The organism is Vagococcus sp. 211 (assembly GCF_056322705.1).
Window position 1 is genome coordinate 1,038,084 of sequence record NZ_CM150475.1, and the last position, 57,671, is coordinate 1,095,754.

Here is a 57,671-nt window from a genome sequence, read left to right on the forward strand (position 1 = left end):
TGAAGAAAAGCTAGAAGAGGTGACAATTAGTCAATTGAAACAATGGATAAAGGAGGAGCAATTTGCTCCTGGGAGTATGTTACCTAAAGTTGAAGCGACAATAGAGTTTGTAGAAAAGAGTCCCAGTAGTAAAGCTGTGATAACCTCATTAGAAAATATTTCTGCTTTTTTTGACGGCGGTTCTGCAACTGTTATTCATTATGGATAATAGTAATATATAATGTGTTATATGTTAATTGGATTAAGCTCTAACTATTCGCTCCAGTTCGTGATTAACAAGGAGTTATTTATTTTTAAATGTAATCGCTGTATGACGTTAAGAAAATTTTATGGCTCTTTATCAAATATGGTTGATGAATCAAAATGAAGTCGAAAGATGAGTGGAACGAACTTGTTTCATTCATCTTTTTTATTTAATTTAAATGAAGTTATTCATCACGAATATTCTTAACGCTATACTCTCAAATGTTTTAAATTTTTATGATACGCGTTTTAAAGTTTTTATATGGGTGTTTATAGCTTCTAAATGCAGCCATAATATCTTGAAAATAGTGATAAGCTTCTTTTAACGGTTCTGAATAATCTAGAAGTCGGTCAATCTCCACAGTTTCAATTGGTTGGGATAATATAGCTAACGGAAACTACGCCAGCTGGTTTTTAATTTTCGATAAGCTATCTGATTTTTTTAATGGCTTCATCTCTTTAATACGAAAGTCTTGAAGGGCTTTATTACAATGTTTAACAACATAAAAGCCATCAATAAAAATCTTTATTGACGTAAAGCCGCTCTTTGTGAGTTGGAAGTAAGCGACATTTATATCGATGACTAATAATTTGACTTGATTAAGGTTTGGATAATTGTTGCAATGAGAAGTCGATTTAGGTAACTTCTGTGAAGAAAGTATATTAATGAGTTTTCCTGTTTTACCATATGGACAAATAAAAATTTTGAAGAAAAAGTGAATAAGCCCCCCTTGGATCTTTTCTTTATGATGTAAAAATCGTAAAGAAAAGATCCAAGGGGGTATTTATTTAAATTAACAGAGTAAATTATAAAGTTAATTTAGCTTTTATATGATGGTTATTTTTATATCCTTACCTCTTAACTTCCATCCTAATCAATGCTTCAACCACATCTGGATTGCCAACTTCAACATTGACCACGCGAGGATGGTTTACAATATCTTGTGTGAAATTTTCCATATAAACAGGGTCATTTAACTGTTCAGCAGGTTGATGCCAATGAGAAGGGACGTCGTAGACATTAATGCTTCCGTCATGGTTGCTTGTATAAACGATTTGACCTTGGTAACTGAAATTTCCTGTTAACGTTATCGTATCAAAAGGCCAATCGATACTCCCTTCGCCATAAGGGCTGATAGGTTCGCCTTGATGAGTAGTGAAGATATTTAATTCAAAATCGTTGTCTAAATGATCTAAATAATTAGCCCCCATCACGCTTAACCAAACTCTGGCGTATTCAATTTCATCATCTGTATAAGGTAGTAGTTGATCAGGTAGTTTTCTCACTTCCTCTGACTCACTAATAAAAGGTTCTGTGCTACTATTTACGGTTGTTTCGCTGCTTTCTGTCGTATCAGATATACTTGTTTCTATCGTTGTTGAATGAGCTTCTTTCACGAGAGTAGTGCTAGAGGTGCTACTTTGTGCTACTGATTTTGGTTCTTCTTTTGAACAACTGCTGGCTAGTAATAAAGTTGACAGCAGTAGGGTAGTCGTTAGCCATTTTTTTGTCATGTTAAGTCCTCTTTTTTATTGAATTATTTATTAATATTCTCCTCCAAAGATATCATTAATATAACTAAACTATACATCAAAGGCTTTTTGTGTACAAATTATTTTTTGTTTCTTGTTAGAGAGGGGAGAAGAGGGGAAGTCGTGTCATGAAAGTGTCTTTATGAAACAAAAAAGATAATTTCAGTCATCTGATATTTACCGGAGAAATTTGTGGTGATTTTTGTTATAATAGAAAGGATTGAATAAGAAAGGATGTTCGTACCTCATGTCTAGTTTAAAAGAATTAATTGCGGGTTTAAATGATAAGCAACGAGAAGCCGTGTTACAAACAGAAGGTCCCCTACTTATTATGGCGGGTGCTGGAAGTGGGAAAACACGTGTTTTAACGCATAGAATTGCTTATTTAATTGAAGAAAAACAAGTAAACCCATGGAATATTTTAGCGATTACCTTTACTAATAAAGCAGCTAAAGAAATGAAAGAGCGTGTCGTGAATTTATTAGGACCTGAGGGAGAGGATGTATGGGTATCAACCTTTCATTCGATGTGTGTGCGTATTTTAAGACGAAATATTACTTCAATTGGTTACAATCAGAACTTTACAATCTTAGATTCAAGTGATCAATTGACGTTAATGAAACGTATCCTAAAAGAAGAAAACATTGATCCAAAAAAATACGATCCAAGAAGTATCATAGGGGCAATTAGTAATGCCAAAAATGAGCTTTTAACCCCAAGAGCCTATAAAGAGCGCTATACTGGCTTTTTTGAAAAAATAGTAGGAACGTGTTACACGCGTTATCAAAAAGAATTGCATCAAAACGAATCCTTAGATTTTGATGATTTAATCATGTTAACCATTCAATTGTTTGAAGAAAACGACGACATCTTGTCTTTCTATCAAAATAAATTCAGATACGTTCATGTGGATGAGTACCAAGATACCAACCACGCCCAGTATAAATTGGTTAAACTGCTATCAGACCGCTTTAAAAATTTATGTGTGGTAGGTGATGCGGACCAAAGTATCTACGGTTGGCGCGGGGCAGATATGCAAAACATTCTGAACTTTGAAGCGGATTACGATAATGCCAAAACGATTTTACTTGAGCAAAACTATCGGTCAACACAGCATATTTTGAAAGCAGCAAACAGTGTCATTGACCATAATGATGACCGTCGTAAAAAAGATTTGTGGACAGGCAATCAGCCAGGAGACAAGATTCAATATTTCACAGGTAGTACCGAACGAGACGAAACGCAATTTATTGTGAGCCAAGTTCAAAAAGAAATAAGAGAAAACAACCGAAAATTCGGTGATTTTTGTGTGCTTTACCGCACCAATGCTATGTCTCGTGTGGTGGAAGATACCTTCTTAAAATCAAATATTCCTTATAAAATGGTGGGTGGTCATAAGTTCTACGACCGAAAAGAAATCAAAGATATTTTGGCGTATTTAAAAATCATGGCGAATGAAATGGATTCATTGAGTTTTGAACGTGTTGTCAATGTACCTAAACGGGGCATTGGGCCAGGAACAATCCAAAAATTGCGTGATTTCGCGGATATTCATGGTTGGTCATTGCTTCAAGCAGCAGTAGATGTGGAATTAACCCCTCTAACAGGTAAAGCCCGTGGGGAGTTAGCAAAATTTGGTCAAATGGTCAAAGACATTACTAAGATGGTGCCTTTCTTAACTATTACTGAAGTAGTAGAAATGGTCTTGGATAAATCCGGTTACATCGACGATTTAAAAGCACAAAATACATTAGAATCTCATTCTCGTCTAGAAAACTTAGAGGAATTCTTAACGGTAACCCAAGAATTCGATAAACGGTTTGAATCAGGGGATTATGACGAAGAGTTAGAATTAGATGGTCAATCTAAGATGAGTATTTTCCTCAATGATTTGGCCTTAGTTTCCGATATAGATTCTTTAGAGGAAGACCAAAGCCAAGTGACATTTATGACACTTCACGCTGCTAAAGGATTAGAATTTCCTTGCGTTTTCTTAGTAGGCCTTGAAGAAGGAATTTTCCCCTTATCACGAGCCCTATTGGAACAAGACGAGTTAGAAGAAGAGCGCCGATTAGCTTATGTGGGGATTACCCGTGCGGAAGAAAAACTCTTTATCACCAATGCGAGCAGTCGAACGCTATATGGTCGAACTCAGTACAATCGCCCCTCTCGTTTCATTAAAGAAATTGATGAGACTGTGATTGAAACAGTGAACAAACAAATGAGTTATCAAGGCTCTAAACCTACCAATCGCTCGTATGGCAACCGCACAAGTTACAGTCAGCCAGCTAATAAAGTCGTGCATAACACGGTAGAAACAGGCGGAGAAAAAGGCACGTGGCAACCTGGAGACAAAGCGGAACATAAAAAATGGGGCGTAGGAACAGTAGTAAAAGTATCTGGAACGTCGAAAGATTTAGAACTAGATATCGCTTTTCCTGGACAAGGAATTAAACGGTTACTAGCAGCCTTTGCACCGATAACAAAAGTCGATTAAAAGGGGGACGATGCATTTGACACGATTAGAAATAGAAGCGCGTATTATCGCTTTAAGAGAGCAACTGGATACATGGGCACATGAGTATTATGTAAAAGATAATCCTAGCGTACAAGATAGTGAGTATGATAAAGCTTATCATGAGTTGGTTGACCTTGAAACGGTACATCCAGACCTTATTACACCGGAATCTATCACCCAACGTGTGGGAGGGAAGCTGTTAGAGGGCTTCAGTAAAGTAGAACATACGGTTCCCATGCTTAGTCTAGGAAATGCGTTTAACAAAGAAGACCTAGTTGAGTTTGATAAGCGTATTCGTAAATTGACGACTCAACCTATTAGTTACATGGTTGAGCTTAAAATTGATGGGTTAGCCATCAATTTAAAATACCGACAAGGCAAATTTATTCAAGGATCAACTCGAGGAGATGGGACGGTTGGTGAAGACATTACTCAAAACTTGAGAACGGTCAAAGCGATTCCTTTACAACTTAAAGAAGCGTTGGATATTGAAGTGCGCGGTGAGTGCTATATGCCAAAAGCGTCCTTTGTGGCATTAAACACGGAGCGTGAAGAACAAGGAGAATCAGTCTTTGCTAATCCACGTAATGCAGCAGCGGGGAGTTTAAGACAGCTTGATTCAAGCATTACAGCTAAGCGAAACTTAAGTACTTTTATTTATAGTGCAGCAGAAGTGGATGCTTTAGAAGTAGAAACTCAAAGTGACACCTTAGATCATTTTGATGCTTTGGGCCTAAAAACCAATCATGAGAGACAAGTCTGTGATGATATTGAGTCTGTTTGGTCGTTTATCGAGGCTTTCTCTGATAAACGAAACCAACTTGATTATGAAATTGATGGTATTGTGGTTAAAGTCAATGAGTTTGGTGCACAAGAGGACATTGGGTACACTGTAAAAGCGCCTCGTTGGGCGATTGCTTATAAATTCCCTGCAGAAGAAGCTGAGACTGTGATTCGAGAGATTGAGTGGACAGTCGGGCGTACGGGAGTAGTGACACCTACTGCGGTAATGGATCCTGTCCAACTTGCTGGAACAACTGTAGCGCGGGCTAGTTTGCATAACATTGATTTAATTCAAGAAAAAGATATCCGATTACTTGATCATGTAATGATTCATAAAGCCGGTGATATTATCCCCGAAGTGACGCGTGTCTTGGTGGATAAAAGAGAGAGTACAAGTGAGCCTTACCCAATTCCTACTCATTGTCCAACGTGTGACAGCGAGTTAGAGCGAATTGAATCAGAGGTAGCGATTCGTTGTATGAACCCAATGTGTCCAGCTCAGCTAAAAGAAGGACTTAATCACTTTGTTTCTCGCAATGCGATGAATATAGATGGCTTAGGCCCACGTGTTCTAGAGCAGATGTATGACAAAGAGCTAATTAAAAACGTGGCAGACTTGTACTTTTTAACAGAAGAACAATTACTGACGTTAGATAAAGTCAAAGAGAAATCAGCCAATAACATATTAACTGCTATTGAACAGAGTAAAGCAAATTCTCTTGAAAAATTATTATTTGGTTTAGGTATTCAGCATGTTGGCGCAAAAGCAGCTAAAATCATTGCCCAAGAGTATGGCACCCTTGACAAAATCATGGTGGCAACTAAAGATGAGATGAATCAGATTGATACAATTGGACCGATTATAGCAGATAGTATTGAAAAATACTTTGCCAACAGCGAAGTACATGATTTAATCGAAGAATTCAAACTGGCACATGTTAACTTGACTTACTTAGGCAAAACCAAAGCAGACTTATCAAACGTAGAGTCTGTCTTCAAAGATAAAATAGTAGTGTTAACTGGGAAGCTTATGCATTATAATAGAACAGATGCCAAAGAGAAAATAGAAGCACTGGGTGGCAAAGTGACAGGCAGTGTGTCTAAAAAAACAGACCTTGTGGTAGCTGGAGAAGAAGCAGGCAGTAAGCTTGTGAAGGCTCAAGACCTGGGAATTGACGTGTGGAGTGAAGAGGAAATGGTGTCAGCCATTGAAAATAGCACGAAGCGTTCATAAAATCAGAAGAGAAGATAGATGAGGAGTGACAGACAAATGGCAATTTCGAAAGAAGAAGTCAAAAGAGTAGCAAATTTATCAAAATTATCATTTAAAGAAGAAGAATTAGATATGTTTACAGAGCAAATGAGCCAAATCATAGAGATGATGGAGCGTTTGGAAGAGGTAGACACAGAAGGTGTTGCATTCACGTCTAACGTGACAAAAGAAATTAATGTGATGCGAGAAGACGTTGTCGTTCAAACCAACACACGTGACGAATTAATGAGTAACGTACCAGAAACACAAGATGGTTTCATTAAAGTTCCGGCAATTATGGATAATGGGGAGGCTGGCGCATAATGACAAAGGTACATGAATTATCAGTCAAAGAATTACAAACAGCGATAAAGAACAAAGAGGTTTCAATCGAAGAGGTTGTGACAGGTAGTTTTTCACATATCAATGCAACAGAAGACCAATTAGGAGCATTCATTACACTTAACGAAGCCAAATCATTAGAAATGGCTCGTCACATGGATAAAGAAGGAATAGAAGCACCTTTAGCTGGTATTCCAGTAGGGATTAAAGATAACATCGTAACAAAAGATGTATTAACCACTGCGGCAAGCAAGATGCTTTATAATTTTATGCCTATGTATGACGCGACAGCTATGAGTAAATTGTATGCAGCTGGGGCAATTCCAGTAGGGAAACTAAACATGGATGAGTTTGCTATGGGATCGACAACGGAAACGTCTTACTTCAAGAAAACAACTAACGCTTGGAACAAAGACAAGGTTCCTGGTGGTTCTTCAGGTGGTTCGGCAGCAGCCGTAGCAGCTGGTCAAGTACCCGCAGCATTAGGAACGGATACAGGTGGTAGTATTCGCCAACCTGCGTCATTCAACGGAATTGTTGGAATGAAGCCAACCTATGGCCGTGTGTCACGTTTTGGTTTGATCGCTTTTGGTTCTAGTTTAGACCAAATTGGCCCAATGACTCGTACAGTAGAAGACAATGCCATGATATTAAATGCCATTTCAGGTCATGATGTTAATGATGGTACAAGTTCTAAAGAAGCAGTGCCTGATTTTACAGCATCATTAAACAAAGACATCAAAGGCATGCGTATTGGTGTACCTAAAGAGTTTATGACAGAAGGTGTACATCCTGATGTCAAAGCAGCTGTGAAGAACGCTGTAGCTGTTTATGAGCAATTAGGAGCAGTTGTTGAAGAGGTTAGCTTACCTCATTCTCAATATGGCGTAGAAGTGTACTACGTGATTGCTTCATCAGAAGCATCATCTAACTTACAACGCTTTGATGGTATTCGTTATGGTTACCGTTCAGAGAATATTAATAACTTAGAAGATGTGTATATTAATTCTCGTTCTGAAGGATTCGGTGAAGAAGTGAAACGTCGTATCATGCTTGGTACGTTCTCATTAAGTTCTGGGTACTATGATGCTTACTTCAAAAAAGCAGGACAAGTAAGAACCCTTATTATGAATGACTTCAAGGAAGTATTTGCTAATTATGACCTAATCTTAGGCCCTGTATCACCAACTGTGGCTTATGATTTTGGTGCGGATGCAGATAATCCTGTAACGGCTTATATGCGTGACATTTTAACCATTCCAGTTAACTTAGCGGGCTTACCAGGAATGAGTATTCCTGGCGGCTTCTCAGAAGGAATGCCTATTGGCTTACAATTAATCGGAAATCATTTTGAAGAAGAGACAATGTATCAAGCGGCTCATGCCTTTGAACAAGCAACAGCATTCCACAAAATGACGCCCATTATTTTAGGAGGTAACGCATAATGAATTTTGAAACAGTTATCGGTTTAGAAATTCACGTTGAATTAAAAACTGACACAAAAATATTTTCTACATCAGCTGCTCATTTCGGAGCAGAACCAAATACAAATACTAATATTGTGGATTACAGTATGCCTGGTGTTTTACCTGTACTTAACAAGCGTGCTGTTGAGTTTGGTATGAGAGCTGCCTTAGCGCTAAACTGTGAGATTTCTCAATCCACTCATTTTGACCGTAAAAACTACTTCTACCCTGATAATCCAAAAGCCTACCAAATTTCTCAAGATGAGAACCCAATTGGTCATGATGGTTGGATTGATATTGAGGTTGAAGGCAAAACAAAACGCATCCGTATTGAACGTGTGCATTTAGAAGAAGATGCTGGTAAAAACATTCACAGTTCTGATGGTTATTCATTAGTGGATTTAAACCGTCAAGGGACACCTCTAATTGAAATCGTATCAGAAGCAGACATGCGTTCACCAGAAGAAGCCTATGCTTACCTTGAAGCGGTGAGATCAATCATCCAATTTACAGGCGTGAGTGATGTGAAAATGGAAGAAGGCTCAATGCGTTGTGATGCCAATATTTCATTACGTCCTTATGGGCAAGAAAAATTTGGAACAAAAGCTGAACTTAAAAACTTGAACTCATTATCTTACGTGAAACAAGGGTTAATGTTTGAAGAAAAACGTCAAGCGCAAGTCTTATTATCTGGTGGAGAAATCCAACAAGAAACAAGACGTTACGACGAAGCGACAAAATCAAGTATTTTAATGCGTGTGAAGGAAGGGGCTAGTGATTACCGTTACTTCCCAGAGCCAGATGTCCCTGCATTAGAAATCTCAGACGAGTGGGTAGAAGAAGTACGCAATAGCTTACCAGAATTACCAGCAGCCCGTCGTGAACGTTACACAACCGTATTAGATTTACCAGAATACGATGCGATGGTCTTAACTTTATCAAGTGCGATGTCAGATTTCTTTGATGCAACGGTTGATAATGGTGCTGATCCTAAACAAGCTTCTAACTGGTTAATGGGTGAAGTTTCTGCTCATTTAAACAGTGTGAAAAAAGAGTTACACGAAACAAAATTAACCCCAAGTAACTTAGCTGGCATGATCAACTTAATTGCTGACGGTACGATCAGTTCTAAGATTGCTAAAAAAGTGTTCAAAGAGTTAATCGAAAACGGTGGAGACGCTAAAGAAGTGGTTGAAGCAAAAGGGTTAGTCCAATTATCTGACCCAGCACAATTATTACCAATTATTAATGATATTCTAGATAACAATGAACAATCTATTGAAGACTTTAAAAATGGTAAGGCTCGTGCGGTTGGCTTCTTAGTCGGTCAAGCGATGAAAGCAACCAAGGGACAAGGTAACCCAGGTGTCTTAAATAAATTGATTGTGGAAGAACTAGGTAAGAGATAATAGTTGTTAAGGAGATGGCACGAATGAAAGCTCGTTTAATTTATAACCCAACGTCAGGTAAAGAACAAGTGAAGAAAAACTTAGCTGACTTGCTAGTAATTATTGAAAAAGCAGGATATGAAACAAGTGCCTTTGCTACCACCCCTGAGCCATTTTCTGCGAAGAAAGAAGCCCGTCGTGTTGCATTGGCTGGATTTGATTTAATTGTTGCCGCAGGGGGAGATGGTACCATTAATGAAGTCATTAATGGGATAGCTCCTCTTGAAAAGCGACCAAAAGTAGCGATTATTCCTGGAGGCACGACCAATGATTTTGCCCGTGCCTTACGTATTCCACGGGACAATCTACTAAAATCTGCTGAGGTAATTTTGAAAAATCAGACCATCAAATCGGACATTGGTAAGGCTGGAAATAATTATTTCATGAATATCGCAGCAGGGGGATACTTAACGGAATTAACTTACGAAGTTCCTTCTCAGTTGAAGAGTGTGTTTGGTTATTTGGCGTATTTAGCTAAGGGAGCGGAAATGTTGCCTCGTGTGAAGCCGATTGACATGAAATTAGTATTTGATGAAGGAGAATACAACGGGGAAGCCTCGATGTTCTTTTTAGGACTGACTAATTCCATCGGTGGCTTTGAGCAAATAGCCCCAGATGCCAAGCTAGATGATGGTAAATTTTCATTAATTATCGTAAAAACAGCAAATGTACTTGAAATTATGCATTTAGTTGCTATGATGTTAAATGGTGGTAAACATATTAATGATGACCGCATTATATATACCAAGACGGCAAAATTGAGCGCTGAACCTGTAGACCCAAGTTTCAGAATGATGATGAACCTTGATGGAGACTATGGTGGAGATGCACCAATGACGTTTGAAAACTTACAACAACACATTGAATTTTTTGCAAACATGGATGAAATTCCGGAAACAGCTGTGCATGGTGAAATTGAAGAAGTGACGGATCAATTTGTGAAACAGATTGAAAAATTAACAAACGAAGATATTAATGGTGATGGCCAGATATTAGGAAATGATGATGAGACTGAAGAGTAACCCTCTTCAGTTTTCTATTTCAGATAAGGAGAAGATGAATGAAAAATAATAATAGTAATTGTCCCGTTAAAAAGAATGAAGTATATGAGGTAACCATTGTTGACTTAACACATGACGGTATGGGTGTTGGGAAAGTAGATACTTACCCAATCTTTATTGAAAACGCGATACCAGGGGAAGAAGTGGAAGTGCTTGTTCTTAAAGCAACGAAAAAATTTGCTTTTGGTAAAGTGACTAACTGGATTAAAACAAGTCCAGACCGCGTAACAGATGTGGATGACAAATGGATCAGAACAGGGATTGCTCCTTTACACCACATGACATACGAAGCGCAATTACGCTTCAAACAACACCAAGTGGAATCAGCTATGCAACGTATTGGTGGGTTTGATAATATTTCTGTGGCAGAAGTTGTGGGTATGGAAGAACCTTATGCTTACCGTAACAAAGCTCAAATTCCAGTACGTAAAGTAAACCGTGAATTAGAGACTGGTTTCTTTAGAAAAAATTCTCATGATTTAGTACCAATGGAGAACTTTTATATTCAAGATCCAGCGATTGATGAAGCGTTAGTTATTCTTAAAGATATTATGAAAGAATATGGCGTAAAACCATACGATGAAGAGAAACATTCAGGTACATTGAAAAATATCATGATTCGTAAAGGCCATTATTCAAATGAATTAATGGTTGTCTTAGTAACTCGTAAAGCTAAAATCTTTAAAGTAGAACAAATGGTAGAAGAAATGGCCGAAAAAGTGCCTAACTTAGTATCGATTGTTCAAAACATTCACCCTGAAAAAACAAACGTTTTAATGAGTGATCAATTCGTAACGTTACATGGTAGAGATTACATTAAGGACACATTATTAGGGAACACTTACTGTATTTCAGCTAGCTCATTCTACCAAATTAATACAGTACAAGCAGAATCACTGTATACGAAAGCCATTGAATTAGCTGAACTTAAACCAACAGACACTGTAGTAGATGTTTACTGTGGTATTGGTACGATTGGTTTATCATTAGCGAAACAAGTGAAACAGTTACGTGGTATTGAAATGGTTCCTCAAGCCATTAGAGATGCTAAAACTAATGCACTAATGAATGACATCGAAAACGTGGAGTACCAAGTTGGTAAAGCTGAGTATATCTTCCCTGAATGGGTAGAAAAAGGCATTGAGAGTGACGTTATCATTGTTGACCCACCAAGAAAAGGATTGGACGCTCAATTTATTGAAGCCAGCGTTGAAATGAATCCAGATCGTATCATTTACATTTCATGTAACCCAGGTACATTAGCGAGAGACTTAAAAGTATACGCTGAAGCAGGTTACACAACGGATACTGTTTATCCATTTGATATGTTCCCACAAACAACTCATATTGAATGTTTAACTGTCTTAACAAAAAAATAAGCAAGAAAAAAAGCACGTAGCCTTTTAACAGGTTATGTGCTTTTTTAGTCCATAGAATGAGCCAATGCAAAATCTGTGTCTGCTGGGACGTAAGAATCTGTGAACTGTTGTCGGTATTGATTAGGAGTGTAACCTGATTCTTTTTTAAAGATGCGACTAAAGTAAGCTGGGTCTGAATACCCAACATGTTCAGAGACTAGGGCGATAGAATCTGTTGTTGTCACCAGTTGTTTTTTGGCCTGTTCAATTCGGTAGAAAGTGAGGTATTCAGTGAAAGGCATGCCTGTGGCCTCTTTGAATAATCGACTCACATAATTACGATGCATGTGAGAAAAATTAGCGAGTGTCGTCAAATTTATTTCTTCTTGATAGTTCAAATGAATGTATTGAATAATCTGATTAACTTGTTCCGACTTGTTATCAGTGATATCCGTTCTTGGATAATGGAGAAGAGACACTTGGTTTAAAGATAAAATACTTCGATGGATACTTTGTTGTAGCTCTTTTTCATCTAAAGGACTTACCAAATAGTCGATGGCACCACAACGAATGGATTTTTGTAAATTATCAAAGTTTTTTTCTGTATCAATCAGAATGACTTTAGTATTTGGTTGTTGCATTAATAATTCTGTTTTATACCGAAAGGGCTCTTTCATGTCAGAAGAAAGAGAAAGAAATAATAAATTAATTGGGTGTTCTTGCGCGGTATTTAAGACGTCTTCTGTGGAAAAGGCATCTGGTAATAAAGTGATATTAAAGAAATCACGTCGAATGATTTTTTTGATATACAGACGATCTTTCTCGATGGGTGTCGCAATTTGAACGTAACACATAGTATCATCTCCGTAAAGGTGTTTTTTGTACGTAGAGTATAGCATAAAAACAAGGAGATGCAAACGCTTATATAAGTGGCATGCTGAAATGAGAGAGCATGTTATAAAGGTAACAAAGTTAGATATAATAATCCTAAAAAGGGTCATGTTTTTCCTAAAGTAAACCGCTTACTAGGAGGTATAGTAAGAGTATCAAACGAGGGGGAATTAACATGACAGAAACAATTAACGGATTAATGGTACACGCCTTAGAAGCACAAGCAGATTACGCAAGCTTTGATCAAGCAGCAGTTGATAATATTGTCAAAGAAGTCGCGTCACGATTAAAGGATGCCTCAGTAGAGTTAGCTAAACTTGCCCAAACCGAAACAGGTTTTGGAAATGTAATGGATAAAACGACAAAAAACTTATTTGCTAGTGAAGTATTATACGAGAGCATTAAAGACATTAAAACGGTGGGAATTGTAGAAGAATTAACAGAGAAAAAAATGTTAAAAGTTGCGGTACCAATGGGAGTGGTCGCAGCTTTAATTCCATCGACGAATCCAACATCAACAACGATTTATAAATCATTATTAGCCTTAAAAACACGCAATGCGATTATTTTATCACCACATCCTAAAGCATTGAATGCTATTAGCCAAACTGTAGATATTATTAGAGAAGTATTAATCTCATTAGATGCTCCAAAAGATTTGGTTCAAGTGATTTCTGAGCCTTCATTAGAAGGTACACAAGCTTTGATGGCGCACCCATCTACAGCTTTAATTTTAGCAACAGGTGGAGAAGCAATGGTAAGAGCGGCTTATTCATCAGGAAATCCAGCAATTGGTGTTGGTCCTGGTAATACACCTGTTTTAATTGAAAAAAGTGCAAATATCCAACAAGCCATCCAAGACGTTGTCAGCAGTAAAACGTTTGATAACGGAACAATCTGTGCTTCAGAACAATCTTTAGTTGTAGAAGAAAGCATTAAAGAAGAGGTATTAAAAGAATTAGAAGCACAACATGTGTACATGATGACGGAAGAAGAATCTGCTAAAGTTGGGGCGTTTATTATGCGTGACAATGGCGCTATGAATCCTGAAATCGTAGGTAAAACAGCCTTAGCTATTGCTGAGCTGAGTGATATTACTGTACCTGAAGAAACAAAAATATTAATCTCAGAGCAGTCAGAGATTAGTAAGAAAAACCCATACTCTAGAGAAAAATTATCACCGATCTTAGCATTGTTCACAGTCGCAGATAGTGAAGAAGGCATTAAAGTATGTGATGCGTTGTTAAGAAACGAAGGAGCAGGACATACAGCCATGGTTCATACTGAATCAGATGAGGTTGTAAGAGCCTTTGGAACGCGTATTCCAGCTTCTCGTATCTTAGTGAATACATTGGCTTCTCTTGGCGCAATTGGTGGTACGACTAACTTGAATCCTTCTTTAACATTAGGATGTGGTTCAGTAGGTGGTAGTAGTTTATCTGAGAATGTTCACGTGGCACAATTGCTTAATACGAATTATGTGGCTTACGGAGTAGAAAAATAAAAATAAGTAACGAAAGAGCAGATTATCTGCTCTTTTTTGTATAGAAAAAGACTGTTAGCCTAAGCAGTAACAGTCTTAATGTTATCTAGTAAAATACAAAAATCGTAATATTTCGAGTTTAGAATTTCTTCATTTTGCGTGACAATAGTAATAGTACTTTCTTGAAGCATGTTAAATTTTTTGAGTATCGGCATCAATTCTAATAAAAACCTAGATTCAGACTTCGTTTGAGGCATATCGTAATCAAAAATTAAAAGATGATGTTCAAGGATAATGGCACGAAGGAGCTGTAGGATTGTTTGATCTGTTAAAGAAACACATTGTGCTTTTAAGCTTAACACTGACGATGTCAGATTAAACAAAGATAAATGCTCTTCAATCAGTAATAGTGATTCCTGTTGCTTTTTTCGGTTAATACCAAGAAGTAAATTTTCTCTAACGGTTAGGAATGGAATCATCGGTTGATTCTTACCTAGTCTAAGAACAACAGTACTGTTGTTAGAGGTTTGACAATGGTGAAATACTTGTTTTCTCTGTTCTCGTTTTCCTGCGGCATTTTCTAAAAGAACCGTCATTTTTTTTTCAATAAACGACTGATATTCCCATTGACTATCATTAACTGACACAATTAATCCCTCCGACTAAATAAGAATTTGGTATGGACACCAAATGATACAGATGAGCCAAGAACTGCAACAAACGTAAGAAAAGCAGTGTTGGCTATAATTTGTTTAATCATATGTGTTGAGCTGTTAATATTTATTTGACTCTCAAATAAAGAGGCCTCATTAAAGGGTAGTAGACCTTTGTTGGTTGTCTGTATATTATCTGAAGACAACGCGGTGCTGTTACTTATTTTATTTGTTCCATTGTTTGCTAATAAAGAAGGATTCACAACAATGTTTTGCTGAGACAAACTATATTTCACAGTGGTTTGATTTAAAGTGGTTGCTTTTGAGACAAAAGGCCCTTGAAAAAGAAGAAGTAAGATACTAACACTCAAGACACTTGCCGTGATAGGAAAAATCAGCTCAATAATTAATTGATTCAATATTTTCACTCGTTTGATTCCCATGAAATATAATGCTTGGATTTCTTCCTGTCTAGATTTAGCGAAGATAAAACCAACAAAAATAAAAAGTAACAGAGATAAAAATAAACATCCTACATACAAAGTTTGATAGAGATGCATGACTGATGTATTAGTATGTATCAATTCTTCACCAATTCTTGCATTAAAATGAGAAGACACTTTTTTAAAATACGTTACTTTACCATCGAAAAAAATCATGGTTGTACGTTGTGTTGCAATTAGCTGTGACAATAAAGTCAGCAGCAATAGCAATCCTGAAAAGAGGGCGAAAAAAAGAGTAAATGATTTTTTATGATAGGTCACTGCGTTAAATGATTGTTTCATTAAATCCATATATTTTCCCTCCAACTAAGATTGATTATAACGATAAGATGTGAAAAAAATATGAACAAATAAAAACAAAAACAAGACTTTGCGTGATAAAGTCTTGTTTTGTTAGATATTTGTATTATACTCGCTTATTTTTCTTTAAATAGGTATAGACAACTGTACCTATTATAGCAATTCCAATTCCTAGGTATAAGAAAGGATGGCCTTTTTCTCCCGTTTTTGGTAGGGTGTCTTTCTTTTCTTTTGATACAGTTTGTTCTGTTGTCTCTCCTGGTTCTGATGTGATTATTTCTGTAGAATCATCGGTGGCAGTAGAGCTGTTTGTACTAGTCTCATCTTTATGAAAGTCTTCATCCGTTACATAAAGGAGGGGAGCCATTTTTCCGTAACCTTGGGTGAGTTGTTCTTGTTCTGTGATAGATAACCGAGTTAAGACCTGTGTTAGTTCATCATCAGTCATCTTCCTAATCGCTAAAAAAGAACTATTGCTTGGATAAAGGACGCTTAGATATTGGTTTAATGCTGTAACATCTTTAAGTAGTTCACTGTAACTTGGAATGTCATTTGGGTTGTAATAAAGAGCGGTTAAGGCATCTTCTACATTCACAGTATTGTCAACATAGAGAGTGGTTAGAAGTCGCGCATAAGCACCATAATCCATCCCAGTAATATCATAGTTATAACGTGTAAAAAGGGTCATAGCATTTTCTAGTTGTGTATCTGTGTAGGCATCTAGTGTTTCTTTTGATAAATGATAGTCTTCTTTCATAAGCTCCTCTCTAATTTGTGAAGAGACAGGAGGGGTGTCTAAAGGAATAGCCTCTTTTGTATTAGCGTCAACAGCGGACTCGACAAAATCAATAATACTCTCATGATCGATTGGTTTATCACTATCCGAGGTGGTATCACTGCTGTTCACACTACTATTTTCTAATACCGTACTTTGTTCTGTTTCGTTAGTTGATTCAGCAAAAGCTGGGGTTGTATAGGTTAATAAGCTTGTACAAGCGACTAAAAGCAATGTGTTATACATGACTAATCGTTTCATCTTAAATCACTCCTTGTTTGTAATAATTGTAACACTCTTGTAATACTAAAGCAAAAGAAAGGGAAGGGCTACTAAAATAAAAAAAGAACAAGGCACAATAGCCTTGTTCTTTTTTGTTTATTTTTCAGTTGTGCTAGATTCGCTGGTTGACTCTGTGTTCTCATCATCTGAACCATGATATTCTTTGTATGATTTAGTTTCATACATTGGCATGGTTGATTGATTATTATGTTGAGAGAAGACACTCGTTGATTTGGCTCCTTTTTGAGCTTCAATCTCAAGCAACTGTTCTAAGCCACCTTTGTAGTCGTAATCTGCTGGATTCACAGGTTTCAAGCCACTTTCAGTGTAGAATCTTAGTAAGTCACCATTGGTTAAAGCATCTGACATGTTAAGTTGAGATGAGGCACGTTCACGGGCTACGTCAACTTCTTGTAATGTCTCTTCAGAAGGATCATCAATGATTTCTCCTGTTTCGTTTGAATAAATAGTGTGCCCAATTACTGTATACTTAGGTGTGACAAATGTTCCATTTCTAAAGGCAACGACTTGATTCTTATCTTCTGAGAATAAATCTTGTCCCAGTTGAATGTAGTTTTGATTATCAATACCTAAAAGATGTAATAAGGTAGGTAACATATCTACTTGACCACCATATACATTTGATACTTGACCTTTTGTTTGGCCAGGAATGTGGAACATCATTGGGACTCTTTGTAACTGAGCGTCATCAAAGTCATTCCAATCATCTTTTGATTTTCCTAATAAATCAGCTAAGTATTTATTTCTAGAGTTTGAAATACCATAGTGATCACCATATAACACAATAATAGAGTTATCGTATAAGCCTGATTCTTTTAAATAGTTAAAGAATTCTTCCACAGCTGTATCTAGATAGTTAGCTGTTGCGAAGTAACCATTAATAGTTGGGTCAGGTGTGTTAGAAATCGGGAACCCAGCATCATCGTCTTTAAATTGTGAATAAGGGTAGTGGTTCGTTACAGCAATAAATTTTGAATAAAAAGGTTGTTGCATATGTTCTAAGTATTGTACTGATTGATCAAAGAATGGTTTATCATGCAAACCATACTGGAATGAATTGTTTTCATTGACGTCATAATAACTAGCATCAAAGAAATGCTGATAGCCTAGACGTTTGTATGTTTCATTTCGGTTCCAAAATGCGCCGCCATTACCATGGAAGACAGCAGATGAATAACCGGCTTCTTGCTCCAAAATCGCTGGGGCTGCTTGGAAGGTGTTTTTGTCTCCCAACTGTGTAAATAAAGGTCCTTGACCTAACCCAAAGAAAGAATTTTCTAACATGGTTTCGGCATCACTCGTTTTTCCTGACCCAACTTGATGGAAGCCGTTTTCAAAGCTGAAGGTTTCGTTTGAATGATATAGTTGGTTTAAAAAGGGTGTCACTTCATGCTCTACGCCATTTTCATCTTCTAAGTTATAGTCAATTAAGAATTGTTGGAAACTTTCTAAATGGATATATATAACGTTGCGTCCTTTAGCGATACCAAACATATCGTCTTTAGGTTTAGCATAGTTATCTTTGACATAATGTTGAACGTCCACTAGATCGTTTTCACTGGCTTGAGCGCGTCGTTGATTAGCATTATATGTTTGAACGCCATCATAGACTGTAAACACGTTCATGCCTAAGTATTTAACGATGTGATCACGTGAGAATGTTCGTTTTAACAATTCTGGGCGGTCTGTTTCTGCTAAAGTCAAGTTGACTGAAAAGAGAAACACAGACAAACAGGTGATTGCTAAAGATGTTCTCGCTCGAACCGGACGCTCATCTATTTTGATTTTTTTGAATAGAAGAAGGCCGATAAGGACAATCAAGTCAATCCAGTATAAAAAGTCATAAGGTCTAAACATGCGCAATGCACTTTCGCCTAAACCTGAAGAAACTTTACCTGCTCCTAACATGGTATTTACGGTAATAAAATCGGTAAATTCTCTGTAATATATGATGTTTGAAAATAGTAGCAAGGTAGTTAATGCTGCTATTATGATCATTGCTGAATATGATCGCTTAGAATTCTTAACATACAATCCCGCTGACAGTAAAAAGAGTGTCGAGGCTAAAGGATTAATAAAAAGAATGAAATATTGGAAAATATTTTCAATACCTAAGTTAAAATCAGCAAAGTAGGCAAAAATACTTTTGACCCATACAAGAACAGTTAATAGACCGAAAAAGCCAAGTCTTGTATGTATCCAATTGGTTTTATAATTATGTTTCAAAGTGTTACTTCCTTTCTGAAAAACAACCCTGTTCAAATTTGTAAATGAACACACTTCAAATAATTTTACCTTTAACTGATAAACATGTCAAACATTAAAATAGTATCTGAGTCTTTTCTATTAAAATAAATTCGTCGCTATCAAATAAAAAAACTGATATAGTAGAGGATAGAGAATGAAAAAGAGGAACGATAAAGAAATGAAAAAAATAATAATTAAAAAAAATCAAAGCAATAAATTCACAAAAGGGTATCCACTGGTTCAACGAAAAGACTTAGTAGAGCCTATGACAACAGAACATGACGATCAATTGGTGATGTTTGTTAATGAAGACCACACCTTTTTATCTTACGGTTATGCGAGCGAGCAAAATAAAGGCATCGGATGGATGCTTAGTTTCAATCAAGCTGAACCAATCACAGACTCTTGGCTAATGAAGCAATTACGTTATGCTATTGAGCGTCGGGATTCTTTTTTTAAAGATGACTTAACAACTGCTTTTCGTTTGGTTAATGGCGAAGGAGATGGTTTAGGCGGTATGACGCTTGATTGGTACGATGGTTTTTTAGTCATCTCTTGGTATAATCGTGGTATAATTAAACAAAAATCTCGCATTGTTAAAGCGATACTTCAGTTATTGCCTGAAACAAAAGGGGTTTACGAGAAAATCAGGTTTAAATCTGAAGAGTATAATTATGAGTCCGCTTTTATCTCGGGACAAGAAGCACCAGAACCTTTACTTGTAGTAGAAAATGGGGTTACTTATGCCACTTATATGAACGAAGGTCTTATGACAGGCATCTTTTTAGATCAAAAAGAGGTTCGTGGGAGATTAACAGAGGGGCTTGCTGCAGGTAAATCATTGCTGAATATGTTTAGTTATACAGGTGCCTTTTCATCAGCTGCTTTGATGGGAGGCGCTTCTCATACAACCAGTGTTGATTTAGCTAAACGAAGTCGTGAAAAAACAGAAGAACAATTTAACGTCAATGGCTTTGACACAGAGTCTCAAGACATCATTGTCATGGATGTTTTTGATTATTTTAGGTATGCTAAGCGTAAAGAAAAAAGCTATGATGTGATTGTTTTAGATCCACCAAGCTTTGCAAGAAATAAGAAAAAAACATTTTCAGTGGTTAAAGATTATGAGCAGCTTGTGTCTGATGCCTGTGACATACTAAACCCTGAAGGTTACCTGATTGCTTCGACCAACGCAGCCAATCTATCTTATGATAAATTTGTGGAAATGGTAGAAGCTGGGATTAAGAAAAAAAACAAACGTTTTAAAGCAGTAGACCATTTTAGATTACCAAAAGATTTTGTGGTTTCTCCACAATTCAAAGAAGGCAATTACTTAAAGGTTCTATTGTATAAAATAGATTAAACATAAAATGAAGTGAATTTAGGATGGGGTCGAGACTGAATGGCAAATTTGAAAGTTAGAAATGTGACCTTAGGTGCGGGTAAACCAAAGGTCTGTGTATCATTAGTAGCAACAAATTTTGAAGAACTCTTTGCTGAAGCTTTGCGTTTGAGCAAGTTAGATTGTGACATGATAGAGTGGCGTGCAGATTATTTTATGTATGTTGGAGATTTATCTTTTATGCGAAAAGCAGTATACTTCATCAGGTATGCTATTGAAGATAAACCCTTAATTTTTACTTTTAGAACCCAGTCAGAAGGTGGAAATCAACCGATTGCTGAGTCTTACTACTTTGAACTGTATGAGTACATGATATTGACAGGGCTGATTGACATTATTGACATTGAATTGAACCGATTACCATTAATGGAAAAAAATGTGATTAGCTTTGCTAAAGCTAAAAACGTCAAGGTACTAGTATCTAATCATAACTATCAAGAAACACCTAGCATACCAGAAATGACGTCTATTCTTGGAGACATGGACAATGTGGGAGCAGATATCTTGAAGTTAGCCGTTCAACCACAGAATATGTCGGATGTGTTATCAATTTTAGATGTGTCCAATACCTTGCAGGAAGCCAAGCCAGAACTACCTTTTATTATGATTGGTATGGGCGAAGTAGGTAAATTAACTAGAATGACAGGCGAATGGTTTGGCTCGGTGATAACCTATGCTTCTAATAACCGATATCAGTCAGATTTAGGCCAATTACCAATTCATCAGGTGAAGAAGGGGATGGATATCATCGGAAAATAAAGCCGGTGATCAAGATTATGAGTAAAAAAAAGAGTGATAAAACAAACGCTATTCGCTTTTTAGCGCAAAAAAAGATACCTTTTGATGTGAGTGAGTATCATTGGGATGAGCATCATTTAGGGGCTGTTGAGACAGCCAGTGAATTAGGGCTAGATCCTGGTTCTATTTTCAAAACATTGGTAACAGTTGGGAATAAAACAGGGCCTATTGTAGCTGTTATTCCTGGAAACAAAGAATTAGACTTAAAAAAATTAGCAAAAGTCAGTGGTAACAAGAAAATAGACATGTTACCAATGAAAGAATTAGAGCCCTTAACAGGGTATGTTCATGGGGGCTGTTCTCCTATTGGAATGAAGAAGAAATTTCCTACTTACTTAGCTGAAGAAGCAGCAGATATGACTTTGTTTCATTGTTCTGGAGGAAGAAGAGGGTTACAATTAGCCATCAATCCGAAAGAATTAGCACAAGTAATTCAAGCTGACTTTGCTGATTTGACCGCTGAAAAATAACTTAAAAAGAGTAAGAAACGCATACTAGATGTGTTTCTTACTCTTTTTTGATAGTCATGTAGGTTAATAATGAAAATAACTTGCTACTTTCGCTGCATGCATACCTGCCACACGACCTGTTACAAAGGCAGCAGTGATATTGAAACCACCTGTATAGCCATTAATATCAAGCAACTCACCACCAAAGAAAAGGCCTTCTACGAGTTTACTTTCCATGGTTTTAGGATTGATTTCCTTCAGAGAAATACCACCACCGGTAACAAAAGATTTATCTAGAGGATATGTTTCATAGACTGTGAAAGATAATTCCTTCATATTAGCAATGAGTAATACCATCTCTGCTTCGGTCATTTGTTTGAAAGGAAGTTGCGTTGGTATCTCTGATTTTTCTAATAAAAACTCTAAGTATCTTTCGGGCAAGACGTTTTTCAACGCATTTTTTACCGATTTTTGTCCGTTATCTTGTTGCAAAGTAGTTAATTGTTTCAATAATTCTTCATGAGTGGTGTCAGGAACAGCGTCCAGAGTCATTGTAACGTCCCCATAACTCTTGCTTAACTCTTTATTAACAAACATACTACAACGCAACGCGGCAGGCCCAGACACACCAAAATGGGTGAAAATCATGTCCATTTGATGGCTGACGATTTCTTTTCCTTTGTCATTAAGTACAGCAAGGGTGACGTTACGCAGAGATAACCCTTGTAATGTTTTACTTTTGATAAAATCAGCATTGGATTTAATCGGTGATTCTGTTGGGAATAATTCTGTAATGGTATGACCAGCTTTTTTTGCTAAACGATAACCATCACCAGTGGAACCCGTGTATTGATAGGTTTTGCCACCCGTTGTTAAAATCACACAGTGAGCCATAATTTCTTCTTTAGTGTCTGTTTCCACACCAGTTATTTGACCATTAGTAATGATAAGCTTTTTGACGGTTGTTTTAGTAATAATATCAACCCCCAGTTCTTTTAACTTTCCAGCTAGACCATCAACGATTGCTTTTGAGGTGTTTGCAACAGGGAATAATCGTCCGTGATCTTCTTCTTTTAAAGGAATATTATTAGATTCGAAAAAAGTCATAATATCGTAGTTATTAAACTGAGAAAAGGCACTATATAAAAATTTCCCGTTGCCAGGAATAAAAGAAATAATTTCATCCGGCGATTTTGTATTGGTCACATTACAACGACCACCACCTGTTAGTCTTAATTTTTTACCTAACATTCTATTTTTTTCAATAATGGCCACTTTGGCGTTGTTTTCAGCTGCAGAAATGGCGGCCATCATACCACTCGTACCACCACCGACAACAATTACATCATAATTCATTTAAATTTGACCCCTTTCTAGAAATTTAGTTTATCACAGAATTGTAATTTTAGACGGGAAAGAGTAAAATATTTTTATATTGAAGATAGAAGGTGTTGATGCAGATGAAGGAAGTAACAAATTATATGGAACAATTATCTGAAAAATTTCACGGGGATTATCACTACCAACCTGAATTTTTACAAGCGGTGGATGAGTTTTTAGTATCTATTACCCCGTTTTTAGAGAAACATCCAATGTACGTGGAAAAAAATATTCTTGAAATGGTACTAAATCCAGAAAGACTGATTGAATTCAGAGTGCCTTGGGTAACGGATTCAGGTGAATGGATGGTGAATAGAGGATACCGAGTACAGTATAATTCTGCTTTAGGGCCTTACAAAGGCGGATTAAGATTTCACCCAACGGTTAACCAAAGTATCATGAAATTCTTAGCCTTTGAGCAAATTTTTAAAAACAGTTTGACTGGATTACCTATTGGCGCTGGAAAAGGTGGCAGTGACTTTGATCCAAAAGGAAAATCAGACAATGAGATTATGCGCTTTTGCCAAAGTTTTATGACAGAATTACAAAAACATATTGGACCTGATACAGATGTGCCAGCAGGGGATATCGGTGTAGGGAAACGTGAGATTGGTTATTTATTTGGTCAATACAAACGTTTAAGAGGCTACCAATCAGGTGTATTAACAGGCAAACCTCTAGAGTTTTGGGGTTCTTTAGGCCGAACAGAAGCGACGGGATATGGGTTAGTGTATTTTGTACGCCATTTATTGTCAGACAAATCAGACTCTTTCGAAGGTAAGAGAGTCTTGGTCTCAGGTAGCGGAAATGTATCGATTTACGCGATTGAAAAAGCCCAAGAATTAGGAGCTTTGGTTTTAGGCTGTTCTGATTCAAGTGGTTATGTGATAGATCCTGACGGTTTAGATTTAGGGCTTATCAAACAAATCAAAGAAGTGGATAGAGAACGAGTGGATCAATATGTGACACATCGTCCTAACGCTACTTTTTATCCAGGAGACTGTATTTGGTCAGCGGATACGGCTTATGATATTGCTTTACCTTGTGCGACTCAAAATGAAATCGACGCTGAATTAGCATTAAAAATGGTAGAGCAAGGGGTCAAAGTTGTGGCAGAAGGGGCTAACATGCCAACGATGATTCCAGGTGTTGAGGTGTTTGAAAAAAATAACGTTCTATATTGCCCTGGTAAAGCAGCTAATGCAGGAGGTGTTGCGGTATCTGCTTTAGAAATGGCTCAAAATTCTCAACGAGTGCCTTGGACATTTGAAGAGGTGGATACTCGCTTGGATATGATTATGAAAGATATCTATGAAAACTGCCGTGATACAGCCTTAGAATACAGCGAAGCCGACGATTTAGTTGCTGGAGCGAACATTGCAGGCTTCAAACGAATTGCTGAAGCAATGTTCATTCAAGGGTTGGTTTAAACCTAATTAAACAACGTGAATTATTTTTCAGAAAATTTTGTGCGTTTGTAATGAAAAAATGGTAAAATGAAAAGGTAGTAACAGGTGATTGACAAAACATAGGAGGATGATTATGGCTCACATTAAATTTGATTACTCAAAAATCGGTTCATACTTAGGAGAACACGAATTAGGGTACATGCAAGCTGAAGTAAGTGCTGCTCACCAACAACTTAGAGAAGGTAGTGGACCAGGTAGTGACTACTTAGGATGGATTGACTTACCAGTCAACTATGATCAAGAAGAATTTGCTAGAATTAAAAAAGCAGCAAACAAGATCCAATCAGATTCAGAGGTTTTAGTAGTAATTGGTATTGGAGGCTCGTACTTAGGAGCAAAAGCTGCGATTGATTTTCTAAATCATTCATTCTATAACTTATTAGATAATGGCGAAAGAAAAGCACCACAAGTCTTCTTCGCTGGAAATAGCATCAGCTCTTCCTATTTAGCTGACTTAATCCACATCATTGGTGATCGTGATTTCTCTGTTAACGTGATTTCTAAATCAGGAACAACAACAGAACCAGCTATCGCATTTAGAGTCTTTAAAGAATTATTAATTAAAAAATATGGCAAAGAAGAAGCCAATAAACGTATTTATGCTACAACAGACAAAGCTCGTGGCGCAGTGAAAACAGAAGCTATGGCTGAAAATTGGGAAACGTTTGTTATTCCTGATGATGTTGGGGGACGTTTCTCAGTATTAACAGCTGTAGGTCTATTACCAATTGCTGTTACAGGAGCAGACATCGACGCTTTAATGAAGGGGGCTGCAGATGCACGCACTGCTTATAGCAATGATGATCTAGCAACCAACGAAGCGTATCAATATGCAGCGTTACGTAATGCGTTATACCGCAAAGGGAAAGTAACGGAGTTATTAATCAATTACGAACCAAGTTTACAATACTTCTCTGAATGGTGGAAACAATTATTTGGCGAGTCTGAAGGAAAAGACCAAAAAGGAATTTACCCATCAAGTGCCAATTTCTCAACTGACTTACATTCATTAGGTCAATACATTCAAGAAGGACGCCGTAATATTTTTGAAACAGTTATCAAAGTAGATAAAGCGCGTCATTCATTAGCCATTCCTGAAATGGAACAAGATTTAGATGGCTTAGGGTATATTCAAGGTCAAGACATTGACTTTGTTAATACTAAGGCCTTTGAAGGAACATTATTAGCTCATACAGATGGTGACGTTCCAAACTTTATTATTACCATTCCTGAAACAGATGCTTACACATTAGGTTATTTAATGTATTTCTTTGAAATCGCAGTAGGTATTTCAGGTTATTTAAACGGAGTTAACCCGTTTGACCAACCAGGAGTAGAAGCTTACAAGAAAAACATGTTTGCTTTACTTGGTAAACCAGGATTTGAAGAATTAGCAGAAGAATTAAACAAACGTCTATAATACAACGTTTAAAGTATGTTTTTAGGTTCCGTGGTAACCAAAACATGTATGCCTAAAACAATACGTGGTGGTACATTTGGTACTACATTGCAGAAAAAGCACCCAGATTTTAGAATCTGAGTGCTTTTTTTATTCTAATAAAAAAGTTCCTCACACCCAAAAGTGTCAGGAACTAAATATATTATTTTTTATGGAATTTTTCTTTTGTTTTTTCTACAAATTCGTCTGTTTTTTTCTTGCCTTCGTTCATTAACCCTTCGGCAGTCTCTTTCACATCATGAGCGAATTCTTTTCCTTTACCTACAGCTTGATCAACATGACCTTCTGCTTTTTTTTCTTCGTTACCTGTAACATCGCCATAGACTTCTTTAGCTTTCCCTTTAAGTTGGTCTGTTTTTCCATTATCTGTCATAATACGTTTCCTCCTTAATAGTTTACGTTATCTTTGGTACAAGATAATTATCTATCTTAAGAGTTGAAAAGGCAAGTAAAATGCACTGATAGACTTATGAAAGTACCGATTTTCGTTCATTAATTAATAAAATAGGAGTTATTAGTATAAAAATACCCAAATAAAAAAGACCATGTGATACATTTAATTATATCAAGAGGGTCTTTTTAAATTTGTTATTTTTGATCATCATCATCACGGCCGGTTCTGAATTGTTGTAATAAGAAGATAAATAGGAAAAAGAATAGAGCTTCCCATAAAGTAGACGTCCAATCAATCGAGCCGGTTTTGACAAAGACAAGGTTACCGATATTAGCAATAATAAAGTAAATAAGAGTTAGAATTAGAGCGTTTTTAATTCTTTTTAACATGTTATCACCTTCTCCTTGTTTTCATTATACCTAAAATTAATAAAAAAGCATACCTTTATCCTACTAGCTTTTATAGGGGGAGGGGTATACAATAAAGATGCCTATTTTGATACAAATTTCACAAACGGTTGAAAAACGCTTACTTTGTGCTAAAATTAACTTATAAAATGTTGGAGGGATTACAATGGCAGTTGAAAAATTTCAAGCAGTAGCAGAGAATACAAAAGGGTTACAAGTATCATGTAAAGCCCGCGGTTTTGAGTTTATTTTAGATGAACCTAAAAATCTAGGTGGAACAGACAGTGGTATGAACCCAGTTGAGGCATTATTAGGTTCGCTTGGAGCTTGTAAAGTTATTGTAGCTAAAAGCTTTGCTAAATTTCATAATATTAACTTAAACAGCATCAAGGTAGAATTAGAAGGAGAACTTGATACTGACGGCTTTATGGGTAAAAACCCAAACGCAAAAATCGGTTTTTCAAAAATCGTTTCTAAGTTCTATATTGATGCAGATAATACTGACGAAGAAATCGAAAAATTTGTTATCTTTATTAACAATACCTGTCCAGTAGCAGACACAATTAAAAATGCGCCAGTTATGGAAAACTATATCATGAAATAAAAAGAGAAAGCACGGGAAACCGTGCTTCTTTTTATGCTTCAAGGTTTTTTTATTTCACTAGGTGTGATAAACTAAACCTAGAAACTAAAAGGAATGATACATGATGGCAAATCTTTCAGAGGATAAAAGAGAACACTTTCGATTCCCTGTCTATGATGACAAAATCGGTGTAAAATTAAATAGAAAAAATAAGCGTGACTTCTTAAAAGGTTTCTTAGATGATGGTTTTATATACGAAGACGAACGTGAAGCTTACGAAAATAAAATCGAAATCGATCCAGTTGACATGATTGAAGAACCAGATTATTTTGGGTCAGACAAATTATTGTCTCAAAATGATGTCGTGGCATCACCCAAACGACAATCGCAATTTGTTTCTAAAACGGTGACAATTGAAAGTGATCGACCGAAAAAAGGGCCGGATAAAGGTGACGTTTATGTTGCGCCTAGCGTAGAGACTGATGCTAGTTATCAGTCCCCACAAGCTGCTTTTTCTAATAAATTTTACGAAGCAGATCACTACGGTAAAGCGAAGCACAGCAAGCATATCAAGAATACATTTGAGTCGTCGTATAATTTACCAGGAGAAAAAAATCAAACCATATTTAAACCAAAACACATTCCAGCTTCTCTAATAGATGAAGACAATCGTCCGAAGCATGCTAGGGAGCTTATTGTGGATGAACTGAGACGAGCGGCAAGTGAAAACTTACTGGTACTAGAATCAGACAATCCCACGTCTTTAAACGGGGTAGAATCTAATCCTGTTAGTATAGAGGGCGTACCGTCTCATCACAAACCCGCCATCAATAACAAGAAAAAGAAAAATCAGCGGTTAGATAAATCTCTGTCAGGTATTATGGCAGACGAAGCGAATGCGAATATGGACCACTACTATGTCGACTAATTTTACTTACATTGGTTGTGTACCGATGTAAGTTTTTTTGTTGATTATTTGACAAAAGTGTATCATAATATGGTACGAATCATAACGTGATGAAATAGAGAGATAGAAAAGAGGATTTTTATGGACATTCATAAAAATAAAACATACCATTTTGTAGGAATTAAAGGGTCAGGAATGAGTTCTTTAGCCTTATTACTACATCAAAAAGGATACAATGTACAAGGATCAGATATTGAAACTTACTTTTTCACCCAACACGAACTAGAAAAAGCAGGCATTACTTTATTGCCTTTCGATGAAGGGAACATTACAGAAGACCTAGTCATTATTGCCGGAAACGCCTTTCCAGACACGCATGTAGAGATACGTGAAGGATTGAAGAAGGGATGCCAAGTTATTCGTTATCACAAATTCTTGGGTCAATTCATTAATCAATTTACAAGCATTGCAGTGACAGGCTCTCACGGAAAAACAAGTACGACAGGATTATTATCTCACGTGCTAAGTGGCATTCAACCAACCAGTTATCTGATTGGAGATGGCACAGGACACGGAGAACCAGATGCTACGTTCTTTTCTTTTGAAGCTTGTGAATACAGACGCCATTTCTTAGCTTACGAACCAGATTATGCGATTATTACAAACGTGGATTTTGATCATCCGGATTATTATAAGAGCATTGATGATGTGTTTGATGCTTTCCAAACATTCTCTAGCGGTGTGAAAAAAGGCGTGGTTGCTTTTGGTGACGATCCTTATTTACGCCAGTTAAAAGTAGATGTTCCTGTTTATTACTATGGTAAAAATGATAACGATGATTTCCAAGCCGTTAACATTGAAAGAACGACTACGGGCTCTAACTTTGATGTACGACACAATGGAGAAACCATCGGTAATTTCTCAGTACCAGCTTACGGCATGCATAATGTAATGAATGCCTTGAGCGTTGTAGCTATTACTTATCTTGAGGGCTTAGATATGGCAGAAGTTAGTCAAGAAATGCTATCATTCAGTGGGGTGAAACGTCGATTTAGTGAAAAACACGTCAGCGACATGACCATTGTAGATGACTACGCACATCATCCAGCTGAGATTAAAGCGACCATTGATGCTGCTCGCCAAAAATACCCTGATAAAGAGATTGTAGCTGTTTTTCAACCTCATACTTTCACAAGAACTGTTGCCCTTTTAGATGAGTTTGCTGAATCATTAGATCTAGCAGACGCTGTGTACCTATGTGATATCTTTGGCTCTGCTAGAGAAAATGCAGGCAGTGTTAAAATAGAAGACTTAGGTAGCAAAATCAACAAAGGTGGCGATGTTATCACTGTTGAAAACATGTCTCCTCTATTAGATTACCATCATGCAGTAATGATTTTTATGGGAGCAGGGGACGTTCAAAAATTTGAAATTGCCTATGAAAAATTATTAAGTAACACACGCAAGAACACAATGTAATGAAATGACAACAACATTTAAATAGGAGGTATCGTTATGAACAACAATCAAGTTGAAACATCGATTGGTTTATCCAAATTTTTTAGTAAAGTATACGGTATGTTAGGACTGGGGATTGCTATTAGTGGCGTAACGTCATTTTTATCTTTGACAGTGTTCCAAGAACAATTTATTAATTTATTCTTTAATGGTGGTCGTTTTGCCTTCTTTGGTATCTGGATTGCTCAAATTGCCTTAGTGGTGTACTTAGGAAAATCAGCGTTTGCTAATACCAACACATCTAAATCGATTGTGGGCTACATTGCTTATGCGATGTTGACTGGGTTAACGTTAACGGTTACGTTAGTTATGTATTCAGGACCTGCTATTGTCCAAGCTTTTGTAACGGCATCTATTATGTTTATTACGATGTCTGTCGTTGGAACGGTGGTTAAAAAAGATTTAAGTGCTATGGGACATGCCATGTTTAGTTTCTTAATTGGAGCAATCATTGCCATTGTTCTAAATGTCTTTTTCCTAAAAAGCTCAGCAGTTGATTTATTTATCAGTTTAGCATTAGTCGTGATATTTGCTGGTTTAACAGCATATGATAACCAAAAAATCAAAGTGTTCTACCAACAATACGGTGAGCAAGCCGGTATGGGACTCGTTGTTTATTGTGCTCTAACATTGTACTTAGATCTAGTAAACCTATTCTTAGCTCTTGTTAGAATTTTCGGTAGAGATTAATTTTATCCTTTGAAGACCTTTCTTATGAAAGGTCTTTTTTTGTTATAGTTGACATATAACATAAAACGTTATACTATATATATAACGAAAGGAGCTGATATAAATGTTTATTACCATAGATATGGAGTCAACTATTCCTATTTATACCCAGTTAGTCTATCAAATAAAGGAAGGTGTCCTACGAGGGAACATCCAACCTGGTACAGCTCTTCCTTCTGTTAGATCACTTGCCAGTGATATTGGGATTAATTTACATACAGTGAACAAGGCTTATAAACTTTTAGCAGAAGAAGGGATTGTGGTACAAGAGAAAAAAGGATTTAGGATTTCCAACGATCTTCCCATGAAAATGTCTGACCCTTCTTTGGCATTACTGAAAATAAAAATCAAAGAAATGGTCATAGATAGCCAGATTTACGGACTAAATCTAGATTCGTTAATACAAGACACAACTAAAACCATTCAACGAGGTGAAAGACTATGATCATCTATTTAATCGGAACCACTGTCTTAATTGGGATTATTTTAGGGGCTACTCCTTATATGAGTCAGTACCATGTGCCTTTTGGTGTGACGTTAACAGGACATGATGCTCGCGGAGAAACCGTTAGAAAATGGAAAAAAGCGCATTTTCTATATCATATGAGTTTAGCCGCTTTTTTGAGTCTTCTTTTATGGTTAGTGCAAGGGAAAGCAACGGAGGAACAGTTTGGGATTATTTATACCGGTGTCGTATTTTTCCAATTTATGTTGTCTTTTATTTTTTACATCCATTTTTACAATCAGTCTAAAAAATTAAAAGAAAAAGCTTTGATAACAACCAAGCCAGAGCAACGGATCGGCATTGACTTGGCCTTTAGGCAAGAACCCTTCACTTTTTCTACTAGTTATTTAGTCACCATAAACGTCTTGCTCGCCTTGATTACGGCTGGTGTGACACTGCTGAATTATGAGCGTATCCCTGAGGTGATTGTCACTCAGTGGGATATGTCTATGACACCAACGACGATGACAGATAAAAATTATATGTCCGTCCTAGCAATTCCAATGATGCAATTATTCATCGGGATAATCATGGGTATCTCTAATTATTCTATCCAACAAGCGAAACAGCGGGTAGATGCTCGGAAAGCCCCTGAGTCAGCTAAAAGAGACAAACGTTTTAGAAAACAATCATCTCTGATGTTAGTAGCTATTTCGATTGGTACACAATTACTCCTTATGGGAACTCAAAGTGCCAGCATGCAAGCTTTTATTTCACCTGAAGCCTTAATGGTCCTATCTCTTCTGTTTTTTGTGTTCGTTATAGGTTTGGTTTTATGGTTAGGTCTTCGTTATGGACAAGGCGGTAGTAACATTGATACTGAAGCTCTAGCCGAAGAAGAGGGGTTTCCAAGTTACGATGACGATCAGTACTGGAAATTAGGAATGTTCTATTATAATAAAGAGGATCCAGCCTTTTGGGTTGAAAAAAAGATGGGGTTAGGTGTTACTTTTAACATGGCAAAATGGCAAGGATGGGCCTTTTTAGTCGGAGTTATTCTGATTCCTCTCGTTATTGTTTATCTTATGATTTAAAAAGCATCTTCGGATGCTTTTTATTTTTCGCATAAACTGGCAAAGTTTGTTAGAATAAATAATGAGTGAAGAATGGAGTGGCTTAATGAAAAAAAATAAGTTGTTATTGATAGATGGAAATAGTATTGCCTTTCGTGGCTTTTTCGCCCTTTATCAATCTTTAGATAGATTTAAAAATGCCAATGGCTTACATACCAACGCCTTGTATGCAGTGAATAATATGTTGGAAGGTGTATTGAAAAACGAAGACCCAAGTCATGTACTAGTGGCCTTTGACGCGGGGAAAACAACCTTTAGACATGCTTTTTTTGATGATTATAAAGCCGGTCGTGCTAAGACACCAAGTGAGTTCAGAGAACAAATGCCTTATCTAAGAGAATTAATTGAAGGCTTAGGGATGAAACACTATGAATTAGCCGATTATGAGGCCGATGATATTATCGGAACCTTAGCTAAACGTGTGGACCCAGAATTATTTGATGTGGTTGTCTTATCTGGAGATAAAGATTTAACTCAGCTCGCAGCAGATAATATTCGTGTAGATGTGACGATTCGCGGCGTCAGTGAAATTGAGTCCTACACACCAGAACATATCATGGAAAAATATGGCTTAAAACCTGAACAGATCATTGATATGAAAGGTCTTGCGGGAGACCAATCAGATAACATTCCTGGTGTAACGAAGATTGGCGAAAAAACAGCGATTAAGTTATTAAAAGAATTTGAGACTGTGGAAGGCGTTTACGAGAACGTTGAAGACATGAAAAAAAGCAAGATGAAAGAAAACTTAATCAATGAAAAAGAGATTGCCTTTTTAAGTAAAAAATTAGCAACTATTGATGTGAACAGTCCGATTGAGGTTGATGTGGCTGACCTTGCTTATAGTGGGAAAAACTTAGACAAATTAATTCCTTTCTATCAAGAAATGGACTTTCAAGCGTTCCTTAAAAAATTAGATACCAGTGGCATCGATATTCCTCAAGAAGACAAGGCAGAGATTGCCTTTACGGTTGTCACGGAAAACGATGTAACGGAAGACATGTTCCAAGATGGTATGTCTTTATACGTGGAAATGTTAGATGATAATTATCACGTGTCTCCTATTGTGGGAATGGCTTGGGGAAATGAGGACAACATTTATGTCGCAGCTGATTTAGGCGTATTAGATGCGCCTTTAGTTAAAGCGTGGTTAGCAGATGAGTCTTTCAGTAAAAAAGTGTACGACTTAAAGAGAACCTATGTGGCTTTACATGGTTACAATAGCCCAGTTAAAGGGTTAACATTTGATGCGTTATTGGCTGCCTATTTAGTAGATTCTACAAACAATAGCGAAGATATGGGAGAAGTTGCAGAGCGATTTGGCTTTACTGATTTAGACCGAGATGAAGCGGTTTATGGAAAAGGCGTTAAAAAAGGCGTACCAGAAGATGTTACGGTCTTATATGAACACCTTGCTCGTAAAGTATCGGGCATTAACTATCTATATACACCTCTGTTAAATCAATTGGAAGAAAAAAATCAATTAGGCTTATTTACAGACATTGAATTGCCCTTAGCTCTTATCTTAGGTGACATGGAAATAACAGGAATTACAGTTAATGCACAACGATTAAACGAAATGAAGGGTGAATTTGCGGAAGTTCTCGCAGACATTGAACAAAAAGTCTACAAAGAAGCTGGAGAAGCGTTCAATCTAAATTCACCGAAACAATTAGGGGTGATCTTATTTGAAAAAATGGGGTTACCTGTGATTAAAAAAACAAAAACGGGCTATTCCACAGCAGTGGATGTTTTAGAAAAATTAAAAGGCGAATCTCCAATTATTGATGACATTCTAACGTACCGTCAAATTGCTAAAATTCAATCAACCTACGTTGAAGGGTTATTAAAAGTGATTGGGCAAGATCAAAAAATACATACCCGCTATGTCCAAACCTTAACGCAAACAGGTCGACTAAGCTCTGTGGATCCGAACTTACAAAATATTCCTGTTAGGTTAGAAGAAGGACGTAAGATTCGTCAAGCTTTCGTGCCTCGCCATGAAGACTGGCAATTATTTGCTTCCGATTATTCTCAAATCGAATTAAGGGTGCTTGCTCATATTTCTGATGATGACCATTTAAAAGCAGCCTTCAACGAAGGACAAGATATCCATGCGAGTACGGCGATGCGTGTCTTTGGTATTGGGTCTGAAGAAGAAGTGGATAGCAACATGCGTCGACAAGCAAAAGCGGTCAATTTTGGTATTGTCTATGGGATTAGTGATTACGGTTTATCCCAAAACTTAGGAATCACTCGTAAAGAAGCCCAACTTTTCATTGATCGTTACTTTGATAAGTACCCTGGGGTAAAAACCTACATGGATGACATTGTTGAGAAAGCAAAAGAAGCCGGTTTTGTTGAAACCCTGTATCATCGCCGTCGTTATTTACCTGATATTAAGGCGAAGAACTTTAACTTACGTTCTTTTGCTGAACGAACAGCAATTAATACGCCGATTCAAGGAAGCGCAGCAGATATCCTAAAAATTGCGATGATTAAAATTGATGCAAGATTAAAAGAAGAAAACATGGAAGCAACCATGTTATTACAAGTACATGATGAGTTGGTCTTTGAAGCACCAGCTTTAGAAATACCTAAGTTACAACAGATTGTCGAAGAAACAATGGAGCAAGCGGTCAGCTTATCTGTTCCTCTTAAGGCAGACAGTAGCGTAGGTAATACTTGGTACGACGCCAAATAAATAGTATATTAATATCCCTTTAGCGATAGAGGGATATTTGTTAGGAGAGACATTATGCCTGAATTACCAGAAGTAGAAACCGTCAGAAAAGGATTGACTCAGCTAGTCATAGGGAAAACCATTGCCTCTGTCAGTGTGTTTTGGCCACGTATTATTGAGTCCCCTGACGTAGATGTATTCAAAATCGAACTTATTGGACAACGTATCAACAGTGTTGAACGCCGTGGTAAATACCTTATTTTTAAACTATCCTCTTTCGATATGATTAATCATTTAAGGATGGAAGGTAAATTTGAATACCATGAAACAGACGATGCACGGAGCAAACACACCCATGTGATCTTCCACTTTACAGACGGCACCGAATTACGGTACTTGGATGTCCGTAAATTTGGCCGTTTTACCCTTGTTGCGAAAAATCAAGGGGGTGAGTACAAAGGCATTAAAAAATTAGGACCTGAACCCGTACTGCCTGATTTTGATTTAGAGACATTCGCTACAGGATTAAGTAAACGAAGTAAAGCGATTAAACCTTTGTTGTTAGACCAGTTGCTTGTGACAGGATTAGGTAATATTTATGTGGATGAGTCCTTATTCCTTGCTAATATCCATCCTGAACAAGAAGCAGATACCCTGACACCTTTGGAAATAGAAAAACTTCATCAAGCCATTATCCAGGTCTTGGGTGATGCTGTTGAAGCAGGTGGTACAACCATTCGTTCTTACAAAAATGCTCTAGGAGATGCTGGGACCTTTCAAGTCTCTCTAGCCGTATATGGCAAAACAGGGGAAGCTTGCCCATTCTGCGGAGAAGCCATTAGTAAAATGAAAGTAGCGCAGCGAGGAACTCATTATTGCGGGAACTGTCAACCTTATCATCAAAGAAAGAAGGCGACGACATGACCTATGTTTTAGGTATCACTGGAGGCATTGCTTCTGGCAAAAGTACGGTCAGCCAGTACTTCTCTGAACGTAACATACCAATCATTGATGCAGATATCGTCGCAAGAGAAGTTGTAGAGATAGGAACTCCTGGCTTATCTGCCATTGTTGCCTCATTTGGTCAAGAGGTGTTACTTGAAGATGGCTCGTTGAATAGAAAAAAATTAGGGGATATTATTTTTAAAGATTCTGATAAAAGAACCCTCTTAAATGCCTTATTAAAAGAGTTTATTGATAAAAGAATTCATGAACTTATCTGTTATTACAGAAAAGAAACCACTCCCTTAGTGATATTAGATATTCCTTTGCTCTTTGAAGCAGGGTATGAAGAGATGGTGGATGAAGTGATGCTTGTTTTTGTATCAAAAGAACAGCAACTAGATCGTCTCATGGCTCGAAATGATTTAACCGTGGAAGAGGCTAAAGCGAGAATTAATAGTCAAATGCCCCTCCAAGATAAAACGTTGTTATCTGATACAATCATTGATAACAATGGCACGAGAGACAATACTGTGAAACAATTAGATAATTGGATGTATCGTTTTTATGCAACCAGGTAAAGAATAAAAAAAGCGGGTGCCCACTCAGAACAGTGGCTACCCGCTTTTTTATTAACATGTTATACTCAATTTATATGAAAAGGAGTGATCGAATGTTACCAATGTCTGAGATACAAACAAGAATGTCACATTGCATAGCCTATGGTGACTCCTTAGCTGGAGCTAGGGTGTATTTTCGTGAAGACTGGGGGACGTATTACTTTGATCTATTAGGTAAACAATTCGGCTTAATGTCAGAAGCAGTAACGGAAGAGACCTTTATTACCTTAAAAAATGACCCTGATAAAAACATAGCCCTGCGAGATGCCTTTGAAGGGGGAATTATCCCTGGTTACTACGCGAATAAAAAGCATTGGAATTCTATTTATTTAGGCCACGAGATGGTAACAGAAGAACTCTTGGAACAAATGATTCTAGAATCCTATCAATTCGTCTATCAAAAATTAACGAAGAGTCAAAAAGCTACAGTTAACGAGGGACATAAGGAGGGATAATATGTTACTAAGCCGTGTGTTGTACGAACATACTAGGGAGAAACATCCGCAGTATCCCTTTTCTATGCCTTGGTTACAAGGGTTTGAAGGAATTGAGTTTGACCAGCCTGTCACGTTCTTAGTTGGTGAAAACGGTATAGGAAAGTCTACCTTCATTGAAGCATTGGCCATGACGTGTGAAGCCATACAATTAACCAATCAACCCTTCTCTCTTAACCCTGAGTATGAGGATGTTTCAAAGCTAGCGGAAGAATTGGTTCTTCATTGGCATTACAAAACCAAACGTGGCATGTTTTTTAGGGCAGATGATTTCATCACATTTATTAGACAGACCGAGCAACGAAAAAGAGAAGCGGAACAAGCTATTGAAGAGATAGAGGTGCGAAACACGCATTCACCAGAATTAGAAAAAATTCCTTACCTTAACACTTTAGCTGCTCTTGATAGACTGTACCCCGTAGAGTTACAGACCTTATCTCACGGACAATCATTTTTAGCCTTGTTTAAGAGCCGTCTTGTTCCAAAAGGTCTCTATCTATTGGATGAGCCTGAAACCCCTTTAAGTCCTCAAAATCAGCTGTCTTTGATGTATCTGATTCATGAACAGGTGAAACAAGGGTCACAGTTTATTATTAGTACCCATTCGCCTATTCTAACGGCTTACCCTGACGCATCTATTCTAGAATTAAGTGAGCAGGGGATAGCTCCAATCAAATACGAAGACATGGAGCACGTTCAATTTATGACTCATTTCATGTCAGACCCTAAGCGGTTTATACACTACACATTACAGGAGTGAATTTTCTAGTGCTGTGTTATAATTAATGTAGCTTATTATAAGGAGGCAATAATGTGAACTCTATTCATTTAGGTGGTAATCAAGAACTTAAGGTATCGCAAGTAGCTTTAGGCTGCATGCGTATGAACAGTCTGAACAAAACCGAGGCAACATCTTTACTAGAAACAGCCGTAGCAAGTGGCATTAACTTTTTTGACCATGCAGATATTTATGGTGGTGGTGACTGTGAGACCTTGTTTGGGCAAGCCTTACACGAGAGCAGTATTAAACGTGAGGACATCTTTATCCAAAGTAAATGCGGGATTAGAGAAGGGCAATTTGATTTCTCTAAGGAACATATTCTCACTGCTGTTGATGGGATATTGGAACGATTAGATGTGGATTATCTGGATGTGCTAGCTCTACATCGCCCGGATACTTTAGTAGAACCTGAAGAAGTAGCAGACGCATTTAATGTCTTACAACATAGTGGCAAAGTGCGTCATTTTGGGGTGAGTAATCAGAACCCTATGCAGATTGAATTGCTTAAAAAATATGTGGAGCAGCCCTTACTTGTTAATCAGTTACAATTTGGGGTAATGGCAACTGCAATGGTTGACCAGGGCTTTCATGTTAATATGCGTGATGAAGCGAGTATTAACAGAGATGGTAGTGTCCTCGATTATTCTCGTTTAAATGATATGACGATCCAAGCGTGGTCACCGTATCAATATGGTTTCTTTGACGGTGTCTTTTTAGGCAACGAGAAGTTCCCTGAATTAAACCAGACAATTGATGAACTAGCAGAAACATATGGTGTTACCAACACAGGTATTGCAACAGCTTGGATTTCAAGACATCCTGCCAACATGCAAACCATTCTTGGAACAATGAAGGAACACCGCATACAAGAAGTGGCAAAAGCGTCTGATATTCGCTTAACCAGAGAAGAGTGGTATCGTATTTACCGAGCAGCAGGGAATATTTTACCTTAATTGAAGAGACGAACGCGAGATTCTTTCATCTAAAGACCTCGCGTTTTTGTCTATCCTCTAGTTATTTAATAACAGAAGAGGTAAAATAATAACAGAAGGAAAGGTAAGGTGGTAAGAGTATGACAAAAATAACAGAAGAAACGATTTTTGAGTTAGTGAGTTTGTCTCAACCTGTGTATCGGGATAACCAGGTTTATTTTATTGAAACACGCTTGAATCAAAAAGAAGACACTTACGAAACGCGCATTCTTAGTATGGATTTAGAAACGAAGATAAAAAAACATTGGGGCAATGATAGTCTGAAAGTCTCTCGACTGGATGTCTCGCCAAACGGGAAATGGCTAAGTTTTGTTGCACCTGACAAGGAAGATAAGGGACAAGTTTATTTAATGCCTACAACAGGTGGTAAAGCAGTCCTTCTCACAGAAGAAAAGCAAGGAGTCAGCTTCTATAAATGGTCTGAAACAAGTGGTGCCATTTATTTTCAAACAAGTCAATGCCTAAATAAGGAATTAACAGAAGAAGAAAAGAAACGCCCGCAAGTCATGGCAACAGATAAGTTGACCTATAAATTAGACGGCGCAGGAACGTTACCTGCTAATCAAAACAACCAAATTAAGAAAATAGATATTAGTACGAGACAAGTAGCAACATTAATGGAAACAAAAGAAGACATTGGTTTATATCATGTCTCTATGGATGAAACGTTCTTATTATATGGCGCAGATTTAGTAAGAGATGATGAATGGGACTATGGTAATACGGTTTATTATTATGATATCGCTGAACAAACCTCCCATTCGTTAACCACATCAGTACCTAAAGGAAGTTTTTCTGTAGCTGATGTTAAAGAGGATCGTTATGTTTTGTTAAAAGGAAGCGATTTTAGATTTAACTTTGTGACACAAGAAGAGCTTTATTACTATGACTTAGAAGAGAGACAACTGATCTGTTTGACAGAAGAAGAAGACTTATCTATTGGTGATGGTATCATTAGTGATTTTCATCAAAACGTTAGAGGTGTACGCAGTCGTTGGAATGAGGACATGACGTTTACCTTCCCTGTGACAGAGCATGGAAAATTACAATTATACAAAGGGGATATGACGAAAAAAATCACTCGTTTATTCGATGAAAAAGGACATCTAACAGACGCATGTTACATGTCTGATGCAGAGATGATTGTCACGTATTCAGATTTAGTAACCCCTAGCCAGTTAGCTAAAATCGATGTGACAACTGGGAAATTAGAGCCTATTTATAACCCGAATGAAGCCCTGATGAAGGAATGGACAGTGAGTCAGCCAGAGATGTTTTGGTGTAAAGGGGCTCAAGGGTGGCCAATCCAAGGGTGGTACGTGCCACCAGTCAATGTAACAGGCAAACATCCTGCTATTCTTTATGTTCATGGTGGCCCACAAGTGTGTTACGGAGAGACTTTCTTCCATGAAATGCAGGTGCATGCTGCACGAGGATATGGCGTTATTTTACTTAACCCACGTGGTGGCGATGGTTATGGTCAAGACTTTGTTAAATCTATTCTTGGGGATTACGGGAATGATGATTTCAAAGATTTAATGATGGGGACAGATTTTGCCATTGAAGAGTACCCAACCATCGATGAATCCAATCTTTTTGTGGTTGGTGGTAGTTATGGCGGGTTTATGACAAACTGGATTGTAGGTCATACTAACCGCTTTAGAGCAGCTGTTACCCAAAGAAGTATTTCTAATTGGCTAAGTTTTTATGGCACGAGCGACATAGGTCCATTCTTTGTTAACTTCCAATTATTACATGATATCAATGATGTGGACGCCTTATGGCAAATGTCACCATTGGCTCATGCTCATAATATCAAGACGCCACTCTTGGTACTCCATAGTGCGGAAGATTTAAGATGCCCGCAAGAGCAAGGAGAACAAATGTATGTCGCAGCTAAACGGCAACGGGTCGACACCAAACTTGTGATATTCCCTAAATCAAGCCATGGATTATCACGCATTGGTATACCAAGTCTTCGCATGAGAAGATTACAAGAAATTGAAGAATGGTTTGATACTTACTTGTAAGGACTTCCTTTAGTATGACTTAAGTAATATACTTTATTATAGTCATTAATAAATACGAAAAAAACACCCTAGAAAAGAGGTTGCTACAAACCTCTATATTTCTAGGGTGTTCTTAGTTATCCGTATCAGGAGTGTCCCACAACCCGTTGATTGCATTTCGTTGTTCTTTATCTACAATGTGCGTATATATGGCTGTAGCGCTTGTTCCTGTTTGACCTAATTGATGAGAGACGGTGAGTAGGCTATTGGTTTTCTTGTAAAGTTGCGTGCCTACTGTATGCCTTAACTTATGAGGGGTAATTTTAACCTTAAAAGCTTCGGAATATTTCCCTACCATTTTTTCAACGGTGGACGGTTCAATTTGTTTCGCTTCTTGTTTGTAGGTGGTCAGAAATAACGCTTTTTGCTGGGGACTCGGTCGATAAAGGGTCCCTCTGTTGTTAGCGTAATCTGTCACGTAATCCATAAAAACAGGAGATATCAAGGTGACATCTTTAAAACCACCTTTTCGAATGACTGTGGCTTCCATATGATAGATATCTAAGTCTGTGATTTGCATGTTACAAAGCTCTGATAACCTGACCCCAGTTCCTAAAAATAAAGCGTTAATAGCAAGATCTCGGGTTTTATTTCGCCTGAATGCTGCTTTAGCTTGATGACTGGATAAGGTATCTTCATATTTTGTTTCAATAAATAATAAATAATCTAGAGCTTCATCATCAAGGAGTAATTTTTTTTCAATGCTTCGTGATCGTTCTTGCAAAGTCGTGCTTGTTTTCACGTTTTCAATCTTCAACATCACATTTTGAGAGAGATACGGTTGGTTATTTTCATCTTCTGTTTGACTACTTAAATACTTAAATAGGGAACGAAGAGCGGTTAGTGTGCGTTGAACGGAAACAAACGCCCGATGCTGCCCTTGTTGTGAGGTCCCGTTTTTAGGGGAGTGCATTAAATGGGCTTTGTAGAGATCAATGTCTTCTTTACGTAAACCTTCTAAATCCTCCAAGGTCACAGAGGTAGGAGAGGTGTTGGTTATTTTTTCCATTGATAGCCATTCAAAGAAGCGGCGATATTCCTTCGCATATTCGTATAAAGTAACAGTAGAGTAGGGAACAATACTTTTTGATTGCACGTATTCTTGGACAAACCAGGGGAGAGCGACTAATTCTTGTTCCAATCGTTGGAATAATTTATGTGTTGCGATAAAATATCAACTCCTTCCAAAATAGAGAACATACGTTCTTATCTTAATTTTAATATATAAATAACATAAAGTCAATTTTAATAATATTTAATATTGTTATTTAATTATCTACCTTTACGGAAAGGTTATACTTTCAAGAAAGGTAGATTCGTTCCACTTTTCTTCATTGACAAGAGAGGGTATAATAAATAGCAATCATATAAGCGAAAGCAGGTAGATAAAATGACAAACAAAATAAGAGTCATGCTCTATGTTGATGACATTCAAAAGATGACTGATTTTTGGTCTGACTTATTCAAGGTAACACCTTTAGTTTCAGAAGAGCTACCAGAACACTATACAACCAGCGTTATAGCACTATCTGACAGCATAGAATTAGCACTGTTCGAAAAGGAATTCATCAATAAATACTCCCCAGAAGTCGCTTGTAACACACCATCTTTAATTATTTTCAGTGATCAATTTGACCTTATTTACCGCCGATTAGATCAACCTGGGGATATTATCAATCCAACTGGTACAGATATGTTCAACTTTTCAGATCCCGAGGGAAATTATTTCGTTATTGCAAGAAACGAGTAATAACAAGGTTTTTTCAAAAAAATAGCACAAACTATTATACATTAATGACTATCCGTGTACGTATAAATCAAATGATTGATTAAGATATATAAACATCAATTTGAGACTTTAATACTTACTAAGACATTTATTTTATTAATAGAGACATTCATCCATCAATAAAATAAACAACTAACGAATGACATAATAGAATAATTAAAACTGAAATAAGTGTTATATATAGATTTTTTATATAACACTTATTTTTAATATCACATACGAGATTTTTTGATTATTGCCTTTCTTTTAGTTCTTTTATTCAACTTGGTATAATATATATTATGTAAACCAATAAGAATAATTTTTAAAAAAGGTTATCTAGCTACCTTACCTTCTTCTCTATACAAATAAAACAACCGTTAAGATATAACTAACGGTTGTTTTAAATTATAACCTTGATCCCATATACATAGAAAAGAAAATTAAACTAAAAAAGAATAACACTGTCATCACAGTGTTTACTCGACATATTTTAGATGTACTACAAGATTTGACAGGTTTGTAATAAATATTAACAAAGTTCGCTGCAACAGATATTCCCCATATCACATACAAACCGTTCACAGCTGTATTGGACATATTATTGATAATTCGTGAACCAAAACCTATTGGATAAATCATATCTTGTAGAAATAAAAATAAAATAATGCCTCCTTGTATTAAGGTAAAAAACACTAACGATTTTTGTCTCATTTTTTCAACTCCTAACAGTCACCTCATACTTTATCCTAATTAATTAACTCTCTTCAACTTTTTAGCTTGAGTGATTTTTCTCTATTTTCATAAGGATGATTTAAAGGCATTCTATGACCAATCACCCTATTAAAATAATTTAAAACGCTTAAAATCGTTCTCTGTGTTTTTTTGCCAATTCCCCCTTTCTTTTCTTCTTTTTATCTATTTGAGTTCATTATAATATAGAAAATAGTGAACTCAACCCTTGCTCTATCAAGGTTTAAAATACCCGTTTAAATGAGTTCCTTATTATGGTATTATAGATAAGTAATAGTGAACTGATTTAAATGAGAAATGAGGGGTTATTTTGGCCTATAATGTAGAGCCTTTGAGAACACAAGCAGAAATAGATGATTTTCTTTTTTGGTTACGTCGAACCAGTTATCCAAAAAGAGATACTTTCCTTTTTTTGTTTGGTATTAATAACGGACTACGTATGTCTGATATTGTTTCTTTAAAAGTGAAAGATATCAAATATGAAAAGCGCCCTATTATCGTTGAAAGAAAAACTGGAAAAAGAAAAACCTTATATTTAGATAACTTACAAGAAGTAATCAGTGATTATATTGAAGATAAAAACGATGAGGACTGGTTGTTTGAAAGTCGACAGCAAGGCGGTCACTTGAAAGTCAATACTGTTTATAAGCAATACCAATTGATTGCTGACAATTTAGGTAGGAAAGATATTGGCACACATACTCTTAGGAAGACGTTTGGTTACCACTACTACCGCAAGACGCGAGATATTGCTTCCTTGATGGAGATATTCAATCATAGTTCAGAACGTGTGACAAAGCGTTATATAGGTATTACCAGTGATGAAATTGGTAATACTTTAGCTGACTTCAAATTAGGAATCTAACAAGAAGTAAAAACACGCCTTTGCCTTAAACGATTTAAGGCAAAGGCGTGTTTGATTTTATTCATAATTAATCTCTTGATATAACGCAAAACAGGACCACTGCTACGAGTGATCCTGTTTATTTATTGTTTAGATTTTTTTATTAGCTGATGCACCAATCCCTGCAGCACAGAAAACAAGGACAACTCCTAATAAAACATAAAGAGAGACATTCCAAGAATGCGTCAAGTCATATAAGCCACCGAAGACTACAGGGCCTAATGATGCAAATAAGTAACCAATAGATTGGGCCATCCCAGACAACTCAGAGGCCATCTTAACACTGGTTGTTCTCAAACTAAAGAACATCATGGCTAAACTGAAGGCTGAACCACATCCGATACCAAAAAATACCATAGCTAAAGTAATCACTGTTGCGTTACCTGTTAACAATAATGCGATACCTAAAAACATCATAACGCTCGTTAAAATAACTAAGACTTTTTGATCTTTTTGTTTTTCAGCAATAATCGGTACCACAAAAGTAATAGGTAACATGGTTAATTGGACAACAGAAAGCAACACACCTGCTTTGGTAGCAGCAATGCCATTTTGAACCAAAATTTCTGGTAACCAGGCAACTAAAACGTAAAATACTAATGATTGTAATCCCATAAACACAGTAACAAACCAAGCGATTTTAGATTGCCAAATATTTGTCGTATCGTTCTCACCTGTTTGATTTTCCATATGTTCCTTACCTTTTAATTGAGGTAACCAGCCTATGATAGCAACAATAGCTAGGATAGCCCAAAATTGTAGTGCACGCGCCCAACCAAAGCCTAATTGTTCGGCTAACGGGAAACTAATTCCTGAAGCAATCGCACCTGATAAGTTCATACTAACAGAGTACATCCCTGTGACAACTCCACTTTTGTGGCTAAACTCTTTTTTGATTAATGCTGGAATCAGCACATTACAAATGGCAATAGATCCTCCGATTAAAATGGTTCCCACAAATAACCAAGCCGAAGCACTAAGCGAACGGAGCACAATCCCAATTGTTAATGTGACCAGCGATACGAACACTGTTTTTTCAATGCTATATTTTGCCGCAAGTTTTGGGGCAATCGGTGAAATAAGGGCAAAACATAATAAAGGGATTGTTGTAATTAGACCTGCTTCAAAAGCTGTAAGGCCTAAATCCCCCTTAATTAGTCCAACCAGAGATCCCACTGCCGTTAAAGGCGCTCTTAAGTTGGTTGCTACTAAAATAATTCCTAATAACAAGAGGTTTGCCATCTTGTTAGATTGTTTTTTTGACATGTATCTTCCATCCTCCAAAAATAAAAATAGTTAAAACACATATTATATTATGTGTTTTAACTATTATATTATATGTTTTGGTATTTAACAACAATATTTAGATAGATATCTTCATTTGTTTCATTAATGTAGGTATGTTTATTGGAAGCAGAAAAATTGATGGACTCAAAAGTATCCACTTCGTAAGTCTCTTCCCCAATCATTAAGCTCAATTTACCAGTCATAACAGTGACAACCTCAATAGAATTCAAGTGTTGCGGTGTCATTGAGTAAGAAGAGTTTGCTTTAAGTTTCACCCGATAGACTTCCATATCTGCTTGATTAAAAATAGGCTCAACATACCAATTACTCTCTGGATCAGGTATTTCGTAATGAGTCGCTAGTTTTGCAATGCTCACAGGAATCGTGGATTTAGCACCAAATAAGTGCGTAAAGGGCACGTTTAAAGCCTCAGCTAATTTCCAAAGAACGGTAACAGTCGGGTTTGAGCGGTGATTTTCAATGTTACTAATGGTAATCCCACTCACACCGGACATCTTGCTTAAGTGCTCGATGGTCAATTGAGCTGATTTTCGTTCTTTTTTTAAGTTTTGACCAATGTCTTGTATGATTTCAGGCTTATAATCTGTCATACCAAAGCTCTCCCCTTTATTTTCAGTTTATTATAGCTTAATCTATTAGATAAGGATTATCAATTATTTTTATAAGAAAAGAGTGTGACGAGTTTATGTCTTGCGTCTTTTTTTACTTTTTGTTACTCTTTTATCAGCTGTTTCATTACGATACAAACTCAGCTCATGAAAGTAGGAATGCACCATGTCACCATATGAATACACTTATATTCAGCAACATATCAAACAACTGATCAATGTCTATAAAACAAATCAAGATAAAGCCATGGTCAAAGTGACGCAAGAACAAACACGAGAGGCGATTTTACCAATCATTGGAGAAGAATTGCATCACACAATTCAACCTCTATACTTTGATGACAGCCTTACGAACGCAAAGGCGGAGGGCATTTATCAATTACTATTAAAGCATGTGGTTCCTTTCAAGCGTCCTAGTGATAAACAAATTGAAAAAACGTTTCGCAAGGTAAAGAAATTAAAATACCCTGACGTCTCTGAAGAAGAGCTACTACGCACCAACTATCTCGCTTGGGATGATATTGGGTCAAACAGGAAGTACCTCATGCTGTATCAAAATGAGAGATTGGTTGGTTTATACGGCACAATGTCCAGCACTGTCATCAAAAGCGCTTGTGCGATATGCCATCAAATAGATGCCGTTGCCATGTTTATGTCAACAACCAAACAAAGTGGCGATGGAACGTACACTAAAAAAGGGAATTATATCTGCAAAGATAGCAAAAAATGTAACCAACAAATGGCTTCAATGGAATTTCTTGCTGATTTTTATCAAACAGTGAGTCGCTAAATAAAAACACCCCGCAAGGATATTCCTTTGCGGGGTGTTTGCGTTTTGTCTAATAAAAAAACGCTTAGAAGCAAGCTTCTAAGCGTTGTAGTTATAAAGTTATAATTAACCTTTAACGATGTTTACTGCTTGTGGTCCACGTTGTCCATCTTCAACATCAAAAGTCACTGCTTGACCTTCGTCTAAAGATTTGAAACCTTCACCTTGGATTGCTGAGAAATGTGCGAACACATCAGATCCGTCTTCTTGAGTGATGAATCCAAATCCTTTATCAGCGTTAAACCATTTTACTGTTCCTTGAGCCATTATATTTCCTCCTTCACTTAACACATACGTGCTTTCTTGAATGCAATAAATGTGACGGAAGTAAGGAAAATATCCAACTCCGTATCATAAATACCACAAAGACTATTATAGTATATAATTTAACAATTAACAATCAAATCTTCTAAAAAAAGGTGATATCGCTTTATTTCTCATCAAAATCTAATTTTGAGGTTTTTGTTATCTTTGGATTTTCTCTATAAAACCAGTAATGCCAAATCTTCTGCCGATTCAGCATGATACTATAAGATTCTTGTGGGTTGTTCTTTAGAATCACTCGTTTGGAAGCGTGGTTATCCTCTTTACACGTTAATAACAATCTCTGAATACCTAAGTCATAGCCTAGATTACAAGCTAATGATAATGCCTGGCTTGCATACCCTTTTCGTTGCTGTTCTTTAATCACACTATAACTAATGTGCCCACCTTCTTTAGAAGTGTATTGGTTTAATCTTTTTTTAATATCAATCAAACCTATGAAAACACCTTCCTCATCAACGATCAAGTATTGATCAGTATCTTTTAATTTAGTGACCTGAGACAACCATTCATTGATAGTTTTAGCTTTAGCTAGTCCGTTAGAGCCATGTATAGGTTCTCCAGATTGGCCAAAGGAACGTTTCATTTGTTGTAACGCTTCTTCATACCCTTTATTTTGGGAGATTAAACGGAGATTAAACGGATATTAACCATTGGTTAACATAATATAATTATGGTTAACGATTAATGGATGTCCCCACACGATTCATCGTGTGACGCAATCCTCTAATAGCAATTGACATGGCATAAATATTTTCAACAGGGGCTAATCCGCTGTATCCCGCATCCCCAATATGCTGAATATCTACGCCGCAAATTTTATTACGAATGGCTAATTGTTTAATCGTTTCTGTGTCCGCACTTTCCTGACTTGTTCCAATGGCTGACATGGTTAACGCTCCTGCTTTATGAGCGTAATTAACGGCATCTCTGACTTGCTCATCTGTAACACCAGGAACAGTCCCAACTGCTGGCAATAAGATAATATCTGCTCCCTTATCTACATATGACATCACAGCCTCAATGGATATCACTGGTTCATCTACTCCCGCCCCATGCATTTTACCTGCAATAATTAGACCAAAAAAATGTTCTTTCGCAAGAGCAATCGTATCCGCAATCCGTTCAGTTGTAACCCCGGTTCCAGGATTACCTGTTAAACAAATAAAATCAAACCCTAACTTTTGTGCTTCAATTAAGGTTTCTTTGGTTGCTTGTCTCCCATCTGAAATCCCTACTTTGCTTTGGTTTAATGCTATTTCATTATCTACAGGCTCTAAATTAACACCCACTGGTCGACCTGTTAAATACTTCAACCGTGCCACAGGATTCATTTCAACAGGTAACGGTTCATTGATATTATCAATCACATCTTGTAAATTAGAGCTACCAGGTAACCCCATCACAATGGGATTGAATACATCAAAAGCATTCAATAGAATCAAATCTGCCCCATACGCTGCCGCAAGTTCGGAATTTGTAATGTCCCCTCCCACTGATTGTGATAACACGACATTTTCAGAACAAATCACTCGTCCTTCTGACGCTCGAATAGAGGTCTTTAGTTCCATTGGTGTCATTTTTTTAATATCACTTGCTGTTGCACTGATTAATCTTTTTGTCATCGTTAACATCCTCCAATGAGTTTTTATTAATTATAACATATACTCTATGTTTAAAAGAAACCTAGTAAATCATTTAATGATAATTTTTCTTTTTCTTCTTTATTATAATCCGCTACTACAGCACCATTTTCTAAGACAAGCAATCGATTACCATATATCAACGCATCTTCCATTCGGTGGGTAATCATTAAACAGGTTAATTGATGGGTAGTTACCATCTCTTGTGTTAATAACATTAACTGTTGTGCGGTTTTAGGATCAAGAGCTGCAGTGTGCTCGTCCAGTAATAGGATATCAGGTTGAGTTAATGTTGTCATAATCAAACTCAAGGCTTGTCTTTGTCCTCCTGATAAATCCCCAGCAAAACTCTTTAAGTGACGTTCCAAACCATTCCCCACCTGAATGCATCTCTTAATCACGTCATCTGTCTCCATAGGAGTTATTCTTAACCCACGTCTTTGTCCCCTCAGACCAGCTAAGGCTAAGTTTTCTTCTACAGTCATTCGAGGAGCAGTCCCTTGTTTAGGATCTTGAAAAACTCTAGCCACATACTTAGCTCTTTTTTCTTCTGATAGCTGTTTAACAGACTGATTATTAATTGCTACGTCACCAGAGGTTAACCGCAACTGACCACTAATGACATTGAATAAGGTTGATTTACCTGCACCATTGCCTCCTAATACCGTGATAAAATCTCCTGGTTGCACGCTTAACTCTAACTCATTCATAATTCTGCGCCCTGAACTCGTTTCTACGACCCCTTGTTCTATCCTTAATTTTGACATGTTTAACGTCCTCTCTTAGTTAATCGTTTGCTGGTTTTTAGCTGTGGTGATAACAAACAAACCGCTAAAATCACAGATGAATAGAATTTTAAATAGGTTGTATCAAAATTAAGTTGAATAACAAGTAAGATGATTAATTGATAAATGATACTACCAAAGACAATCGAAATTAATCGCTCAACTAACGTTAAATTATCAAAAATAATCTCACCTAAAATAATCGCTGATAACCCGATAACAATCACACCTATTCCCTTATTGACATCCGCATAGCCTTCACTTTGAGAAATTAATGCCCCCGCTAGAGCGATTAATCCGTTAGACATCACTAATCCCAATATCTTCATTCTATCTGTGTTAATACCAAAGGATTTAGCCATAATCTCATTATCTCCTGTGGCAATATAGGACTGACCTAAGTCCGTTTTTAAGAACCAACTAATACTCGCAATCACAATGAGTACCACAACACTAGACATAATAATGGTGTCAAAGCTACCAGGTAAGTTAACTCTCTCTAAAATATCGACTAATTTTCGTTGTTTAAGGAGAGATAAATTGGGTGACTTCATAACAAACAACATCACCGAGTTCAAACTACTCATGACTAAAATCCCTGCTAAAACAACGGGGATTTTTCCTTTAGTATATAACATCCCCGTAGCAAGACCCGCAAGCATTCCAGCAATAACACCTAGTAATGTGGCAATAACCGGGTCGACACCATGAGTGATACTCGCCACACACACCGCACCACCCAGGGGAAAACTTCCCTCAGTCGTTAAATCTGCAAAATTCAAAATACGAAAGGTTAAGTAGATACCTAACCCTAATATAGACCATAGTAACCCTTGAGAAATAGCCGTTGTTATCATTTGATTGCCTCCTTTTTAATAGTATCAGGAATAGGTATTCCTAATTTTTCTGCTTGTTCTTCATTAATCACAATATCCCCTGTTTCAAAGGTATAGATAGGAGTCGACGCCGGTTCAATTTCTCCTTTTAACACTTGAGCTGCCATTTTTCCCGTTTGACGGCCTAGCTGGTATTGATTAATACCCACTGTCGCCACACCACCTTCTTCTACCATTGTATCAACGGATGGAAAAATAGGGGTATTGGATTTGTTTGCGACATCTACAATCGTTGCCATAGCATTGGCCATTGTGTTATCTGTCGGTAAATAAATCACATCATTGTGTTTTGCTACATTTTCTGTCATTTGAGTCATTTCATTAGATGAAGGAACCGCATAAGTTGTCACCACGATACCTAATTTTTCAGCTGCTTTTTTAGCTTTCTCCACTTGATACACCGAATTATCCTCAGCTGAAGAATACATAATACCGATAGTCTTAAGAGAAGGTTGTAGCTGCTTGATAAGGGCCATTTGAGCCTCAACAGGTGATTGATCACTGACCCCTGTAATATTCCCTCCAGGACGGTCATTAGATGCAACTAACCCCGCACCTTTAGGATCACTTATTGCTCCTAAAATTATAGGAACTGTTTCCGTTTGGTTGGCTAGTGCCTGAGCTGAAGGCGTCGCGATTCCTATTAATACCTCTGATTGTTGGCTTAATAGTTGCTGACTCATAGTAGACAGCTTGCTTTGGTCGGCTTGTCCGTTTTGATAGACAATGTGAGCCGTCTTCCCATCTTCATATCCTTGTTCCTTTAATTCATCAAGGATTCCTTGATAAATCGCATCTAAAGCAGGGTGACTCACATATTGCAACACCCCGATTGTCGGAATATCAGCCCGTTTTTTTCCTGTTTGCTCTTTACTCTCATAAATAAACGCTCCTATCAAATACACAATAAGGACGATCATGGTTATCTTTAATCTTTTATTTGTCTTTGTCATCGTTACTCGCTCCTTTTTCCCCTTTATTCCCCCAATAAAAAAACCAAAACCCACTCAATGTAGGTTTTGGCTATAAAAAAATCCCCACATAAGAGTCAGCTCTATGTGGGGTTCACCGTCAACACAACATAGATACGTCCATTTAGAATGTTATCTAAAGGTTGTATCTACACACAAATAGGCATAAATACAACTATCTACGCCAAGTTTGCCATGAAAATAATGCTTGATTCAATTGATTGATGTTAGTAATAGAATGTTTCATGACAAGTCCTTCTTTCGTGTTTTATTTTATTCATCTTACAAATATTTTGAACAAATGTCAACTGTTTGTTATTAACTATTATTCAAATTCTACTTCACTCGTTTTGGTCACGCCTTGCCCGTTATCATCCATCATAAGTGTTTTTTCAACCACTTCCACTCTAACAGGTTTTCTCTGCGGAATGATTGGATTAACAATCCCTTTCATTTCCTCTGTCATTGATTGATCACCGTTCTGTAACGTATCAAAACCATACCTACCCACTTCTTTCCCTTTTGCTACATACATCAGGGTATTTTTGTGTTGTATGTCGTATTGTTTTTTATAATCTTGTAAGTCATAAATAGGTTCAAAGACATACACAGGTAAGTCTAATTTTTTGAACTCTTTTGAGCCAAACCATTGGTGCACCGTCTCGTACTCTTTGTTTTTTTGTCGATCCATAAAGCCTAGGATAACAGGTTCTTCACTCTTACCTAAGCGTTTTAACTCAGACTCTTTTGTGACGTACGTTACTTGGGCATTTTTTTTAGGTGCCTTCACAACAGACGCGATTTCTTTCTCACGTATTCCAGGCTGCAGTGCCTTTGCTACTAAATTAAAAGACACAATGACTCCTACACATAACAGAATGGGGAGAAAGATTTTTTTATACTTTACGAGTCGATCAAGTTGGAGTTGAGATAACACTTTTTGGCATTTTTCTTTTAAATGCGACATTAAATAACCACCTTAACTTTTATAGTCGTATTATACATGATAAAGTAGCCCTTTGGCAAAGGGGTTTTACAGAAAAATTAAGGATAATCTCTATGTTTTTGAGTATTTATAGTATATAATTAATAAATTGTAGATAATAAAATATTTAGGAGAGAAGTCACTTGACAAAAGAAATTAATAAATGCCCTAACTGTGGTCATACATTTAAACAGGATGATACCTACTGTCCTAATTGTGATATTTTCATTCCCGTGAACGAGGATCAACAACTAGAAGAACAGACACCAACTAACCATGACCATTCAACGGATGGCTCTGATACATCAAATAACCTATCACAAGAAGCTGATTCTATCTTTAAGTACCGTGGAAAAACAGCAGATGATATTAAATCAAATAACACGACGGACACTGAAGAAACGCCCAGTGTTGCCCCAATCAAGGAACAAAGTGAGGCAGCTAAATTCTCAGAAAAAATAACACAAGAGTTAAAAGGTCAGAGCGAACCTGTTTCTGATGATTTAGAAGAAAGAAACGAAGCAGAACATCAGAGTAACCCTTCTACCCCGGATGAGCCTGAGAAGGAAGAGGATATCATCGATACCACAACACCTGCTTTTGATACAGTTCTTATGGCAGAAGAAGGAGACAAAGCAGACCCCGTGACGAATGTAACGGAAGACGTTATTACCCATGTTACGCCACTAGAAGAGCGAGCGTCAGTCACACCGGAAGATTCTTCCAATAATAAAAAAAGTAAAAGAAAACGTCTCTTATTAGGAACGGTGGCCATATTAACTTTAGGAACAGGCTATACCGTGTATCAGTATCAGCAAAAACAAGCAGAATCAGCTCGCATAGAGAAAGTAACCTCAGACATTCAATCTGAATTAGCGAAGTACTTTACTCACTCAGACCATGTCTTTTTAACCGATTCTGTTACAACGGATGATATTGCACAACTAAAAAAACAAGTCAACGAATTAAAAGGGCATGATACTTATGAAACAGCTCTGAATGACATAGAAAACTTAGAATATAAATTCCAAAAACAAACCGAACTCAACAACCTTTTCAAAGAAAACGTCTTAGTTGGAGATACTCTTAATACGAAAGCCTATGTGGTTAACTCTGATAAAGTTACCCTTCTTCCTATCGAAGATGAAAAAGATGGTTTCGATATACTATTCAACCAAGGGTTAGAGTTAGCTCTTAAACAAAAAGAAGCTCTTACCTCTGTTGATACTGCCATGAAAAAATTATTCAAAGAAGACAAGGTCATCGATAATCCAACAAGGGAAGATTACGAAGCAGCAATCACATCCCTAAAAGCAATCACTGACCCTGAAGCGAAAGCCGTTCGCCAAGAGCAACTAAAAACCGCTGAAAAGAAAATAAAAGACATTGAAGAAAAAAAGGCCAAAGAAGCCGCTAAAAAAGCAGAAGAAGAAAAGAAAGCCGAAGAAAAAGCAGCACCAACGAATAACAACACGGCTTCTAACCCTGTTACTAACAACGGTCAACGTTGGGGCAATCGCCAAGATGCTTCCTTTGACTTTAGTGATCCTGCTTGGGGATGGAACCCTGGCATTCAAGACAAATTTATTGGAGAAGTCTTAAGTCGCGGTTATGTGACAGAAGGCGGTTATTCTCTCGTACCTAAGTTTGTTGAGAATGGCGAAGGCTATTACGATTTATATGCAACAACCAATTCAAAACTATTTCCTAATAGTAAACCTCAAGAATTTCCATTGTATGTTGTCACAGTCAATGTTAAAACAGGATGGTTCAAAGGAAATGGACCGAACTAATTTAAATAATCAGAGGGTAGTCAATTTACTTGTCTACCCTTCTTGTTTATTTGTTTAATACCAATTCAAAGGAGGATATCATATGTCATACGATGGACTATTCACACATCTGATGGTGAAAGAGCTGCAAGAAAATATCATAGGCGGCCGTATTTCAAAAATTCACCAACCCTACGACAACGAATTAATGTTTGTCATTAGACATCAAGGGAAAAACCATACCCTTTTATTATCTGCACACCCTTCTTACGCTCGGGTTCAGTTAACAAACATCAGCTATGTTAACCCTTCTACCCCACCTAACTTTTGTATGGTTATGCGAAAATACTTAGAAGGAAGTATTCTAAACGACGTGACTCAAATTGATAATGACCGAGTGTTAGAATTTTCTTTTTCTACTCGTAATGAGTTAGGCGATTTAGAAGATCTTATTTTAGTAGTTGAATTAATGGGACGTCACAGTAATATTATTCTAAAAAATCAAGAGACGGATAAAATCATTGACGCTATCAAGCACGTTGGTAGTAGTCAGAATACATACCGATCTATTTTACCAGGAGCTGCTTATATAGCACCGCCAAAACAAACCAGTATTAATCCCTTTGAAACAGACAATCAAAAGCTATTTGAATTTTTAAACACAAGAGATGAACTGACAAGCGCAGACATCCAATCTGAATTTCAGGGATTTGGTAAGGACTCAGCCACAGAGCTAGCCTATCGTATCAATCAAAATCCTAAAGATAAATACGCTTCATGGCACTCTTTTTTTGACGAGCTATTAACACGTACGGCTCCTACTTTAATGAAAGAGGGGAAAAAAGAAATCTTTGCACCTATTCCCTTTCATTATTTAGACCAGACTATCGCCCAATATGATACTCTGAGTGAATTATTGGATGGTTTTTATGAAGGTAAAGCTGAAAAAGACCGTGTGAGTCAACAAGCCAATGACTTAATTCGGAAAGTTAAAAACGATCAACAAAAGCTCAAAAAGAAAATCAAAAAATTGAATTTATCTTTAAAAGAAGCAGATAACGCTGAACTTTATCGCATTAAAGGAGAATTAATCACAGCCAATATTCATCAAATCAACCGTAGTGAAGCTCAAATTTACTTACCTAATTACTATGACAACAATGAGTTATTACGAATTGATATGAATATTGCCTTAACGGCTAATCAAAATGCGCAAAAATACTTTCAAAAATACCAAAAACTAAAAAGTGGGGTTAAGAAAGTACTAGAACAAATTGAAAAAGCCCAATACGACTTGTATTACCTTGAATCTGTAGAAATGCAGCTGGATTTAGCTACACCCAAAGATTTGGATATCATCCGGGAAGAATTAGTAGATCAACAGTATATCAAAGTGAAGCACAAAGGGAAAAAGAAACCGAAACAAAACAAGAAAAGCCTTCCTGAAGAATTTGTGGCTTCAGATGGTACCCTTATTCTTGTAGGTAAGAATAACTTACAAAACGATCAACTCACACTAAAAACAGCTCGTAAAACAGATGTATGGCTTCATGCCAAAGACATCCCTGGTTCTCACGTTATCATTAAAGAAGCAGAACCTTCAGAAGAAACGCTTGAAGAAGCCGCTATACTAGCTGCTTACTATTCTAAATACCGGTTATCTAGCCGCGTGCCTGTGGACTACGTCCAAGTCAAGCATGTAAAAAAACCAAATGGCGCTAAACCGGGTTACGTTATTTATGAGAATCAACAGACTCTCTTTGTTACACCAGATAAAGAAAAAGTAATATCACTAAAAAGGAGTTAAATTATGAGAATCAGAGAAGCACTATTCGTTATTATAGGCGTTAGTATTATGACCTTCGCCTTATCTTACTTTATTTACCGTTTAATCTTTAAAAAAGACTTGAAAAACTGGCGCATCAATGTGGCTGTTATCCTCTGCTTTGTTGTGGGAGCTGCTATTTCTACCCCGCCGAGCATTAAATTCTTAGAACAAAAGAAAGGGATTATTAAGAGAGATAATACATTGTATCTGAATGGTAAAAAAGTGGTAACTTATGCTAATGCAAAAGAACGTATGACCTTACCAACAGCTTATGATACCATCGAAAATACGCACCCTTCTGTTATTAGTTTTCCAAAAGAATGGCATGGTTACAAATACTGGATGGGGATTACGGCTTATCCTAAGGGAAATGCAGCCTTTGAAAACCCTCATGTTTTTAAATCAAACGACCTCGTTTCCTGGGATGCTGACAAATCAAACCCTTTAGATGAACCAACATCAAGTGAATTTACAGAGGGTGGCGCTCCTAAACAATACGATTCAGATACTCATATTATCTATAACAAAGAAGAAGACCGAATTGAGTTATTTTGGCGTTATGTGGATGATGTTAATGGTGATGTGATTATTTACCAAATGACAACCTCAGATGGAGAAACATGGACAAAAAAAGAAGAAATGTATCGTCATAAACGGAAAGCAGGAGATATGATTTCCCCTGCTATTGTAAAAGATAAAGATGGCTATAAAGTTTGGTATGTCCAAGGCGGTTACCGAATTTGGTATCGTGAAAGCAAAGATGGTAAAAAATGGTCTAAAGCAACGGAAGTGGTTATACCTTACAACGAACAAAACATGAAACATTGGCATTTAGACGTTCAAGCAACCGACTTAGGTTATGAAATGGTGCTAGTAGGTTTCAAAGCAACGGGTCAAAACACACCATCAGAACGCCATACGATGAATGTTTATTACAGTAAGTCAAAAGATAACAAAAAATGGGATACTCTGACACCTATTATTTATCCAACTGGAAAAGAAGATGACTTTGATGGAAAAGGACTTTACCGAAGTGCCTTGCTTAAAGAAAACGGCCGCTATTATGTTTTTTATAGTGGTATTGGTTTTGATGACACACGAGGAATTGGTTTAGCTTATGGAGATGATATCCATCACTTAAAAGGCATTGACTACTCTGATTACAGTGATCTATTTAAATAGATTTTTTAATAAAGATATTAACGTATTTTAATATTGCAGCGAAACTTACCACTTTCTACTAAAAGTTATTGTATCTCACTTTATTTGTGTATATGATAATAAAGGTTCCTATTTTTGAGCCGATACTTTTAGAAGGAAGTGGTTTTATTGGGTAGTTCGAAACAACTACGTTGGCACAATGTAGCAATTATTGCCTTCGTTTCTGTTTGGGGATTAGGAAACGTGGTCAATAACTACGCGACACAAGGTGTGTCAGTTATTACATCATGGATTTTAATCATGTTATTATATTTTGTTCCTTA

The 57,671-nt window shown here is 37.0% G+C and carries 55 protein-coding genes (2 of these 55 cut by a window edge); 34 read left to right on the forward strand and 21 right to left on the reverse strand.

The window, feature by feature from the left end:
• Positions 1-208, forward strand: the 3' end of a protein-coding gene (gene arcC, locus ACVWM0_RS05145; protein WP_476473666.1) for a carbamate kinase. The gene continues 737 nt to the left of window position 1, outside the view; the window shows 208 of its 945 coding nt (coding positions 738-945); the start codon falls outside the window, past its left edge; its stop codon occupies positions 206-208.
• Positions 209-641: 433 nt separating this feature from the next.
• On the opposite strand, the gene ACVWM0_RS05150 is transcribed toward arcC, so the two are convergent.
• Together ACVWM0_RS05150 and ACVWM0_RS05155 are read right to left on the reverse strand one after the other, a co-directional pair.
• Entirely contained in the window at positions 642-1,028 is a 387-nt protein-coding gene (locus tag ACVWM0_RS05150) for a transposase (protein WP_476473667.1), read from the reverse strand.
• 67 nt (positions 1,029-1,095) lie between these two features.
• Positions 1,096-1,758, reverse strand: a complete 663-nt coding sequence (locus ACVWM0_RS05155; protein ID WP_476473552.1) for a hypothetical protein — start codon at positions 1,756-1,758, stop codon at positions 1,096-1,098.
• A gap of 265 nt (positions 1,759-2,023) precedes the next feature.
• On the opposite strand from ACVWM0_RS05155, the gene pcrA reads away from it, so the two are divergent.
• Genes pcrA through rlmD form a run of 7 tightly spaced genes read left to right on the forward strand, consistent with a single transcriptional unit; the run spans position 2,024 to position 12,025 of the window.
• Entirely contained in the window at positions 2,024-4,273 is a 2,250-nt protein-coding gene (gene pcrA / locus ACVWM0_RS05160; protein ID WP_476473553.1) for a DNA helicase PcrA, read from the forward strand.
• Positions 4,274-4,283: 10 nt separating this feature from the next.
• A complete protein-coding gene (ligA, locus tag ACVWM0_RS05165; protein ID WP_476473554.1) occupies positions 4,284-6,311 on the forward strand; it encodes an NAD-dependent DNA ligase LigA in 2,028 nt (675 codons plus the stop codon).
• 36 nt (positions 6,312-6,347) lie between these two features.
• Positions 6,348-6,653, forward strand: coding sequence for an Asp-tRNA(Asn)/Glu-tRNA(Gln) amidotransferase subunit GatC (gene gatC / locus ACVWM0_RS05170; RefSeq protein WP_476473555.1), 306 nt, complete (start codon positions 6,348-6,350; stop codon positions 6,651-6,653).
• Complete coding sequence (gene gatA, locus ACVWM0_RS05175) at positions 6,653-8,116, forward strand: Asp-tRNA(Asn)/Glu-tRNA(Gln) amidotransferase subunit GatA (RefSeq protein ID WP_476473556.1); 1,464 nt, start codon at positions 6,653-6,655, stop codon at positions 8,114-8,116. The genes gatC and gatA overlap by 1 nt, the downstream gene beginning before the upstream one ends.
• Entirely contained in the window at positions 8,116-9,546 is a 1,431-nt protein-coding gene (gatB, locus tag ACVWM0_RS05180) for an Asp-tRNA(Asn)/Glu-tRNA(Gln) amidotransferase subunit GatB (RefSeq protein ID WP_476473557.1), read from the forward strand. The genes gatA and gatB overlap by 1 nt, the downstream gene beginning before the upstream one ends.
• A gap of 14 nt (positions 9,547-9,560) precedes the next feature.
• On the forward strand, positions 9,561-10,607 hold the full coding sequence (locus tag ACVWM0_RS05185) for a diacylglycerol kinase (RefSeq protein ID WP_476473558.1): 1,047 nt from the start codon (positions 9,561-9,563) through the stop codon (positions 10,605-10,607).
• Positions 10,608-10,645: 38 nt separating this feature from the next.
• Complete coding sequence (gene rlmD / locus ACVWM0_RS05190) at positions 10,646-12,025, forward strand: 23S rRNA (uracil(1939)-C(5))-methyltransferase RlmD (RefSeq protein WP_476473559.1); 1,380 nt, start codon at positions 10,646-10,648, stop codon at positions 12,023-12,025.
• 44 nt (positions 12,026-12,069) lie between these two features.
• On the opposite strand, the gene ACVWM0_RS05195 is transcribed toward rlmD, so the two are convergent.
• Positions 12,070-12,858: a response regulator transcription factor gene (locus ACVWM0_RS05195; RefSeq protein ID WP_476473560.1), complete on the reverse strand. Its 789-nt coding sequence runs from the start codon at positions 12,856-12,858 to the stop codon at positions 12,070-12,072.
• A 212-nt stretch (positions 12,859-13,070) separates the two neighbouring features.
• Between ACVWM0_RS05195 and ACVWM0_RS05200 the strand changes: the two genes are divergently transcribed.
• Positions 13,071-14,399 carry an aldehyde dehydrogenase family protein gene (locus ACVWM0_RS05200; protein WP_476473561.1) on the forward strand — a complete coding sequence of 443 codons (1,329 nt, stop codon included), beginning with the start codon at positions 13,071-13,073 and terminating at the stop codon, positions 14,397-14,399.
• Positions 14,400-14,458: 59 nt separating this feature from the next.
• Here ACVWM0_RS05200 and ACVWM0_RS05205 read toward each other — a convergent pair whose 3' ends face one another.
• From ACVWM0_RS05205 to ACVWM0_RS05220, 4 genes are all read right to left on the reverse strand, one after another.
• Positions 14,459-15,025 (reverse strand): hypothetical protein, encoded by a 567-nt coding sequence (locus ACVWM0_RS05205; RefSeq protein ID WP_476473562.1) that lies wholly within the window; start codon positions 15,023-15,025, stop codon positions 14,459-14,461.
• Between the two features lie 2 nt (positions 15,026-15,027).
• The gene (locus ACVWM0_RS05210) at positions 15,028-15,825 is read right to left on the reverse strand and encodes a hypothetical protein (RefSeq protein ID WP_476473563.1); all 798 of its coding nucleotides are present in this window, start codon (positions 15,823-15,825) and stop codon (positions 15,028-15,030) included.
• A gap of 115 nt (positions 15,826-15,940) precedes the next feature.
• Positions 15,941-16,870: an LPXTG cell wall anchor domain-containing protein gene (locus ACVWM0_RS05215; RefSeq protein ID WP_476473564.1), complete on the reverse strand. Its 930-nt coding sequence runs from the start codon at positions 16,868-16,870 to the stop codon at positions 15,941-15,943.
• Positions 16,871-16,987: 117 nt separating this feature from the next.
• Entirely contained in the window at positions 16,988-19,138 is a 2,151-nt protein-coding gene (locus tag ACVWM0_RS05220) for an LTA synthase family protein (RefSeq protein ID WP_476473565.1), read from the reverse strand.
• A gap of 199 nt (positions 19,139-19,337) precedes the next feature.
• Between ACVWM0_RS05220 and ACVWM0_RS05225 the strand changes: the two genes are divergently transcribed.
• The 3 genes from ACVWM0_RS05225 to ybaK are packed head-to-tail and all read left to right on the forward strand — an operon-like array spanning position 19,338 to position 21,829.
• Positions 19,338-20,522: a class I SAM-dependent rRNA methyltransferase gene (locus ACVWM0_RS05225; RefSeq protein ID WP_476473668.1), complete on the forward strand. Its 1,185-nt coding sequence runs from the start codon at positions 19,338-19,340 to the stop codon at positions 20,520-20,522.
• Between the two features lie 39 nt (positions 20,523-20,561).
• Positions 20,562-21,320 (forward strand): type I 3-dehydroquinate dehydratase, encoded by a 759-nt coding sequence (gene aroD, locus ACVWM0_RS05230; RefSeq protein WP_476473566.1) that lies wholly within the window; start codon positions 20,562-20,564, stop codon positions 21,318-21,320.
• A gap of 17 nt (positions 21,321-21,337) precedes the next feature.
• A complete protein-coding gene (gene ybaK, locus ACVWM0_RS05235; RefSeq protein WP_476473567.1) occupies positions 21,338-21,829 on the forward strand; it encodes a Cys-tRNA(Pro) deacylase in 492 nt (163 codons plus the stop codon).
• Between the two features lie 63 nt (positions 21,830-21,892).
• Here ybaK and ACVWM0_RS05240 read toward each other — a convergent pair whose 3' ends face one another.
• The gene (locus ACVWM0_RS05240) at positions 21,893-23,164 is read right to left on the reverse strand and encodes a BaiN/RdsA family NAD(P)/FAD-dependent oxidoreductase (RefSeq protein ID WP_476473568.1); all 1,272 of its coding nucleotides are present in this window, start codon (positions 23,162-23,164) and stop codon (positions 21,893-21,895) included.
• Positions 23,165-23,268: 104 nt separating this feature from the next.
• On the opposite strand from ACVWM0_RS05240, the gene gdhA reads away from it, so the two are divergent.
• Together gdhA and ACVWM0_RS05250 are read left to right on the forward strand one after the other, a co-directional pair.
• Complete coding sequence (gdhA, locus tag ACVWM0_RS05245; protein WP_476473569.1) at positions 23,269-24,618, forward strand: NADP-specific glutamate dehydrogenase; 1,350 nt, start codon at positions 23,269-23,271, stop codon at positions 24,616-24,618.
• A gap of 112 nt (positions 24,619-24,730) precedes the next feature.
• A complete protein-coding gene (locus ACVWM0_RS05250; protein WP_476473570.1) occupies positions 24,731-26,077 on the forward strand; it encodes a glucose-6-phosphate isomerase in 1,347 nt (448 codons plus the stop codon).
• Positions 26,078-26,258: 181 nt separating this feature from the next.
• Here the strand turns inward: ACVWM0_RS05250 and ACVWM0_RS05255 are convergent, their stop codons facing one another.
• Both ACVWM0_RS05255 and ACVWM0_RS05260 read right to left on the reverse strand, forming a co-directional pair.
• Entirely contained in the window at positions 26,259-26,489 is a 231-nt protein-coding gene (locus ACVWM0_RS05255; RefSeq protein WP_476473571.1) for a CsbD family protein, read from the reverse strand.
• A 215-nt stretch (positions 26,490-26,704) separates the two neighbouring features.
• Positions 26,705-26,899 carry a hypothetical protein gene (locus ACVWM0_RS05260; protein WP_476473572.1) on the reverse strand — a complete coding sequence of 65 codons (195 nt, stop codon included), beginning with the start codon at positions 26,897-26,899 and terminating at the stop codon, positions 26,705-26,707.
• Between the two features lie 184 nt (positions 26,900-27,083).
• Between ACVWM0_RS05260 and ACVWM0_RS05265 the strand changes: the two genes are divergently transcribed.
• The 13 genes from ACVWM0_RS05265 to ACVWM0_RS05325 all read left to right on the forward strand — a co-directional run bounded on the left by ACVWM0_RS05265 (position 27,084) and on the right by ACVWM0_RS05325 (position 40,774).
• Positions 27,084-27,521, forward strand: coding sequence for an OsmC family protein (locus tag ACVWM0_RS05265; protein ID WP_476473573.1), 438 nt, complete (start codon positions 27,084-27,086; stop codon positions 27,519-27,521).
• A gap of 100 nt (positions 27,522-27,621) precedes the next feature.
• The gene (locus ACVWM0_RS05270; protein WP_476473574.1) at positions 27,622-28,428 is read left to right on the forward strand and encodes a hypothetical protein; all 807 of its coding nucleotides are present in this window, start codon (positions 27,622-27,624) and stop codon (positions 28,426-28,428) included.
• A gap of 120 nt (positions 28,429-28,548) precedes the next feature.
• Entirely contained in the window at positions 28,549-29,886 is a 1,338-nt protein-coding gene (murC, locus tag ACVWM0_RS05275; RefSeq protein ID WP_476473575.1) for a UDP-N-acetylmuramate--L-alanine ligase, read from the forward strand.
• A 36-nt stretch (positions 29,887-29,922) separates the two neighbouring features.
• Positions 29,923-30,615 (forward strand): Bax inhibitor-1/YccA family protein, encoded by a 693-nt coding sequence (locus ACVWM0_RS05280; RefSeq protein WP_476473576.1) that lies wholly within the window; start codon positions 29,923-29,925, stop codon positions 30,613-30,615.
• Between the two features lie 103 nt (positions 30,616-30,718).
• Positions 30,719-31,099: a GntR family transcriptional regulator gene (locus ACVWM0_RS05285; protein WP_476473577.1), complete on the forward strand. Its 381-nt coding sequence runs from the start codon at positions 30,719-30,721 to the stop codon at positions 31,097-31,099.
• Positions 31,096-32,193 carry a DUF1648 domain-containing protein gene (locus ACVWM0_RS05290; protein WP_476473578.1) on the forward strand — a complete coding sequence of 366 codons (1,098 nt, stop codon included), beginning with the start codon at positions 31,096-31,098 and terminating at the stop codon, positions 32,191-32,193. Before ACVWM0_RS05285 ends, ACVWM0_RS05290 begins: the two co-directional genes overlap by 4 nt.
• Positions 32,194-32,278: 85 nt before the next feature.
• Positions 32,279-34,936 (forward strand): DNA polymerase I, encoded by a 2,658-nt coding sequence (polA, locus tag ACVWM0_RS05295; protein WP_476473579.1) that lies wholly within the window; start codon positions 32,279-32,281, stop codon positions 34,934-34,936.
• A gap of 54 nt (positions 34,937-34,990) precedes the next feature.
• Complete coding sequence (mutM, locus tag ACVWM0_RS05300; RefSeq protein WP_476473580.1) at positions 34,991-35,839, forward strand: DNA-formamidopyrimidine glycosylase; 849 nt, start codon at positions 34,991-34,993, stop codon at positions 35,837-35,839.
• On the forward strand, positions 35,836-36,438 hold the full coding sequence (gene coaE / locus ACVWM0_RS05305) for a dephospho-CoA kinase (protein WP_476473581.1): 603 nt from the start codon (positions 35,836-35,838) through the stop codon (positions 36,436-36,438). The genes mutM and coaE overlap by 4 nt, the downstream gene beginning before the upstream one ends.
• Positions 36,439-36,530: 92 nt before the next feature.
• Positions 36,531-36,932 (forward strand): MmcQ/YjbR family DNA-binding protein, encoded by a 402-nt coding sequence (locus ACVWM0_RS05310; RefSeq protein WP_476473582.1) that lies wholly within the window; start codon positions 36,531-36,533, stop codon positions 36,930-36,932.
• A gap of 1 nt (position 36,933) precedes the next feature.
• Complete coding sequence (locus tag ACVWM0_RS05315; protein WP_476473583.1) at positions 36,934-37,731, forward strand: AAA family ATPase; 798 nt, start codon at positions 36,934-36,936, stop codon at positions 37,729-37,731.
• Positions 37,732-37,784: 53 nt separating this feature from the next.
• Positions 37,785-38,705, forward strand: coding sequence for an aldo/keto reductase (locus ACVWM0_RS05320; protein ID WP_476473584.1), 921 nt, complete (start codon positions 37,785-37,787; stop codon positions 38,703-38,705).
• A 119-nt stretch (positions 38,706-38,824) separates the two neighbouring features.
• The gene (locus tag ACVWM0_RS05325) at positions 38,825-40,774 is read left to right on the forward strand and encodes an alpha/beta hydrolase family protein (protein ID WP_476473585.1); all 1,950 of its coding nucleotides are present in this window, start codon (positions 38,825-38,827) and stop codon (positions 40,772-40,774) included.
• A gap of 112 nt (positions 40,775-40,886) precedes the next feature.
• Here ACVWM0_RS05325 and xerS read toward each other — a convergent pair whose 3' ends face one another.
• Positions 40,887-41,981: a tyrosine recombinase XerS gene (xerS, locus tag ACVWM0_RS05330; RefSeq protein WP_476473669.1), complete on the reverse strand. Its 1,095-nt coding sequence runs from the start codon at positions 41,979-41,981 to the stop codon at positions 40,887-40,889.
• A gap of 222 nt (positions 41,982-42,203) precedes the next feature.
• On the opposite strand from xerS, the gene ACVWM0_RS05335 reads away from it, so the two are divergent.
• Positions 42,204-42,563, forward strand: a complete 360-nt coding sequence (locus tag ACVWM0_RS05335; protein WP_476473586.1) for a VOC family protein — start codon at positions 42,204-42,206, stop codon at positions 42,561-42,563.
• Between the two features lie 426 nt (positions 42,564-42,989).
• Here ACVWM0_RS05335 and ACVWM0_RS05340 read toward each other — a convergent pair whose 3' ends face one another.
• Entirely contained in the window at positions 42,990-43,295 is a 306-nt protein-coding gene (locus ACVWM0_RS05340; RefSeq protein WP_476473587.1) for a hypothetical protein, read from the reverse strand.
• A gap of 349 nt (positions 43,296-43,644) precedes the next feature.
• On the opposite strand from ACVWM0_RS05340, the gene ACVWM0_RS05345 reads away from it, so the two are divergent.
• Positions 43,645-44,199 (forward strand): tyrosine-type recombinase/integrase, encoded by a 555-nt coding sequence (locus ACVWM0_RS05345; protein WP_476473588.1) that lies wholly within the window; start codon positions 43,645-43,647, stop codon positions 44,197-44,199.
• 129 nt (positions 44,200-44,328) lie between these two features.
• On the opposite strand, the gene ACVWM0_RS05350 is transcribed toward ACVWM0_RS05345, so the two are convergent.
• On the reverse strand, positions 44,329-45,504 hold the full coding sequence (locus ACVWM0_RS05350) for a CynX/NimT family MFS transporter (RefSeq protein WP_476473589.1): 1,176 nt from the start codon (positions 45,502-45,504) through the stop codon (positions 44,329-44,331).
• A gap of 68 nt (positions 45,505-45,572) precedes the next feature.
• Positions 45,573-46,136 carry a helix-turn-helix domain-containing protein gene (locus ACVWM0_RS05355; RefSeq protein WP_476473590.1) on the reverse strand — a complete coding sequence of 188 codons (564 nt, stop codon included), beginning with the start codon at positions 46,134-46,136 and terminating at the stop codon, positions 45,573-45,575.
• 184 nt (positions 46,137-46,320) lie between these two features.
• Here ACVWM0_RS05355 and ACVWM0_RS05360 point away from each other — a divergent pair, with 184 nt between their 5' ends.
• Entirely contained in the window at positions 46,321-46,944 is a 624-nt protein-coding gene (locus ACVWM0_RS05360; protein WP_476473591.1) for a FusB/FusC family EF-G-binding protein, read from the forward strand.
• A gap of 105 nt (positions 46,945-47,049) precedes the next feature.
• Here the strand turns inward: ACVWM0_RS05360 and ACVWM0_RS05365 are convergent, their stop codons facing one another.
• The 7 genes from ACVWM0_RS05365 to ACVWM0_RS05395 all read right to left on the reverse strand — a co-directional run bounded on the left by ACVWM0_RS05365 (position 47,050) and on the right by ACVWM0_RS05395 (position 52,569).
• Complete coding sequence (locus ACVWM0_RS05365; RefSeq protein ID WP_476473592.1) at positions 47,050-47,250, reverse strand: cold-shock protein; 201 nt, start codon at positions 47,248-47,250, stop codon at positions 47,050-47,052.
• A 163-nt stretch (positions 47,251-47,413) separates the two neighbouring features.
• Positions 47,414-47,893: a GNAT family N-acetyltransferase gene (locus ACVWM0_RS05370; protein ID WP_476473593.1), complete on the reverse strand. Its 480-nt coding sequence runs from the start codon at positions 47,891-47,893 to the stop codon at positions 47,414-47,416.
• Positions 47,894-47,984: 91 nt separating this feature from the next.
• Positions 47,985-48,932, reverse strand: a complete 948-nt coding sequence (locus ACVWM0_RS05375) for a DUF7916 family protein (protein ID WP_476473594.1) — start codon at positions 48,930-48,932, stop codon at positions 47,985-47,987.
• Positions 48,933-48,982: 50 nt separating this feature from the next.
• Complete coding sequence (locus ACVWM0_RS05380; RefSeq protein WP_476473595.1) at positions 48,983-49,717, reverse strand: ABC transporter ATP-binding protein; 735 nt, start codon at positions 49,715-49,717, stop codon at positions 48,983-48,985.
• 2 nt (positions 49,718-49,719) lie between these two features.
• Positions 49,720-50,592: an ABC transporter permease gene (locus tag ACVWM0_RS05385; RefSeq protein ID WP_476473596.1), complete on the reverse strand. Its 873-nt coding sequence runs from the start codon at positions 50,590-50,592 to the stop codon at positions 49,720-49,722.
• The gene (gene trpX, locus ACVWM0_RS05390) at positions 50,589-51,584 is read right to left on the reverse strand and encodes a tryptophan ABC transporter substrate-binding protein (RefSeq protein WP_476473597.1); all 996 of its coding nucleotides are present in this window, start codon (positions 51,582-51,584) and stop codon (positions 50,589-50,591) included. Before trpX ends, ACVWM0_RS05385 begins: the two co-directional genes overlap by 4 nt.
• Positions 51,585-51,927: 343 nt before the next feature.
• Positions 51,928-52,569, reverse strand: a complete 642-nt coding sequence (locus tag ACVWM0_RS05395) for a hypothetical protein (protein ID WP_476473598.1) — start codon at positions 52,567-52,569, stop codon at positions 51,928-51,930.
• Between the two features lie 161 nt (positions 52,570-52,730).
• Between ACVWM0_RS05395 and ACVWM0_RS05400 the strand changes: the two genes are divergently transcribed.
• The 4 genes from ACVWM0_RS05400 to ACVWM0_RS05415 form a co-directional block, all read left to right on the forward strand.
• Complete coding sequence (locus tag ACVWM0_RS05400; RefSeq protein WP_476473599.1) at positions 52,731-54,380, forward strand: cell division site-positioning protein MapZ family protein; 1,650 nt, start codon at positions 52,731-52,733, stop codon at positions 54,378-54,380.
• An 82-nt stretch (positions 54,381-54,462) separates the two neighbouring features.
• Positions 54,463-56,166 (forward strand): NFACT RNA binding domain-containing protein, encoded by a 1,704-nt coding sequence (locus ACVWM0_RS05405; RefSeq protein WP_476473600.1) that lies wholly within the window; start codon positions 54,463-54,465, stop codon positions 56,164-56,166.
• Between the two features lie 3 nt (positions 56,167-56,169).
• Positions 56,170-57,369 carry a hypothetical protein gene (locus tag ACVWM0_RS05410; RefSeq protein WP_476473601.1) on the forward strand — a complete coding sequence of 400 codons (1,200 nt, stop codon included), beginning with the start codon at positions 56,170-56,172 and terminating at the stop codon, positions 57,367-57,369.
• A gap of 147 nt (positions 57,370-57,516) precedes the next feature.
• Positions 57,517-57,671, forward strand: partial view of an amino acid permease gene (locus ACVWM0_RS05415; protein ID WP_476473602.1) — the 5' portion only. The gene runs 1,285 nt beyond the window's last position; only the first 155 of its 1,440 coding nucleotides appear in the window; it begins with the start codon at positions 57,517-57,519; its stop codon lies beyond the right edge, outside the window.

Excerpts from the sequence above, each read along its gene's own strand:
- ACVWM0_RS05410 (WP_476473601.1), top strand. The coding sequence starts at position 56,170 with ATGAGAATCAGAGAAGCACTATTCGTTATTATAGGCGTTAGTATTATG.
- ACVWM0_RS05355 (WP_476473590.1), bottom strand. The coding sequence starts at position 46,136 with ATGACAGATTATAAGCCTGAAATCATACAAGACATTGGTCAAAACTTA.
- trpX (WP_476473597.1), bottom strand. The coding sequence starts at position 51,584 with ATGACAAAGACAAATAAAAGATTAAAGATAACCATGATCGTCCTTATT.
- ACVWM0_RS05365 (WP_476473592.1), bottom strand. The coding sequence starts at position 47,250 with ATGGCTCAAGGAACAGTAAAATGGTTTAACGCTGATAAAGGATTTGGA.
- ACVWM0_RS05260 (WP_476473572.1), bottom strand. The coding sequence starts at position 26,899 with ATGTTAAAAAGAATTAAAAACGCTCTAATTCTAACTCTTATTTACTTT.
- ACVWM0_RS05210 (WP_476473563.1), bottom strand. The coding sequence starts at position 15,825 with ATGGATTTAATGAAACAATCATTTAACGCAGTGACCTATCATAAAAAA.
- ACVWM0_RS05200 (WP_476473561.1), top strand. The coding sequence starts at position 13,071 with ATGACAGAAACAATTAACGGATTAATGGTACACGCCTTAGAAGCACAA.
- ACVWM0_RS05325 (WP_476473585.1), top strand. The coding sequence starts at position 38,825 with ATGACAAAAATAACAGAAGAAACGATTTTTGAGTTAGTGAGTTTGTCT.
- ACVWM0_RS05370 (WP_476473593.1), bottom strand. The coding sequence starts at position 47,893 with ATGAAACGTTCCTTTGGCCAATCTGGAGAACCTATACATGGCTCTAAC.
- ACVWM0_RS05335 (WP_476473586.1), top strand. The coding sequence starts at position 42,204 with ATGACAAACAAAATAAGAGTCATGCTCTATGTTGATGACATTCAAAAG.
- ACVWM0_RS05250 (WP_476473570.1), top strand. The coding sequence starts at position 24,731 with ATGGCTCACATTAAATTTGATTACTCAAAAATCGGTTCATACTTAGGA.
- gatB (WP_476473557.1), top strand. The coding sequence starts at position 8,116 with ATGAATTTTGAAACAGTTATCGGTTTAGAAATTCACGTTGAATTAAAA.
- aroD (WP_476473566.1), top strand. The coding sequence starts at position 20,562 with ATGGCAAATTTGAAAGTTAGAAATGTGACCTTAGGTGCGGGTAAACCA.
- ACVWM0_RS05375 (WP_476473594.1), bottom strand. The coding sequence starts at position 48,932 with ATGACAAAAAGATTAATCAGTGCAACAGCAAGTGATATTAAAAAAATG.
- mutM (WP_476473580.1), top strand. The coding sequence starts at position 34,991 with ATGCCTGAATTACCAGAAGTAGAAACCGTCAGAAAAGGATTGACTCAG.
- ACVWM0_RS05395 (WP_476473598.1), bottom strand. The coding sequence starts at position 52,569 with ATGTCGCATTTAAAAGAAAAATGCCAAAAAGTGTTATCTCAACTCCAA.
- pcrA (WP_476473553.1), top strand. The coding sequence starts at position 2,024 with ATGTCTAGTTTAAAAGAATTAATTGCGGGTTTAAATGATAAGCAACGA.
- rlmD (WP_476473559.1), top strand. The coding sequence starts at position 10,646 with ATGAAAAATAATAATAGTAATTGTCCCGTTAAAAAGAATGAAGTATAT.
- ACVWM0_RS05340 (WP_476473587.1), bottom strand. The coding sequence starts at position 43,295 with ATGAGACAAAAATCGTTAGTGTTTTTTACCTTAATACAAGGAGGCATT.
- ACVWM0_RS05240 (WP_476473568.1), bottom strand. The coding sequence starts at position 23,164 with ATGAATTATGATGTAATTGTTGTCGGTGGTGGTACGAGTGGTATGATG.
- ACVWM0_RS05195 (WP_476473560.1), bottom strand. The coding sequence starts at position 12,858 with ATGTGTTACGTTCAAATTGCGACACCCATCGAGAAAGATCGTCTGTAT.
- gatA (WP_476473556.1), top strand. The coding sequence starts at position 6,653 with ATGACAAAGGTACATGAATTATCAGTCAAAGAATTACAAACAGCGATA.
- ACVWM0_RS05255 (WP_476473571.1), bottom strand. The coding sequence starts at position 26,489 with ATGACAGATAATGGAAAAACAGACCAACTTAAAGGGAAAGCTAAAGAA.
- gdhA (WP_476473569.1), top strand. The coding sequence starts at position 23,269 with ATGAAGGAAGTAACAAATTATATGGAACAATTATCTGAAAAATTTCAC.
- ACVWM0_RS05185 (WP_476473558.1), top strand. The coding sequence starts at position 9,561 with ATGGCACGAATGAAAGCTCGTTTAATTTATAACCCAACGTCAGGTAAA.
- murC (WP_476473575.1), top strand. The coding sequence starts at position 28,549 with ATGGACATTCATAAAAATAAAACATACCATTTTGTAGGAATTAAAGGG.
- ACVWM0_RS05385 (WP_476473596.1), bottom strand. The coding sequence starts at position 50,592 with ATGATAACAACGGCTATTTCTCAAGGGTTACTATGGTCTATATTAGGG.
- ACVWM0_RS05310 (WP_476473582.1), top strand. The coding sequence starts at position 36,531 with ATGTTACCAATGTCTGAGATACAAACAAGAATGTCACATTGCATAGCC.
- ybaK (WP_476473567.1), top strand. The coding sequence starts at position 21,338 with ATGAGTAAAAAAAAGAGTGATAAAACAAACGCTATTCGCTTTTTAGCG.
- gatC (WP_476473555.1), top strand. The coding sequence starts at position 6,348 with ATGGCAATTTCGAAAGAAGAAGTCAAAAGAGTAGCAAATTTATCAAAA.
- ACVWM0_RS05280 (WP_476473576.1), top strand. The coding sequence starts at position 29,923 with ATGAACAACAATCAAGTTGAAACATCGATTGGTTTATCCAAATTTTTT.
- ACVWM0_RS05380 (WP_476473595.1), bottom strand. The coding sequence starts at position 49,717 with ATGTCAAAATTAAGGATAGAACAAGGGGTCGTAGAAACGAGTTCAGGG.
- ligA (WP_476473554.1), top strand. The coding sequence starts at position 4,284 with ATGCATTTGACACGATTAGAAATAGAAGCGCGTATTATCGCTTTAAGA.
- ACVWM0_RS05215 (WP_476473564.1), bottom strand. The coding sequence starts at position 16,870 with ATGAAACGATTAGTCATGTATAACACATTGCTTTTAGTCGCTTGTACA.
- ACVWM0_RS05265 (WP_476473573.1), top strand. The coding sequence starts at position 27,084 with ATGGCAGTTGAAAAATTTCAAGCAGTAGCAGAGAATACAAAAGGGTTA.
- ACVWM0_RS05360 (WP_476473591.1), top strand. The coding sequence starts at position 46,321 with ATGTCACCATATGAATACACTTATATTCAGCAACATATCAAACAACTG.
- coaE (WP_476473581.1), top strand. The coding sequence starts at position 35,836 with ATGACCTATGTTTTAGGTATCACTGGAGGCATTGCTTCTGGCAAAAGT.
- polA (WP_476473579.1), top strand. The coding sequence starts at position 32,279 with ATGAAAAAAAATAAGTTGTTATTGATAGATGGAAATAGTATTGCCTTT.
- ACVWM0_RS05290 (WP_476473578.1), top strand. The coding sequence starts at position 31,096 with ATGATCATCTATTTAATCGGAACCACTGTCTTAATTGGGATTATTTTA.
- ACVWM0_RS05350 (WP_476473589.1), bottom strand. The coding sequence starts at position 45,504 with ATGTCAAAAAAACAATCTAACAAGATGGCAAACCTCTTGTTATTAGGA.
- ACVWM0_RS05405 (WP_476473600.1), top strand. The coding sequence starts at position 54,463 with ATGTCATACGATGGACTATTCACACATCTGATGGTGAAAGAGCTGCAA.
- ACVWM0_RS05155 (WP_476473552.1), bottom strand. The coding sequence starts at position 1,758 with ATGACAAAAAAATGGCTAACGACTACCCTACTGCTGTCAACTTTATTA.
- ACVWM0_RS05225 (WP_476473668.1), top strand. The coding sequence starts at position 19,338 with ATGAAAAAAATAATAATTAAAAAAAATCAAAGCAATAAATTCACAAAA.
- ACVWM0_RS05270 (WP_476473574.1), top strand. The coding sequence starts at position 27,622 with ATGATGGCAAATCTTTCAGAGGATAAAAGAGAACACTTTCGATTCCCT.
- ACVWM0_RS05285 (WP_476473577.1), top strand. The coding sequence starts at position 30,719 with ATGTTTATTACCATAGATATGGAGTCAACTATTCCTATTTATACCCAG.
- ACVWM0_RS05315 (WP_476473583.1), top strand. The coding sequence starts at position 36,934 with ATGTTACTAAGCCGTGTGTTGTACGAACATACTAGGGAGAAACATCCG.